Genomic DNA, 55,546 nt, shown 5'->3' with positions numbered 1-55,546 from the left:
CTGCAGCGCTACGTGCCGCGCAGCGACGGGCTCTGGCGCGACTACCGGGTCTTCGTCTGCGAGGGCCGCGCCATCGCTGGGATGATCCGCGAGGGCGACGGCTGGATCACCAACGTCCACCGGGGCGGGCGCCCGCACGCCTGGGCGATGCCGGCCCGCGCTGCCGACCTCGCCGAGGCCGCGGCCGCCGCGGTCGGCGTCGATTATACCGGCGTCGATCTGGTGGAGGACGGGGAGGGCGGCTTCCTCGTGCTCGAGGTCAACAGCATGCCGGCCTGGTCCGGCCTGCAGCGGGTCACCGAGGTCGACATCGCGGGCGCGATCGGTCGCGGCTTCCTCAACGCGGTGCGGGCGGCGCGGCCCGCTCTGCGCCCCGCCCTCATCGCGGCGCAGGGCTGAGGATGGCGGGCCTCGCACCGGGCCTGATCGCCTCGCTCTACCGGGCGGCCTGCCTCGCCGAACTCGACGCGATCAAGCCGGGCAACGTCCACGTCCACGGTGCCGGCCACCGGATGCAGGTGGCCGATTTCGTCGCGAGCGCCGAGGTCTCGGCCCCCCACCTCGCGGCGCCCGGCGCCGGCGTCGGCGCCCGGGTCGCGGGCGCGATGGACGCGACGATGCGCGCGGTCGGGCAGAACACCAATCTCGGCATCCTGCTCCTCTGCGCGCCGCTCGCCGTCGCGGCCGAGCGGGGAACGACGCTTACCGTCGTGCTCGCCGGGCTCGACCAGGCCGATGCGGACGGCGTCTTCGCCGCGATCCGCCGGGCCAATCCGGGCGGGCTCGGGCAGGCGGCCCGCCACGACGTGACGGCGCAGGGCCCCGTCCCGCCGCTGCGGGAGGCGATGGCGGAGGCGGCCGATCGCGACGCGATCGCGCGCGCCTACGTCACGGACTACGCGGAGCTCAGGGCCATCGGCCTGCCGGCGCTGCGGGCTGCCCGCGCGTCCGGCCTCGTCCCGCCCTGGACGACGACCGCCGTGCATCTCGCCTACCTGACGCGGCTGCCCGACAGCCACATCGCCCGCAAGCACGGGGCGGCGCGCGCCGAGGCCGCCCGCGCGGAGGCGCAGGCCGCGCTGGCCGATCTCGCCCTCGGGGAGGGCGCGGCGGCGGCGCTCCTCGCCCACGACCGGGCGAGGAAGGTGGCCGGCCTCAATCCCGGCACGAGCGCCGACCTCACCGTCGCCACCCTGTTCCACGAGGCCCTCGCGGAGGCGGGCGCGGGGCTCGACGGAGCTTAGCCGGGCAGGCGCCGGAGCCCTGCAGGCAGAGCAGGGGATGCCCGCGATAATTTACCGAGACCGGAGCTTGGTGCAGGGTTGTTACGGGCAGGGGGCCGCTGTAGGGTCCGCGCCGCTATCCGGGCTAACCGGTTCGGCCCCCTGCCGAACGTCGCAAACAAGGATGGCCATCGGCTGTGCCTGATTCCGGGGCGGCCGAATCTTTTCGATTAGCAGGGAGAGACCCCGAATGGCAAAGATCAACAAGGTGCAGGTCGGCGAGGCTCTCGTCGGCGACGGCAACGAGGTCGCCCACATCGATCTCATCATCGGACCGCGCGGCTCGCCGGCCGAGACGGCTTTCTGCAACGGCCTCGTGAACAACAAGCACGGCTTCACCAGCCTGCTCGCGGTGATCGCGCCGAACCTGCCGTGCAAGCCGAACACGCTGATGTTCAACAAGGTCACCATCAACGACGCCCGTCAGGCCGTCCAGATGTTCGGCCCCGCCCAGCACGGCGTCGCCAAGGCCGTCCAGGACGCGGTTGCCGAGGGCATCATCCCGGCCGACGAGGCCGACGACCTGTACATCCTGGTCGGCGTGTTCATCCACTGGGAAGCGGCCGACGACGCCAAGATCCAGAAGTACAACTACGAGGCGACGAAGCTGTCGATCCAGCGCGCCGTCAACGGCGAGCCGAAGGCTTCGACCGTCACCGAGCAGCGCAACTCCGCTCAGCACCCCTTCGCCGCCAACGCGTAGATCGGGGACAGTCCTGGGCAGAGCGCGCCTCCGCCCGCACCGCGGGGCCTGCTCCAGCGACTGGCTTCCATCTTCCTCGGCCGCTAAGGCCCTTCAGGTGGGACGGCACACGCCGTCCCACCTTTTTCGTGCGCGGCCGTCTCAGCCATCGGCGAGATCCGCCGCCGTGATCCGCCCGTCGTGGATCGCGGACGCCACGAGGGCGCCGGCAGCGCCCGCCTCGCGCAGCGCCGCGAGATCCGCCGGCCCGCGCACCCCGCCCGCCGCGTAGAGCCGCGCCCGCGGCGCCGAGGCTCGCACCTGCGCCAGCCCGTCGAGATCCGGCCCCAGATCGGCGCCGATCCGCGCCAGCGTCATCACGATCACGTCGTCCGGCCAGATTTCGGGCCGCGCATGGATCCCCGCCGGGTCGAGGCGGTCCGCCCCCCGGCTGTCGAGGGAGAGAACGGCGCGCGAGCCGCACGTCCGCACGAGACCCGCGTCCCGCTGGCTCTCGCTGCCGAGGACGGGCCGGGCGAGGCCGCCTTCGACAAGGGCCTCGACGCCCGCCGCCTCCGCGAAACCCGCGTCGAGCCAGAGGGTGGTGCCCGGGCAGGCGCGGGCCACGGCCGCGACGGAGGCGAGGTCCGGCGGCGTCCCTTCCATGATGGCGTCGAGGTCGGCGAGGTAGAGGATTTGCGCCTCGACTGCGTCGACGAGCGCGGCCGCGACCGCTCCCGGATCGGATCCCTTTGCCAAGGGCGTCTCGATCGGGGCATAGGAATGCCGCTCGCCCCTGCGCGCCCGCACCACGCGGCCGTGGCGCAGGTCGATCACCGGGATGACCGCGAAGGACGTCCCCATGTCCCACCTCCCTCGTGCCCAGGAACCGAACGCTTGACCCGAGACGGCGCGCCCCAATCCGAGCCCACGATCGGCTGGGATCTCGGAGGGGTTCATGTCAAGGCGGCCCTCGTCTCGGAGGGGCGGGTGCAGGCGGTGGTGCAGGCGCCGTGCCCCCTCTGGCGCGGCCTGCCCGCCCTCGACAAGACCCTTGCGGACCTGCCCGACTGGACCCGCAGGCCGGCCCGCCACGCGGTCACGATGACGGGCGAGCTGACGGATTGCTTCAGCGACCGTACGGACGGCGTCGCCAAGCTCTCGGCCTGGGCGCGGGCGGCGCTGCCCGGGCCCGTCGCGATCTATGCCGGCCGCGCCGGCTTCGTCGCGCCGGATGAAGCGGAGCCCCGCGCGGCCGACATCGCCTCGGCCAACTGGCACGCCACCGCCGCCCTCGTCGGGCGGCACTGTGCGGACGGCCTCCTCGTCGATATCGGCTCGACCACCGCCGACCTGATCCCGGTCGTCGCGGGCCGCCCGGCCGCGACGGGCTACAGCGACGCCGAGCGCCTGGAGACGGGGGAACTCGTCTATACGGGCGTCGTGCGCAGCCACCTCGTGGCGCTCGGCCCCGACGCGCCCTGGCACGGGCGCCGGACCCGCCTGATGGCCGAGACCTTCGCCAACACGGCCGACATCTACCGGCTGACCGGCGACCTGCCCGAGGGGGCGGACCAGCAGCACAGCGCCGATCTCAAGGGCAAGTCGATACCCGAGAGCGAGACCCGGCTTGCCCGCACCATCGGCCGCCACCGGGGCGAGGGGAGCGCGGCGGAGTGGCGGGCGCTCGCCGCCCATTTCGCGGAGGCGCAACTGCGCCTCCTGCACGATGCGGCCGCCACCCTGCTGTCGCGCCCGGACATCGCGGCGGACGCGCCCCTCGTCGCCTGCGGCGCGGGCGCGTTCCTGGCCGAGCGGCTGGCGCTCCGCCTCGGGCGACCGTGCCGGGCCTTCACCGACCTCGTGGCCGATCGGATCGCGGGCAGCCCGGACTGGGCCTCGACCTGCGGCCCCGCCGTCGCGGTCGCCCTCCTCGGCGCCGCGGACCTTCCGTAACCTCGAACGTTCTCCTCACCCGACCCCGGAGTCCCACATGCGCCCGACGCAGAGACTTGCCCGCATCCTGGCCACCCGCTCCAGCGGGGAGATCGAGCTCGCCATCGCGACCGCCACGGGCGAGACCCTCAAGGTCCTCGCCACGCAGGAGCAGATCGACATGCTGGTGGACGAATTGGAGGACATCCTGAACTCGCCCACGGAGGAGGGGCCGGGCGGATCGCCGGACGCCGCCTGAGACCCAGGGCGCTCGCGCCGCCCGGGTCTCAGCCGGCCCGGAGGGTCGCGCCGGGCTGGACGTCCAAGACCCAGGTGATGCCGAAACGGTCCCGGACCATGCCGTAGAGCGGCGAGAAGCTTGCCGGCCCGAGTGGCTGGACGATGGTCGCGCCCTCCGACAATCCCTCCCAGTAGCGGCCGATCTGCTCGGGATCGTCGCCGCGCGCCGAGACGAAGACGGGGATCTCGCCGGGATCCCACGCCCTGGCCGAGGGGACGTCGTAGGCCATGATGTGGAAGCCGTCCGCGGCGAGAACCTGCCCCCAGATGACCTGATCGGCCTCGGCGGGGTCCGAGACGGCGTGCGCCTGGGCGTAGGTGAACGCCGTCAGATCGCCTCCGAAGACGGATCGGTAGAACGCGAGGGCTTCGCGGGCGGCGCCGCGGAAATTCAGGTGGGTGGTCGTCTTGATGCTCATCGCGCTCTCCTCTTCGCGGGCGACAGGGAGCACGCTAGACCGGGCCAACTGACACTTTCCGGCAGTTGCACGATGGCCCGATCGGATCGCCTGCTCCGGCTTCTCCAGGCGATGCGCGTGATGCCCGCGCCGATCACCGCGGCGCGGCTGGCGAAGGAGACGGAGGTCTCGCTGCGCTCGCTCTACCGCGACATCGACAGCCTCCGCGCCGCCGGCGCGCGGATCGAGGGCGAGCGGGGCTACGGCTACCGGCTGCTCGAAGACTACGCGCTCCCGCCCCAGACCTTCGACCGCGCGGAGATCGAGGCCATCGCGCTGGGACTGGCCGAGGTCCGGCACATGGGCGATCCCGCGCTCGCCGAGGCGGCCCGCTCCGTCCTGGCCAAGGTCGCCGCCACCCTGCCGGACGACCGCGAGCAGCACCTGTTCCATGCGATCTCGCAGGTCTACCGGCCGGACGCGCGCTACGGTGCCGTGCACGAGATGGGGGCGATCCGCGAGGCCTGCTGGCGGGAGGAGGCGCTCGCCATCCGCTATGCCGACAAGGGCCGCGCGGTCAGCGAGCGCACGATCCTGCCGCTCGCCGTGATGTACACGAACAGGACACTGACCGTGCTCGCCTGGTGCTGCCTGCGCGAGGACTTCCGGATGTTCCGCACCGATCGGATCATCGAGCTGAAGCCGGCCGGGACGAGCTTCCGGCCCCGGCGCGTGACGCTGCTCCGCACCTACCTCGCGGCGTTGAGAGACCGTCACGACGGGGCCGGCCCCTCGGCGGCTTCGGCGCTATTACCTGTCAGGCCAGGAGACCCGGATCGACCACCGTGAAGGGCCGCATCATCTCGTTGTCCTCGTGGGAGAGGATGTGGCAGTGCCAGACATAGGTCCCCGGCAGGTCGAAATGCATGATCGCGCTCAGCATCTCGCCCGGCCCGACCGTCACGGTATCCTGCGCTCCGAGCTCCTCCGGCCGGAGCGGCACCGGGTCCCCGACGAGGATGTCGGCCGAGCCCGGCGCGTCGCCGATGGTCCCGATCGTGATCCGGCCGTCGCCGTTGAGGTCGTCCGGCAGCCCGTCCGGGGTGGCCGCGCTCGGACCGGCGTTGTTGACCGCGTCCGTGAACACGATCTTGGACTTGCCCAGCACCTGATACTCGACCTGATGCACGTGCACCGGATGGGTATCCTCAGTGAAGTTGTAGAAATTCCAGATCTCGGTCGTGCCGAGCGTCGGGTCCTCGGTGACCGGGTGGTCCCAGTGCAGCGGCCCGAACGGCACCGGATCACCGGCGATGTCGCGGGTGTCCTGGGCAACGCCGAGCATCGGCATGACGCGGCCGAATTCGTCCTCCTGTTCGAACAGGCCGAGTTGGCGGGTCTCGACCGCATCGTTCGGGTCGAGCGGCACGAACCCCCGGTTGAGCACGCTCCCGTCCGCGACGCTGGCATCGTGCTCCGCCGGCCCGTTCGCGATCTCGAACCGCATGACCTCACCGACACCCTGGTCGGGCGTGGCGGCCCTGGTCTCCTCGCCGGCGAGCGACCCGTCCGCATTGAAGCCCTGGAACGGGCTGAAGTCCGGGCCGACATTCCGGAGCGTGACGCTGTGGCCGGCCGCGTGGCTGAAGTCGAACACGAGGTCGACGCGGTCGGAGGGCGCGAGCAGGATCTCCTCGCCCGGCTCCTGCACGCCGTCCCCGTCCATCACGGTGATCGCCTGCGGCAGCAATCCGCCATCGGTACCGACCAGGGTGACCGTCACGGACGGGTCGTCGAGGGTGAGCAGGTACGTGCGGGAGTCGGACGCGTTGAGCGCGTGGAACGCGTACTGGCCGGGCCTCGCCTCGAAGGTCGGCCAGGCCATGCCGTTGACCAGCAGGTGGTCGCCGAAGAATTCGGGCAGCACCGTCGGGAACGGACCCGCGTAGTCGGGCGGCAACTCGTCGGCCACTCTGTGGTCCGTGCCCGGGATCGGGTCGTCGGGATAGGCGGGCAGGTATAGGCCGCCGTCGGCGGTGAAGGCCCTGTCCTGAACGATGGCCTCGATGTCGTGCCGGGCATCGGGCAGAACCCCCTCGTCGATCAGCCGCTGCTCGCCCGCGTCGTGGATGCGGTAGAGCCCCGCAAGCCCCGAGCCGACATTGATCCGGGTCAGTCCGAGCGCGTGGTCGTGGTACCAGAGCGTCGCCGCCTGCTGATCGTTCGGGAAGCTGTCCCAGGGCGAGGTGAAGGAAGGTCCGGTCATCCCGAACCCTTGGGTGAACCAAGCCTCCGGATAGCCGTCGCTCTCCGCGGACTGGTGCCCGCCGTGCCGGTGGACGACGGTTGGAATCAACCCTTGCGCGAGCGCCTCACGCTCGCCGTCGTTCATGTGGATGCTGGTGTCGACCGGCAGGAGCGGCCCCGTCGCCGGCAGCTTGTTCACCCACTTCACCTCGATGGGCACGCCCTCCTGCGCATCGATCGTCGGTCCCGGATAGGTCGCGTCCTGTCCGCGCAGGCCGTAGCCCCAGACCGGGGTGAGGAGCGGTGCTCCGCTCGGATCGACGAGGCCGAGCCACTGGTCGAACTGGCGCTCCTCGATGACGAAGCGCCCGCCGCAGGTGGCGTCGATCCGGGGCAGGTTCGGGAGCGCGTTGACGAATCTGGGTTGCGAGGCCGGGTCGAGGAGGGTGGTTGCGCCGCTCGGGTTCGCGCTCGGCGCGATCGTGGCTGTCATGCTCGCCTCCCTTGAAGGTCGCGAGGTGCGCGCAGCCCGGCAGAACTCGACTGGAAAAGATAAAAACAAGCAACGCGTCGGACTGCTCGATCAACTTTGCAGCACAAGCCGCTGTTTTTCCACCCGGAAGAAGGACATCTCGGACGTTTCGTGCGAACACAACGTCTGCTATTCGCTGAGCGGATTGCGCATGATCTGTCGCGATCTCGCTCCGCTGGGCCTCAGGCGGACGGATGTCGCGGGCTTGCCGGTCAGCGGTCAGGCCCGCCCCGTGTCGGCCGGCGCGACCCGCTCGGCCCGCTTCGCGCGGGGGTCGACCCGCTTCCAGCGTCTGTGCAGGCTGCGCGCGACAAGATACAGGCGGCCGCGCAGCGATCGTGCCGCCAGGATTTCGTAGAGCGGCGTTGTCCGGTCGGACCAGTGCGCCTTGTAGCCCTCCTCGCCGACCGTCAGGTCGAACAGGGTCAGGTCTCCGCGGGCGATGCACGCCTGGATCACTCTCTCCATCAGGAGGCGCCCGACGGAGAAGGGAGCCCAATCCTCGCGGTAGGTCGTGAGGATCATCGCGAAGCTTCCGCGGAAGATCGTGCCCCACAGGGCCGCTACCCACTCGCCGTCGACGCGAAGCCCGGCCACCAGGACGCCGCCCTCGGCGAAGCGTCCCTCCGTCAGCCGCTCGTAGAGCGCCCGCTGGGCGGGCGCGCCAAGCGTGTTCGGGAGGCCGGAGGCCACCTGCCAGCGCGACTTGTGGTCGAGGAGGAATCGGACGATCTCGGCGCGTTCGGCCGCCTCTTCGGCGAGCACGATCTCGACCGCGCCCGCCCCCTCCAATTTCCGCCGCTTGCGCCGGTTCTGGCTGAAGAACTGGGTGCTGCGGGCCTTCGCGAAGGCCTCGTAGGTCGCCGGCAGCGTCGCGGCGTAGGCATCCTGCGCGTGCCGGAGGTTCGGCAGCGCGCCGAGCGGATTGGGCACGCCGTCCACCGTGAGCGGCAGGCGCTGCAGCCAGACGAGATCGACGGAGGGCAGGAGATCGAGGATGACGGCCCAGAGCTGCCGGGCGTCGCCGGGTTCGATCCCGGCCGCGAGGCGCCGGTCGATGACGGGCGCGTTGTAGTCGGTCGAGTATCCGCCGAGGAATTGCAGGGCCCGGCCGTGGGCGCCCCGGTAGATCCCCAGAGGCAGGAGCAGCAAGGGCGTTCCGTCAGCTCCGGAGACCTCGACGATGCAGGGCATCACCCCCTCGCACCGGCCGACCGTCTCCTGCCAAGCGGAGAGCCACTCGTAGCTCTGGAAGAGCGTGCAGGCTCCGGCCGCCACCGCCGCGCGCCAGAACGCCTCGGCCTCCCGCAGGGAGGGCCGGATCGCGACGGAGGCGCCGCGGAGCAGGGGACAGGCCCAGACCGCATCGGTGTCGGAGAGGCGAAGCTGCCGCATCGAGGGGATGGCGGTGTCCTGAGGCGTCACGTCCCCTCTATGCCACGGCGGGGCCGCGTGCGCGCAACGGCTGGTGGAGGCGGGCGACACGCCGCCCGCGGCCTGTTGCGAATTTGTCTCGGCGGGCGTCCCGGGCCCGAGACCGCCCGCCGGTCGGAGATTGCGGGCGTCCGCCTGTCCTCTCGCTAGGCGCCGGCCGACATCGCCTTGCTTGCCGACCGTCGAGCTCCATGCGAGACTTCGCGCTTCGGACGCCCGATGAGACGCGCCTCCACGCTCGTCCCGTCCCGCGCCCCTGCTTTCGGTCGGCATTTCGACCTGCAGCGGGAGGTTGCCATGGCTGTCTCAGTCGATCCCCGATCATCATCGCGCGGCCCCTCTCGACGCAGCGAGCGCCCGCGCATCACCTGCGACGACCCGGCGCGGCGGGACCTCCTCTGCGGCGGCGGGGCCGCGGCCCTGAGCCTGCTGCTGGGCGGCCTCCTCGGCGATGCGAGCCCGGCTCTCGCCGAGGCCGTGGCGGGGCCGGTGCCGGAACTCGACGCCGTCGCCGTGCGGATCGTCACCGACAGCTACCAGTTCGCGGTGGCGCCGGGCCGCAAGCTCGACGGGCTCTCGGTCGAGCATTTCGGCTGGGGCATCGCCCCGGATCGTCCGCCGGGCCGCACCCTGGTGAGCGAGTTCGGCCTCTCGATGCACGTCACCTCGCGGCGCGGCGAGGAGACCCGCCGGACCCTGGTGGATTTCGGCTTCACGCCGGAGGCGCTCAACAACAACCTCTCGCTCCTCGGCGTGCAGCCCTCCGAGATCGACGCGCTCGTGCTCAGCCACGGCCATTACGACCATTTCGGCGGGCTCGCCGGCTTCCTCGGCCAGGCCCGGGGGCAGCTCAGGCCCGGGCTTCCGTTCCATGTCGGGGGCGAGGATTGCTTCTGCGCCCGCACCTGGACGGCGCCTCCGGTCAAGGGTGATTTCGGCGTCATCGATCGCGAGGCCCTCAAGGCGGCGAACCTCGCCGTCACCTCGACGGAGCGCCCGGCCCTGGTGGCGGATCACGGCTTCACCTCGGGCCAGATCGATCAGCGCAGCTTCGAGACTTTGCTCTCGCCGAGCGCGATGAAGCTCGGCTTCGCGCACGGCTCGGGCTGCTACCCGGGCGGCCAGGCGCAGGACGAGGGCGGCCAGGGGCTGATCCCGGACCAGTTCCGGCACGAGATCGCCACCGCCTTCAACCTGAAGGGGCACGGCCTCGTGATCCTGACCTCCTGCAGCCACCGGGGCGTGGTCAACGCCATCCGGCAGGCACAGGCCGTGTCCGGCATCGAGAAGGTGCACGCGGTGATCGGGGGCTTCCACCTCGCCCCCTACCCGCCCGACTACGTCCGCCAGACGATCGCGACCCTGAAGGACATCGGGCCCGACTTCGTGGTGCCGCTCCACTGCACGGGCGAGACCTTCTACGAGATCGCCAAGACCGAGATGCCCAAGGCTCTGGTGCGCGCCTACACGGGCACCCGCCTCGTGTTCAACGGATCCGCCACCTAGCCCCGGTCGCGGGACGGGAGCCGGCGGCGGCGCGGGGAGGCGGCCGTCAGACCCATCCGGCGAGGTGCAGGGCCATGCCGGCGGCCGAGCAGGCGAGGAGGGTCGCGATCATGCCGGCCTTGAAGCCAAAGACCGCGACGAAGGCGGCGAGCGCCAGCACGAGCGCCCAGGGATCGAGGCTCGCCGGCACCGGCACGTCGAGGCGGATCGGGCCGGCCGCGAAGGGGCGCACCTCCGCGAAGATCGTGTGCACCGCGAACCAGACCGCGAGGTTGAGGATCACGCCGACCACCGCCGCCGTGATCGCCGAGAGCGCCCCGGCCAGCGCCCGGTTGCCCCGCAGCCGCTCGATGTAGGGGGCCCCGAGGAAGATCCAGAGGAAGCAGGGCACGAAGGTCACCCAGGTCGTGAGCAGGCCCCCGAGCGTGCCGGCGACCAGCGCCGGGAGCGAGCCGGGCGCCCGGTAGGCCGCGAGGAAGCCCACGAACTGCGTGACCATGATGAGCGGGCCCGGCGTGGTCTCGGCCATGCCGAGCCCGTCGAGCATCTCGCCGGGCCTCAGCCAGCCGTAATGCTCCACCGCCTGCTGGGCGACGTAGGAGAGCACGGCGTAGGCGCCGCCGAAGGTGACCATCGCCATCTTCGAGAAGAACACCGCGATCTCGGAGAAGACGTCGCCGGGCCCGAGCAGGGCGAGCAGCGCGAGGACGGGCGCCAGCCACAGCGCGCCCCAGACACCGAGAACCCGCAGCGCGTGCCCGTGCGAGGCCCGCTCCCGCGCGAGCTCCGCGTCGCCGAGGAGGTAGGGGCCGCCGTCGTCCCGGGCCGCATCGCCGTGGCCGCCGGCCCGGAACTGGGGCAGGCCCGCGCGACCTCCGAGATAGCCGATCAATCCGGCCGCGAGGACGATGACGGGGAAGGGCACGTCGAGGACGAAGATGCCGACGAAGGAGGCGGCCGCGAGCGCCGCCATGACGGGCCCCTTCAGCGCCTTGCGGCCGATGCGCAGAACCGCCTGCGCGACGATGGCGAGGATGGCGGCCTTGAGCCCGAAGAACAGGCCGGCGACGAGGCCGACATTGCCGTAGAGGGCGTAGATCCAGCTCAGGCCCATGATGGCGACGAGGCCGGGCAGCACGAACAGGCCGCCCGCGACGAGGCCGCCGCGGGTGCCGTGCATCAGCCAGCCGATATAGGTGGCGAGCTGCTGCGCCTCCGGGCCGGGCAGGAGAGTGCAGAAGTTCAGCGCGTGCAGGAAGCGGCTCTCGGAGACCCAGCGCTTCTCCTCGACGAGGACGCGGTGCATCACCGCGATCTGCCCGGCCGGGCCGCCGAAGGAGAGGGCCGCGATCCGCGCCCAGACCGGCAGGGCCTGCCGGAGCGTGACGGGCGCCGGCGGCGCGCGGCGGCCCGCCTCGTGCGGCAGAACGGGGGTGGTGAGCATGGCACCGGCCATGGTCGGGACCTCGCCTCGGGTTCGTTGGTGGGCCGGCGCCTGGATCGTGCCCGGCCGAAGGAGATGTCCTACCGCTCCGGCAGGGGCGCTTCCACCGTGAACACGACGCCGCGCGGCCGGTAGTCGATCTCGGCCGTGCCCCCTAGCTCGGCGGCCAGCGCCCGCTCGATCAGGCGCGAGCCGAACCCCGTCCGGCTCGGCGGCGTGACCGGCGGCCCACCGAGTTCCTCCCAGCGCAGCCACAGGCGGTCCGGCTTCGACCCGTCCACCACGTCCCAGTTGAGGATGACGCGGCCCGTGTCGTTCGAGAGGGCGCCGTACTTCACCGCATTCGTCGCGAGCTCGTGCAGGGCCATGACGAAGGCCAGCGCGAGCCGGGGCGGCAGGCGGAGGTCGGGCCCGCCCGCATGGAACCGTCGGCCGCCGCCGGACTGGAACGGTTTGAGGGCACTGTCCACGATCTCCGCCAGCGTCGCCCCCTCCCAGCTCTCGCGCGTCAGCACGTCGTGGGCGGCCGACAGGGATTGCAGACGGGCGTCGAGCGTGTCCCGCGCCTCGTCCAGCGAAGAGGCGTTGCGCAGGGTCTGGTGGGCGATCGACTGCATCGTCGCCATCGAGTTCTTGACCCGGTGGTTGAGTTCGTCCGCCAATAGCGCCCGGTGTTCCTCGCCGCGCTTGCGCTCGGTGATGTCGATCGAGACGCCGGCCATGCTCAGGGGCGAACCGTCGGCGTGATAGTAGGTCTGGCCCCGGATCTGCAGCCAGCGGATCTCGCCCTGCGGCGTGCGGATGCGGTACTCGATGTCGTAATCCGCCTGCTCCTCGATCGAGGACGCCACGGCCGCCTCCATCCGTGCGCGGTCCTCCGGCACGATGGCGGCGGTGAGATCCTCGTAGGTGAACGGGTCCCGCCCCGAGCGACCGAAATTCCGCTTGCACATGTCGGAGGCGACCAGCCGCCGGTCGGCGAGATCGAGCGTCCAGGTGCCGAACCGGCCCGCCTTGAGCATGAAGCGCAGGCGGTCCTCGCTGTGGCGGAGGTCGCTCGCGCGGCGCTCCACTTCCTGCTCCAGGGCGTCCCGGTCGCGTTGGAGGCGCACCATCCGGTCGCGCTCCAGCGTCACGTCGAACTGGGAGGCGAAGAAATAGGTCAGCGCGCCATCGTCATCGAAGACGGGCGAGATCAGCAGCCTGTTCCAGAAGACCTCGCCGCTCTTCTTGTGGTTCAGCAGCTCGATCTCGATCGGAACACGCCGCTCGATCGCATCGCGGATCCTGGCGACGTCCCGGTGATCGGTTTCCGGCCCCTGCAGGAAGCGGCAATTGTTGCCCAGGATCTCGGCGCGCGCGTAACCGGTGAGTTTCGAGAACGCGTCATTGACGAAGACGATCGGATTGTCGGGCTTGTTCGGGTCGGTGATGATCATCGGCATCCGCGTCGCCCGGACGGCAGCAACGAAGGGATCCGAACTCTTCGAGATCCTGGAGATCTCGGCGTCGATGCGGTCGTGCTCGTGGCGGTTGCTCAAGATCCGCCGCCTCCCACGGCTTAGAGGCGCGCGCCCCTCCGTTGCATTCTATAGCACAGCTTGGCGCGCTGCGTAGCCGAGCGGAGCGGCCGCACCGCACCGCCCCCGGGCCCTCCGGCCTTGCCGGTGCGCTGCGCGGCCGACCCGTTGCGGAATCCGGAGCGGGCATGCTCCAGTCTCGCGCCGTCGCGACCCGGCTCTCGATCGGCGCAGGCCCGGACGCGGCCGGAGCGACGGCACCGTGTCCGCATCGCGGACCGGGACGCCCGTCGAGGAGAGCACAGCCATGCCGACCTACACCGTCAAGACCTCCCATCTCGACCTCACCGCGGGGCAACGGCAGCAGATCGCGACGGCGATCACGGACGCGCACAGCGAGGCGACCGGCGCGCCGGGCTATCTCGCGCAGGTCTTCTTCGAGGCGGCGGCAGCGGGCCTGCACTTCATCGGCGGTCAGCCGAACGGGGTCCCGCACGTCTTCGTCCACGGGCTCATCAGGGCCGGGCGCACGGCCGAGCAGAAGCGCGCCCTGATCGAGGCGGTCGGCGCCCGCGTCGGGGCGGCGGCCGGAATCGGGCGCGAGGACATCTGGGTCTACGTCCAGGACATCGCCGCCGAGCAGATGATCGAGTTCGGCCGCATCCTGCCGGAGCCCGGGCGGGAAGCCGAGTGGCGCCAGGGCTTCTCGCCGGAGAAGATCGGGGATTTCGAGCGGGCCGGCGTGGCGCTCTGAGGGATCGGGCGCGCACGCATGCGAAGGCACGACGCGCCCCCTCTCCCGTTCGGGAGAGGGTTGGGGTGAGGGGTGTGACGTCTCCGGAAAGACCTGATCCCTCACCCGGTCTGCGTGCCGCGGACTCGACCTCTCCCGAACGCGCGAGGGGGCGCGCGTTCGATACCTGTCGGAGCCGGGCCGAGCGCCTCTCGGCGCAGCTTCGCCCCGTCCCGCAGGCCGGCTCCTACCGCAGAAAGTCCCCGAACGCCCTCGGCCCGTCGCCCACCGCGATCTCCTTCGTGACACTGAGCGTTCCGGAATCGATCACGCTCACCGTGTTGGCGCCCCAATTCGCCACGTAGAGCCGGGTGCCGTCGCGGCTTGCCGCGATGCCCTCGGGGTGGTCGCCGACGTCGATCGCCGCCAGGCGCTCCAGGCTCGCGAGGTCGAACACGGTCACGCTCGCCGTGTACTGGTCGGTGACGAAGCCGCGGCCCCTGGCCAGCGCCACCACGTAGGGGCGCTCCCCCGTCTTCACCCGGCCGATCTCGCGCCCCTCCGCGAGGTCGATCACGGAGACGTCGTCCGAGAGGACGTTGGCCGTGTAGGCGCGCTTTCCATCCGGATCGAGGGTGATGCCGAACGGGTGCTTGCCGACCGGGATGGCCTTCGTCTCGCGCCGGCTCGCTGCGTCGATCACCGAGACCGTGTCGGCCTCGCGGTTGGCCACGAGCAGGGTGGCCCCGTCCGGCGTCACCGCGATGCCGGAGGGCGAGGCGCCGACCGCGATCTCGCCGTCCGGCACCAGCGTGCCCTCCTTCGGCACCAGCACGAAGAGCCGCTTGCCGTACCAATCGGCGACGTAGACGGCGCCTGAGCGCGGGTTGCAGGCGATGCCGAGCGGGCCGCCGGGCAGGGGCAGCGTGCCGGTGACCCTGCGCGCGTCGAGGTCGAGGATGGCGAGGCCCGGCCCGTCCGGCCGCGTCACGTAGGCGATCCGGCGGTCCGGCGAGAGGGCGATGCCGGCGGGCGAGCCCGGCACGGGGATGCGCGCCGCCACCGTGCCCGCGTCGAGATCGAGGATCTCGACGGCGTTGGCGCCCTGCACCGTCACCACCGCCTCGGCCGCGCCGGCGGGCAGGGGGTCGAAGAGGGTGGCGAAGAGGGCGGCGAGAAGGGCGAGGCCCGAGAGGCCGGCGCGCAGCCGGCCTCCCGCCCTGGCGAGGCGTGGCACGGGGCCTACGAGCCCTTCTCGACCTTGGCCTTCAGGGCATCGAGGCCGGTCCGGTAGAGGCCGCGCACGGCCTTCTCGGAGTTCTCGTCGTTCAGCTCGGGCGGCGGATCGTTGTTCATGTAGCCGCGGTAGAAGGCGCCCTTCCAAGTGACCTTGGACTTGCCGCCCGCATCCTCGACCTCGATCGTCGAGGAATAGTCGTTCACGGGCAGGGTCTTCACGTCGACCTTGTCGATCCGGTACGAGTAGCTCTTCTTGTCGGCGGAGTACTTCGACAGCTCCTCGACCACCGTGGCGCCGCCCTTCAGGGTCAGGGTGCGGGTCGCCTTGGCCTCGTTGCCGCCCGTTCCTTCCGTCTTCTCGACCGGCGGCAGCCAGCTCATGTCCTGGAAATTGCCGACGACCGCCCAGACCTTGTCGGCGGGGGCGTTGATCTCGACGCTCTCGGAGATCTTCCGGCGCGTCGGCCCGTGGGCCTCGGCGGAGAACGACACGACGGCGAGCGCCGCCGCCGTCGCGAGTGCCAGCATCTTCATGGGGTCCCTGTCTCCTTCACGCGCCGCTTTTCTCAGGCGGCGTCGGGGTTTGCGAGGATTCGGTCGGTGCCGAGGGCGGCCGAGACCTTGTCCTCGATCCAGCCCCAGGCCTCGCGCTCGCGGGGCCCGGCTGTCTTGGATATCGCGATGGCGAGATAGCGCATCTCGGAGAGGACCTTCTCCGGCTCCAGCATGTGGAGGCGCGTCGAGAGGATGGCCGCCTCCAGAACCGCGCTCTGGGCGCGGTTGAAGCCGAGGAAGGGGGCGTGGCTCTCTTGGCGCAGGACGCGCCCCCGATAGCGCGGGCGCGTCGCGTCGTCCTCGACCGAGACGACCGCGAGCTCGGCATGGGCGAAGCTGTCGGCGAGCCGCATCCCGCGGATCTCGGCGCAGGGCACGACCGGCCAGTCGCGCCGGCCGGTGACGCAGCCCGCGATGACGCGCACGTCGCGCGGGGAGGAGGCCGCGAAGACGGGGTTCGCGTCGAGGTTGAGGATCGTGGGCGAGGGCCGGAAGGGGGCGAGGATCCAGTCCGCGCCGTCCTCGATCAGCCCGAAGGGCACGAGGTGCAATTCGCCCGCGGGCGAGAGCGTCGTCACGATGGTCTCGAGGATCAGCGGCATCGATCAGGCCTCGTCCGCCGGCACGAGCTTGCCGCAGACGATCCGCGCCGGCCGCTCGGCCGGCGTCGCGGCGACGCCCTCGGCCTCGGCCCGGGCCGTCTCGGGCTCCACCGTCTCGGGCGGCTCGGCGCCGGCCTCCGTCGGCACAGTCGCGGCGTCCCGCGTGCCGGGTGGCGGCCCGCCGGGGCCCGAATGCTTCGTGTGGCCGGCCTTCTTGAAGGCGGTGGTGTCCTCGGCCTCGTCGTCGGCGGCCGAGCCCCAGCGCAGGGGCTCGTCCTGCACGTAGCGCTTGCCGAGCCGGAACGCCGTCTCGGCCTTGGCGAGCTCGGCTCCCAGGTAGAAGGCGTGGGCGCCGTCGCTCTCCACGTTGAGGTCCGGGAAGAAGGCCATGGCGTCGGTGCCGACCCTGTGGATGTCGCGGTTGTAGACGTGGATCCCGTCCTCGGCGACCGCGATCCGGTAATTCGGATCGCGCACCTCGGCGGCGAGGCCCGCGATCTCGTCGGGTGTCTGCACGAAGGGGCGCTTGTCGTGAAGTGCCAGAAGTGCCCGGCCGTAGCCCTTGGGCAGGGCGGCATCGGCCTTGGCCGCGTACATGACGCGCCGGGCCGCGTCGTGCTCCTCGACGGTGCGGCGCGTGTGGTTCGAGACCTGCACGATCAGGACGTTGCGGATCGCGAGTTCCGAGCACATGCCGAGGAGGAGCGCGGTGACGCCGAGGCTGTCGGCTTCCGTGAGCTCCGTCAGGTTGCCGGTGCCCATCATCATCTCGATGCCGGGGTAGCGGGCGCGCACCTCCCGGTAGCGAGCGATCGAATCGACGAAGCCGAAATGGATCGGCTCCAGGATCGGGTCGGCCATGTAGGGGCGGCCCGCCCGCTCCATCCGCTCGATGGCCCGGTCGAGGGAGGGCAGGTCGTCGGGGCGCATCGGCACGAGGACCGGCACCGCGTCGGTCTCGAAGGCGAGGTCGAGGGTCTCCTCGTTGAGGCTGAGGAGGTAGTCGGCCCCCGCCCCGGCGCCCCGCCGCAGCTCGTCGAGGGAGAAGGAATCGACGCTGACCCTCAGCCCGGCCCCTTTCAGGAGGCGGACGCTCTCCTCCAGATGCGGGAAGGCGGTGTCCGGCAGGCCGCCGAGGTCGATCACGTCCGCGCCGCGCCGGGCGAGGTCGAGGCCCTTCGCCAGGATCTCGTCGGGGCTCATCTTCGAGGCGTCGACGATCTCGGAGAAGATGCGCAGGTCGTGCCGCGACAGGTCGACCGTGCGGCCGGCGAGCCCGAGATGGGCCGGCAGGTCCACGATCTCGTCGGGCCCGCGCTCGACCGGCACGCCGAAATGCCGGCTCAGCGCCTCCGGGTTCGCCCGGCAGCGGCCGGGCAGGACGATGCGGGTCGCACCCTCCGGGATCCGGACCCGGCGGCGGATGATCTCCTCCGTCATCAGCGCGGCGACCTTCACGCCGGCATCCGCGATCGTCCAGGCGAAGCGGTCGGCGGGCAGGCTCGCGGCGACCTTCTCCAGCCGCGCCCGCGCGAGCTTGCCCGTCACGAAGACGAGGTGCTCGCGGGCGCCCTGCTCGGGCGCGCTCACGCGGCCCGCCTCGGGCGCGTGGCCTCGTCGGCGCCCCGCACGACGATGCGGCCGGCGTAGCGAGCGGCGAAGTCGGGGAAGGCGGCGTCGACGAGGCCGAGCCGGGCCAGTTCCGTCGGGCTCGCCCCGGGCGGGCAGGGGGCCGCCTTCACGAGGAGGCAGCGCTCCGCTCCCGTCTCGGCCGCGAGCCAGAGGGCGAGGCTGTCCGAGGTGACGGACCAGCATTCGGGGATGTCGGGACGGCCGGACCGGAGGTCCGCCGGATCCCAGACGGGCAGCCCTCCGGCGCGGGCGCGGCGCGCGGCCTCGGCCGGATTCCGGATGATCGCGATCAACGTCTCGAGGCTCCGGAGGTGATCGCTCATGCGGCCCATGGCATCAAGGGCGAGGCGGTGCGCGGTGGCGTCGTCGAAGCCCGCGGAGGCCTGCTCCCGGCGCACCGCGTCGGCGAAGGGGCCGCCGCCGGGCACCACGATGCAGGGCCCTTCCGCCCCCGCGGCGAGGCCGGCGAGGATGGCGCGCAGGCGCGCCCGGTCGCCGAGCAGGCTCCCGCCGAGCTTGACCACGCTGAGGGCGGGCGCGCTCACGCGGCGTCCCGCCGGCCGAGCGCCCGCAGCGCCGCGACGGCGTCGCCGATGCGGGCGGCGTCGAGCGCGCCCCGCCGGTCCCCGCCCCGGCAGAGGCCGCCCCGGAAGCCGAGATAATCCGGCCGGTGAACGGCGAGCCCCGCGATGTCCTCGATCCTGAGCGAGCCGGCCAGCCCGGCGAGGAGACCCTGCGCCCGGCAGCCGGCGCAGAAGGCGGAGAGGGTGGCGGGCGCCAGGATATCGGTCAGGCGCCGCCCGTCCTTGCTCGCGGTGTCGATCATCGCGCCGACGAAGCCCGCCGCCGCGAAGGCCGCCGGATCCCCCGGTGCGACCCCCTCCTCGGCGAAGAGCACGGCGATGAGGCGCCCCGGCGCGGCGCCCGCCACGGCGGCGAGCGCAGCCGGGCTTCGCCTCAGGTCCGGCGGCACCGCCACCTTGAGGAAGTCGGCACTCGTCCCGGACAGGGCCGACACGCACCGGGCGAGATCCGCCGCGCCCGCAGGCTCGCCGGCCACCGCGCTGGTGGCGGCGCGACCCTTCACCGCCGCGAGGATCGCCGCGATGCGCGCCTCCGGGAGAGCCCCGAGGGCGCCGCGATCCGGATCCTTCGCATCAACGAGGTCGGCCCCGGCGCCCGCCGCCAGCCCGGCCTCGTCGGCGTCGCGCACGCTGACGAGGAGGCGCGGCGCGGCGGGGGAGGGCAGGGACGGATTCGACACGGCGCGCTTCGGATCTTCGCTCAACAGGGCCTTCAGGACCGGTTCGGCAGCGGCTCGGCGAGGAGCCGGTTCTTGACGACCCAACGCATGGCGTGGGCCCAGGTATCGTCGGTATCGGCCCGGATCACCACCTGCCCGCCGCGCACGACCTTGCCAGTGGCCGCGTCACTGATGACGACGTTCAGGTTGAAGATCTGGTTCGACCCCTTCTCCACATAGCCGGTCACGGCGAGGTCCGCACCCAGCGTCTTGGCAATGCCTGCCGCGCAGCCCTCGCATTTGTAGAGCGGCGCCTGCTTGGCGATCTCGGCCGATTGGGGGCCGACATCGACCGGTTCCAACGACCCATTGGCCTGGAGCGCCTTGCGCAATTCCTCCGTCACGAGGGCGAGCTTGCGGGTCTCGTCGGGGCGCGGCTTGCGGCCTCCGACGACGCCGGGATCGAGCAGCTCGATCGTGAAGATCGCCGCCTGCTCGGGCGCGGCCCAGGCGGGCGCCGCGGCGAGCGCGAGGGGCAGGAGGAGGGCCGAAAGGGCGGGGGCGCGTCGGGACATGATCGTCGGTCTCGTGCGGGCGGCCCGGGATGGGGAAGCGGCGCGCCGGCTGCCGCAACCGGCCGCGCCCGGCCCTACACCTCGGGCGGGAGGAGGATTTGGCAACGGCCGAGGCCCGCGACAGGACGCCGAGGCCCTCAAGCGCCCGCGCGGCACGGAGCCGGCCCCTTAGGTTTCCCTTATGCTTCCACCGTTGAGTGCGCGGGGACAATATTGCTAGCGTGCCGCCCGCATGCGCGTTCCCTCCCGCTCTCTCCTCGCCGTCCTCGCCCTGTCGCTCGCGGGACCTCTCGGTCCCGGGCCGGCGCGCGCGCAGGAACCGGGCGCACCGCCTCCCCCGCAGACGATCGAGACGCGCATCGGCATCCTCTACCGGCCGCAGCCCGCGCCCGCCTCCTACGACGCCGAGGCCGTGCCGGAGGACGAGGGTGTCGCCGGCGCCCGGATGGGCATCCAGGACAACAACACGACAGGCCGTTTCACCAAGCAGACCTACGCCCTCGACGAGGTCGTGCTCGCGGAGGGGGGACCGAGCGCCGTCGAGGCCGCGAAGGGACTCGTCGGAAAGGGCGTGAAGTACCTCGTCCTGGCGCTGCCCGCGGCCGAGGTGCTGGCGGTCTCCGACGCCGTGAAGGCGGACGGCGCCCTCGTGTTCAACGCGGCCGCCCCCGACGATTCCCTGCGCGGGGCGGAGTGCCGCCAGAACGTCTTCCACGTCGTCCCGAGCCGGGCGATGCAGACGGACGCGCTCGCGCACTTCCTCACCTTCATGCGCTGGCGCAAGCTCTTCCTGATCGTCGGGCCCAACGAGGGGGACAGGCTCTACGCGGAGGCCTGGAAGAACTCCGCCCGGAAATTCGCCCTCAAGATCCAGGCGGAGAAGCCCTGGACCTTCGGCCCGCTCGCCCGCGCCCGCGGTGACACCCCGACCCGGGCGGAGGCCATGGTGTTCACCCGGGGCATCGACTACGACATGGCGATCGTGGCCGACGAGGCGGGCGACTGGGGCGACTACGTGCCCTACAAGACGGTGGATCCGCGCCCCGTCGGCGGCACGCAGGGTCTGATCGCGACGACCTGGCACCCGACGCTGGAGACCTGGGGCGCCGCGCAGGCGCAGAACCGCTTCCGGCGTCTGGCAGGCCGCCTGATGCGCCCGCTCGACTACCAGGCCTGGGCAGCGATCCGCACGGTCGGCGACGCCGTGACGGCGAAGAAGACGAACGATGCCGCCCTGATCGGCCCCTTCCTCACCGATCCGGCCTTCAGCCTCCCCGCCTACAAGGGCGTCTCCCTCACCTACCGCCCCTGGGACCACCAGCTGCGCCAGCCGCTCATCGTCGTGCAGCCGAAGGCGGTGGTCTCGGTTTCGCCGGAGGCCGGCTACCTTCACCAGCGCACGCCCCTGGACACGCTCGGCATCGACCTGCCAGAGACCGCCTGCAAGTTCAGATAGGCGGCGATTCCCGCGGCCCTGCGGCAATCGTGATCGGGTCCTGGCCGGCTCCGAGCCTCGCAACCTGCGGGGAACGCACTACAATCGCGCGCAATCGCCCGTCCGAAGACGGCGGGCGCCAGGGGAGGAGATCCTATGAGCCGCTGCGTCAAGGCGGGTGTGAGCGTTGCGGCCCTGGCGGCCGTCCTGCTCGCGGCCTCGGGTTCGGCAGAGGCCTACACGGTCTACGTCACGAACGAGAAGGGCAATTCGGTCAGCGTCATCGACACGAGCACGCTCGCCGTGACCGGAACGTGGAAGGTCGGGCGCCGCCCGCGGGGCGTGACCACGAGCAAGGACGGCAAGGAGCTGTTCGTCTGCGCGAGCGACGACGACCGGATCGACGTGCTCGACACCGCGAGCGGCAAGGTGGTGCGCTCGCTCCGCTCCGGCCCGGACCCTGAGCAGTTCATCCTCGCGCCCGACGGCAATCCCCTCTACGTCGCCAACGAGGACGACAGCCAGGTCACGGTCATCGACATCGAGAAGAACAAGATCCTGGCCGAGGTGCCGGTCGGCGTCGAGCCGGAGGGAATGGGCCTCTCGCCGGACGGGAAGGTGCTGGTCAACACCTCCGAGACCACCAACATGGCCCATTTCATCGACACCAAAACCTTCCAGGTGATCGACAACGTGCTCGTCGACGCGCGCCCGCGCTTCGCCGAGTTCACGACGGACGGGAAGTTCCTCTGGGTCTCGGCCGAGGTCGGCGGAACGGTCAGCGTCATCGACGTGGCCTCGCGGCGCGTCGTGAAGAAGATCAGCTTCAAGATCCCGAGCGTGAACGACGAGGCGATCCAGCCCGTCGGCATCCGCATCACCAAGGACGGCGCGAAGGCCTTCGTGGCTCTCGGCCCGGCCAACCGCGTCGCGGTGATCAACACCAAGACCTACGAGGTCGAGAAGTACCTGCCGGTCGGTCAGCGGGTCTGGCAGCTCGCCTTCACGCCGGACCAGAAGCTCCTGTTCACCACCAACGGCACATCGAACGATGTCTCGGTGATCGATGTCGAGGCGGGCAAGGTCGTCAAGAGCAGTCCCGTCGGGCTGCTGCCCTGGGGCGTGGCGGTCTCGCCGCAATAGCCGCGGCTCCGGGCAGGACGGGGACGGGACGCCGCCCGAGGCGGCAGGGGAGGAACGGACACGATGAAGCGGACATTCCGGCTCGCGGCCCTCGGCCTCGCGGGCCTTCTCGCGGCGGGGCCGGCGCTCGCCCTCGACCTGACGAAGAAGCGCCAGAACCTGCCCGACCTCGTGCTCGGCAACGAGGAAGGCAACGACTTCGTCGTCGAGAACAAGGACATCGAGCTCGAGGCCGGCAAGGCCTATCGGCTGCGCATCGTCGCCAAGGGGCGGCAGGAATACAAATTCTATGCGCCGGAGTTCTTCCGGTACATCTGGCTGAACCAGATCGTCATCAACCACCTGGAGATCCATGGCGGCGGTCCGCCGGACCACCTGGAATTCGACGATCCGGGCGAGATCGCGATCGAGTTCGTGGCCATCAAGCCGGGCGAGTACAAGTGGGAGGCCCGCGGCCTGGAGTCGAAGGGCATGACCGGCACGATCTCGGTGAAGTAGGAGCCCCGCATGCGCCTTACCTGTCTCGCCCTCGCGGGCTGTCTCGCCGCCGCTCCGGCGCTCGCCGACGACAAGGCCGCCTGCACCGAGGGCATCGCGGCCATCAAAACGGCTCTCGCCCAGAACCCGGCGGAGCCCGCCGCCGCCAAGGCCAAGAAGGCCCTGCGCGTCGCCGAGCGCGAGCAGGGGGAGGGCGAGTTCGACGAGTGCGTCGAGGCCGTCTCCGATGCCAAGCGGGCGCTGGGGAAGTGACGGGGGGGCGGGAGGCGGCGCCGGCCCTCGACGTCGCGCAGGTGAGCCACCGCTTCGGCGCGCGGGCGGCGCTGTCCGACGTCTCGATCCGTGTCGAGCGGGGCCGGTTCATGGCGCTGCTCGGGCCGAACGGCGCGGGCAAGACGACGCTCTTCTCGGTGATCACGCGGCTCTACAACAACCAGGACGGGCGGGTCTCGATCTTCGGGCACGGGCTCGATCGGGAGCCGTCGCGGGCGCTCGCGCGCCTCGGCGTCGTGTTCCAGGCCCGCACCCTCGACACCGACCTGACGGTCGCACAGAATCTCCACTACCACGCGAGCCTGCACGGCATCGGCCGCAGGGCCGCGCGCGAGCGGATCGCGACACTCCTCGACCGGGTCGGCCTCTCCGACCGGCGGGACGACAAGGTGCGCACCCTCTCGGGCGGCCAGTCGCGCCGCATCGAGATCGCCCGCTCCCTGGTGCATGGGCCGAGCCTTCTGCTGCTCGACGAGCCCACCGTCGGCCTCGACCTCGAGTCCCGGGCCGACATCGTCGCCATCGTGCGCGCGCTCGTTCGGGAGGAGGGCCTCTCCGTGCTCTGGGCCACCCACATCTTCGAGGAGATCGAGCCGGGCGACGACGCCGTGGTGCTGCACCGCGGCCGCATCGTCGCCCGCGGACAGGCGGGCAGCATCGGCAGCGAGGGCGAGAGCCTGGAGGCGGCCTTCCGCCGCCTCGTCACCGAGCCGAAGGACGGAGGCCGTCAGGCCGCATGAGCATCCAAACCCGCACCGCCGTCACCGCTGCGCCCACGCGGATGCCGGGCGTCTCCCACCATGGCCGCCTCGACGCGGTCGGCTACCTGATCTGCCTCGGCGGCATCGTCCGCCGCGAGCTGCTGCGATTCTTCAACCAGAAGGAGAGGTTCTTCTCGGCGCTGGTGCGCCCGCTCGTCTGGCTGTTCATCTTCGCGGCCGGGTTCCGCAACACGCTCGGCGTCTCGATCGAGCCGCCCTACCAGACCTACGTGCTCTACGAGGTCTACGTGGTGCCGGGCCTCGCCGTGATGATCCAGCTCTTCAACGGCATGCAATCCTCGCTCTCCATGGTCTACGACCGCGAGGTCGGCTCCATGAAGGTGCTGCTGACGAGCCCGTACCCGCGCTGGACGCTGCTCCTCGCCAAGCTGATCGCCGGCGTCACCGTCTCGGTGGTGCAGGCCTACGCCTTCCTCGCGATCGCGTGGTTCTGGGAGACGGACATCCCGCCGATCGGATACCTCGCGGCGCTCCCCGCCTTCGTCGCCTCGGGGCTGATGCTCGGGGCGATCGGCCTCCTCCTCTCCTCGATGGTGCGGCAACTCGAGAATTTCGCGAGCGTCATGAACTTCGTGATCTTCCCGATGTTCTTCGCCTCCTCGGCCCTCTACCCGCTCTGGCGCATCCGGGAATCCTCCGAGACCCTCTACTGGATCTGCGAGTGCAACCCCTTCACGCACGCGGTCCAGCTCGTCCGCTTCGCGCTCTACGGGCAATTCGAGCCGGTCGCCTGCGCCGTCGTCGTGGGCACCACGATCGCCTTCTTCACCCTCGCCGTCATCGCCTACGATCCCGGCCGCGGCATCATGGCCCGGCGCGGCGGTCCGGCCGGAGACAATTCATGATCCGACAGACCCTGCTAACCCTCACCGCCCTCGGCCTGCTCGCCGGACCCGCCCTCGCTCAGCCGAGGCCCGACCCGGACTGGCCCTGCGTGCAGCGCAAGGTGCCGACCCTGAGCGCGGGCACCGTCTGGGCCGGCCCCGACCTCGAGAGCGCAGGCGCCTGGGGCGACGATTTCGAGGCGGCGGCGCTCGCCCAGAAGATCGCCTCGCGCCGAACCGAGCTGAGGGATGTCGACGGGCTCCTCGACGCCTACGTCGCGAAGCTCGACGAGGCGAAGGATCCGGAGAAGGCCCAGCACCTCACCCGCGTCTTCGCCGGCGTGTTCGAGGTGATCAACGGCGAGCGTTCGCGGGTGATGAGCGGGATCGCCCGCTATGCCCAGGGGCAGCGCCGCATGGCCGAGCGTATCCGCCAGGAGGCGGACCAGATCAGCCAGACGAAGGATGCGCCGAGCGCCCAGGACGCCCGCGACATTCCCAAGGACCAGTCCGAGATCGAGACGAAGTTCGCCTGGGATCGACGCATCTTCCAGGAGCGCAGCCAATCCCTGACCTATGTCTGCGAGGTTCCCACGCTCCTGGAGCAGCGGCTCGGCGAGATCGCGCGAAAGATCCAGGCCCGGCTCTGAACGGCGATCGTTCTACAAATCAGGAGTTGTATCGACGCCGCCGGGCTTCTCCCGGCGGCGTTCTGATTCCGACCGGTCGCGGCTGAGGGAGCTTGCCACTTTATCCCGTTTTTGATTGCCTGAACTGCCCTAACATCCTGAAATTGTATGAGAAATCTGTGGCAATGCCGCCACGAAGGGCCACGATCTCGATATGGGGGCGGCCCGGCACTCGGATTCTCAGCGAAAGCGCGCCCGCGCCGATTGTGCCCGTCCGCGAAGCCCAGCATTGAAGGGACCGAAGGCTCCGCAACAAGGAGCCGGGTCTTGGAATCATGGGGTTGGACATGGGTATGCGGGCGCTTCGGGGCAGCCTGATCGCGTCGGTGGCGATGCTGCCGTGCCTCGTGCAGGCGCAGCAGGGCGGCACGCAGGCCGTCACGCTGGGGGAGCTCGACGTCGTGGCGACGTCGCCGATCGGCGGCATCGCGGCCGGGCGCGGCACGGGTGATCCGGCCGCGGCGGGGCGGCAGGTCGCATCCCGGCTGCCGTTCACGGTCGAGACCGTGAACGCGGCCGAGATCGCGCAGGACCGCGCCACCCTCGACCCCACCTTCACGCTGGCCCGCCGCACCGCGGGCGTGAACCTCTCCGACGGCCAGGGCAACAGCTTCCGGCAGACGCTGACCTACCGCGGCTTCGACGCCTCGCCGCTGCAGGGCGCGCCCCAGGGCCTCGCCGTCTATCAGAACGGCGTGCGCATCAACGAGGCCTTCGGCGACGTGGTGAACTGGGACCTCATCCCGCAGGTCGCAATCAACCGCATCGATGTCGTCACCGGCAACCCAATCTTCGGCCTCAACGCGCTCGGCGGCGCGGTCAATATCGAGATGAAGAACGGCTTCACTTGGCAGGGCAAGGAGGTGACGGTCTTCGGCGGTTCGGACGGTCGCATCGCCGGCACGCTGCAATACGGCGAACAGATCGGCCCCTGGAGCTTCTACTTCGCGGGCGAGGGCCTGCGCGACCGCGGATGGCGCTACCAGTCGCCGAGCGAGATCGGCAGGGTCTACGCCGACCTCGGCTACCGCACCCTGGATTCCGAGTTCCACATCGTCGCTTCGGGCGCCAAGACCTTCTTCGGCGCGGCCGCCGCCGCCCCGGTCGACTTCACCCGCACCGACGAGCGCGCGATCTTCACCTATCCGCAGTCGATCTCGACCGAGATGGGCCAGATCCAGGTCAACGGTAAGGTCAACATCTCGCCGACCTGGGACCTCGCCGGCAACGCCTATGTCCGCCGCTTCAGCCAGTTCGTCATCGACGGCAACGACGCCGAGTTCGAGAATTGCAGCCGCCAATCCTCTTTCCGCGGCTCACTCTGCTTCGAGGATGACGGCTTCTTCCCCGCGGCGGGCCAGTCGCAGCTCGCCTTCCGCAACCAGTTCCTCATGCAGGGCCGGAACACGCCGCGCATCCCGTTCACGCCGGGCGTGCCTTACGGCACCCTCGATACGGTTCGCACGGAGGCGACGGGCTACGGCGGCACGCTTCAGGCGACGAACCGCGACCGCATCTTCGACCACACGAACACCTTCATCGTCGGCGGCAGCATCGATGTCGCGGATTACGGCTTCAAGTCGCAGAGCACGCTGGGCATCATCAACCCGGATCTCAGCGTCACGACGAACCCGAACAACCCGACCTACGGCTTCGTGCCCGGCGTCGGCACGACGCAGCTGCGCACGGCCGCGGCGCTCGGCATCGCGCCGAGCTCCGTCATCGGCTCGAACCTCTACATGGGCCTCTACGCCCTCGACACGTTCGACGTGACCGACGCCCTGTCCATCACGGCGGGCGCGCGGCTCAACTTCGCCCGCATCTCGACGACGGACCTCACGGGCTTCTCGCCGGACGTGAACGGCACGCATTACTTCAACCGGATCAACCCGGTGGCGGGCGTGACCTACCGCTTCTTCCCGTGGATGACCCTCTACGGCGGCTACTCGGAATCGAACCGCGCGCCGACCCCCCTCGAGCTCGCCTGCGCCAACCCGCAGCGCCCCTGCCTCCTCCCGAACTCGCTCGTCGCCGACCCGCCGCTTGAGCAGGTGGTGGGCCGGACCTACGAGGCCGGCTTCCGCGGCACGGTGCCGAACGTCTACGAGGACGGCATCGTCAACTACAAGCTCGGCTTCTTCCGCACCGACCTGTCGAACGACATCCTGCAGCTCGCCGTTCCGGGCAACGCCGCCCGCGGCTACTTCGTGAACGTGCCGGCCACCCAGCGCCAGGGCATCGAGGTGCAGGCCGAGTACGCGATGCCGGGGCTCAGCGTTTACGCGAACTACGCGCTGATCGACGCGACCTTCCAGTTCACCGGAACGCTTTCCTCGCCGAACAACCCCCTCGCCAACCCGGACGGCTCGATCGACATCCGCCCCGGCAACAAGCTGCCGCTCATCCCCGAGCACCAGTTCAAGGTCGGCTTCGACTACGCGATCACGCCGATCTGGCGCTTCGGCGCGAACCTCGCCGCCTTCTCCTCGTCCTACTATCGCGGCGACGAGTCGAACCTGAACCGCAAGCTGCCCGCCTATTACACGGTCAATCTCAACTCCAGCGTGCAGATCACGGACAACGCGCAGATCTTCCTGCTCGTGACGAACCTCTTCAACAACCGCTACGCCAATTTCGGCACCTTCCTAGAGCGGGAGGCCAACTTCGCCAACCGCTTCGTCCTGAACGATCCCCGCACCACGACGCTGGTGCAGCCGCTCTCCGTCTACGGGGGTCTGCGCTACACGTGGTGATCCGCGTCGACCTGCGCCGGGACGCCGCATGGACCGGCGCAGGTCTGCAACCTCGGCGGGAGGAACTGATCTCCCGGACATCGCTTCTCTCCCCACTCTGATGGCGGGCCGCCGATCCCCGGCGGCCCATTCCACATTCGGGAGAAGCGTCTGATGCGGATATCCACCCTGATCCCGGCCGTCCTCGCGGCCTCCACCCTCGCGACCCTCGCCGCCAGCCCCGCCCTCGCCACGTCGTGTGCCGAAGAGATCGCCACGTTGGAACGTCGTCTCGACAGCGCGGGAGCGGAGAAGGTGACCGGCAAGGAGCCGCCGGGCGGCCCGACCTCCTCGCACTCGGACAAGGCTCTGGCTCAGCCTCCGGCAGGAAAGCCGAGCGATCCGAGCGTGCAGCCGACCGCCGCCGGCGTGAAGGAAGCGCGCGATCTCGTCCAGAAGGCCAGGACCGAGGACAAGGCCGGGCAGGCGGAAGCCTGCCGCGACACGATCCTGAAAGCCAAGGAGAAGGCCGGCGCCCTGCCGTAGGGCGATCCGCGCGGGCCGGCGCCCTGCCGCGTCTCTAACGCCCTCGGTCTCTCCTCGGGATCCGAGGGCGGGGGTCGGTCAGTAGGCGTTCTGCGTCCTGAACAGCGCGAAGGGCGTCGTCAGCAGGATCTGCAGGTCGAGGAGAACCGACCAGTTCTCGATGTAGTACAGGTCGTGCTCGACGCGGCGCTGGAGCTTCTCGCTGGTGTCGGTCTCGCCGCGCCAGCCATTGACCTGAGCCCAGCCGGTGATGCCGGGCTTGACCCGGTGCCGGGCGAAATAGCCGTCGACGACCTGATCGTAGAGGGTGTTCGCGGCCTTCGCCTGGAGCGCGTGTGGCCGGGGGCCGACGAGGGAGAGATCGCCCCGGATCACGTTGAAGAGTTGCGGCAACTCGTCGAGGCTCGTCTTGCGGATGAAGCGGCCGACCGGGGTGACCCGCGGATCGCCCCGCGTCACCTGCCGTGCCGCCCCGTGGTCGCACTGGTCGACATACATCGAGCGGAACTTGAAGACGTCGATCAACTCGTTGTTGAAGCCGTGCCGCTTCTGTCGGAACAGGATTGGCCCGGGTGACGAGAGGCGCACGGCGAGGGCCACGGCGAGCATCACCGGCGCGAGCAGGACGAGGAGGGCAAGGCCCACCGTGCGGTCGAAGGCCGCCTTCACGACGACGTCCCAGTCCGCGATCGGCTTGTCGAATACGTCGAGCACCGGCACGCCCCCGATGTAGGAATAGGAGCGCGGGCGCAGACGCAGCTTGGTGGCGTGGGCCGAGAGCCGGATGTCGATCGGCAGCACCCAGAGCTTGGCGAGCATCTGCAGGATGCGCCCCTCGGCCGAGATCGGCAGGGTGAACACGACGAGATCGAGGCGGGCGTGGCGGGCATAGGCGACGAGGTCGCTGACCGTTCCGAGTTTCGGGTAGCCCGCCACGACGTCCGAGGAGCGGTCGTCGTTGCGGTCGTCGAACACGCCGACGATGCGGATCCCGGAATCGCCCTGCGACTCGAGGGCACGGATCAGTTCCTCGGCCACCGGGCCACCCCCGACGATGGCGGTGCGGCGGTCGAAACGCCCCTTGCGGACCTGCGCGGCGACGACCTGCGCCAGCACGAAGCGTCCGGCGAGGACGAGGAGGAGGCCGCCCGCGAAATAGGCGCCGAGCCACAGCCGGGAATAATGATCCGCCACCTTGGCGAGGACCATGCCGGCCGCGACGAGCAGGAAGGCGAGGGCCCAGCTGGCCGACAGCTTCACCGCGGATGGGAAGAAGGCGCGGAACGCCCCCATCCGGTAGGTGCCGCCGGCCTGGAACAGGGTGATCGTGATGGCGGCGACGGCCAGGATCGCGGCGATGTAGGACAGGCCCAGCGGTACGACGCCCCGCAGCATGATCTGATGCAGGGCGAGGCCGAACCCGCCGACAAGGCAGAATTCAGCGGCCCGCACGCAGCCCGCGAGCACGACCGGCGAGATCAGGGGGCCGGGGAGCGCGGCTTTCGCTTCTGCGGGAAGCGGACGCCCCGTGGCGTCACCGGCCGCGGCCAGGGCCGAGCCGGGCTGACCGGCGACCTTCAGAAGGTCACGGACATCGAAGGCACTCATCGGGAAACACCGGAAACGTGATGCGGTTTGGGATGGTCGGTCGAAAGGTTGCAGGATCTCGTCTCGGAAAGCTTAAGCGCCTGGGCGCGTGCCCGAGCTCCCGGCGAGGGCGGGGGCGGCCGGAACGCTCTCCGGCACCCCTTCCCTGAGGCGGGCGCGGAAGGCCGCCGCGTAGCCTGAGAGCACGTCGGCGCCCATCCGCTCCATCGAGAAGCGCTGGCGTACGGAAGCGCTCAGGGCCGCAAAACGCGCTCGACGGGTCTCGGCCGGCTCGTCGAGCACCCGGAGGATCGCGCGTCGGAGCGCCGCCGCATCGCGCGGTGGCACCAACTCGTCAGCGGCCGCGCCGAAGATTTCCGGGATACCGCCGACATTGGTGGCGACGAGCGGTTGGCCCGCCGCCGCGGCCTCCAGCACCACGTAGGGCAGGGATTCGGCGAAGGAGGGCACGACCATGATCCGGCCCCGCGCCAGGATCGGACGGATCGGCTGGGCCGGCTCGAAGGCGACAGCCTCGGTCAGGCCGAGATCGCGCACCTGATCCGCGAGGCGCCCGGCGTCCGGACCCGACCCGACCATCAGGAGGCGCACGTGCCGGCCCTCGGCGCGCATCTGTGCCAGCGCCTCCAGCAGGACCGGCAGGCCCTTGGCGTCCCGAAGCTCGCCCACGTAGACGAGGTCGAAGGGATCGGGAGCCGGCTCGACCGGCTCGAATTCGGCCGCGCCGATCCCGTTGTGAACGATCCGCGCGAGGGTCGCCTTGGCGCCCACGAAAGCCTGGTGGCGCCGCGCCACGTACTCGCTCTCGAACAGGAACACGTCGGTGCGCCGGGCGAGCAGGCCCTCCGCCGCCATGTAGAGCCGGTGCATCAGGGTGCCGGGCCGATAATTGTAGCTTCCGCCGTGCGGCGTGTAGGCGCGGATCATGGACTCGCTGCGGGCGGGGCAGAGACGGGCGTAGGCGCCACCTTTGGCGCCGTGCCCGTGCAGCACGTCGGCACCGACGGCCTCGGCCCGCCGCGCCACGGCGAGCAGCGCCGCGGTGTCGGAGGGGTGCGGATTGCGCCGCATCGGCACCCGCGTCACCCCGAAGGCCAGGGCGGGGGCCAGTTCGGCGAGTGCGGCCTGCGCCCGATCGCCCCCCGTCGTCGCGTCGCAGACGATGCCGACCCGGTGCCCGGCGGCGGCCTGGAGGCGGGCGAGATCCACGACATGCCGGAACAGTCCGCCGACAGGAGCACGGAAGATGTGGAGGATCCGGTGGGACTCGACCGGGTGAGCGATGGCGGCGGGCACGGGCGGCATCTCCAGCGACGGCGCGGAAATCGGCCCGGAGGCTAGGGCCCGATCGTTGCCTGGCCGGTTAAGGACGCGGCTCCGGAGGCGAGATGCGCCATCTATCTGCCGGCAGGGTTAGAGTGGGGCTAAGGAGATCGCTCGGATTGCGACGGCAGGCTCTCCTGGAGGGCGAGCTGCGGGGGGAGCAGCGTGCTGATCAGGTTCATCGAAGGAGCGGATCAGGACGCCGTCTGGGAGATCCTGCGGCCGGTGATCGAGGCAGACGAGACCTACGCGCTACCCCGCGACATGACGCGGGCCGAGGCGCTCGCCTACTGGAGCGGGCCTGATCGGGAGACCTTCGTGGCGGAAGATCGTGGAGCCCTCGTGGGCACCGCCTATCTGCGCGCGAACCAGGCCGGGGGCGGCAGCCACGTCGCCAATGCGGGCTTCGTGACGGCGCCCGCAGCCGCCGGCCGTGGTGTTGCCCGCCGAATGTGCGAGCATGTCCTCGACCGGGCGCGGGAGCGGGGCTTCGCGGCGATGCAGTTCAATTTCGTGATCGGCACGAATGCCGGGGCGATCCGCCTCTGGGAGAGCCTCGGCTTCGAGACGGTCGGCCGCCTTCCCGGCGCCTTCCGGCATCCGCGGCTCGGCGCCTTCGATGCCCTCGTCATGTACAGGCGGCTGTGAAGCCGAGACTTCAGAAGAAGCGCTCCTTGACCATGATCGTGTCGCCCGGCCGGACGGGATAGGTCATCGGCACGATGCCGGAGACGAGCCCACCCTGTCCCTCCCGGGTCAGCACGGCGTAGTCGCGGGCGGCGCGAGGCCCGAAGCCCGCCGCGATGGCGACCGCCGTCTCGACCGTCATGCCGTTGACGTAGGGGTATTGGCCGGACGTCGTGACCTCGCCGAGGATGTAGAACGGCCGGTAGGCATCGACCTCGACCGTCACGTGCGGCTCGCGCACGAAACCTGCCGCGAGCTTGCCCTCGATGGTGCGCGCGGCCGCGGCCGTGGTCTGGCCGCCGATCGAGACCGTGCCGATGAGCGGCATGGCGATCCGGCCGGCTCCATCCACCGCGTAGATGTTCGAGAGGTTGTCCTGTCCGAACACGATCACGCGCAACCGGTCCCCCGCGGACAGGGTGTAGCGGGCGCCGATCGAGCCGGTCCCGGTCGCGTCGAGCTGAGCGGTCCGGAAGTCGGGCCGCAGGCAGCCGCCCAGCGCGAGGCTGGACGTGAGAGCCAGAAGGAGTGCGCGCCGGTTCATCACCCATGCCGCCGTGTTTTTCCTCAACGGCGACGGTGTAGGCGGATATGGTTAATGAAGACTGACGTCCCGGAAGGGCGCAGGGCCGCCGCAGCCTGCTTTAACCGCTGGTCAATCTTAACGGTTTCTACTGCGCGCTGATCCGAGTCCTGTGCAGCGGATACTTTGGCCTTGCGTACCGAACGTCATACCCGCCGCTCCGCGAGAGCCGGCCGTTCCGCTCCGGCCGCGGCACCGACGGAGAGCCTTGCGCTCTCGCAGGTCGGCGGCGTCCTGCGCCGGTCCTGGCTCTGGATCGCTCTGCCGACGATCGTAGCGGCAGCGGGCGCCGTCGCCTTCGTGCAGGTCGTGCCCCCGCGCTTCACGGGCGAGGCCAAGCTTCTCCTGGAGAGCCGGGAGGCCGGATTCGCCCGCACCGCGCAGGAGCGTGCCGAGCAGCCCCAGCCGATCGACGAGCAGGCGGTGGCCAGCCAGGCACAGGTCGTGATGTCGCGCGATCTCGCCCGCGAGGCGATCCGCCGGCTCAAGCTCGTGGGCAACCCGGAATTCGACCCGAGCGTCGAGGGGCTCGGCCCCGTGCAGCGGGCTTTGATGCTCGTCGGTCTCGCCCAGAACCCGCTGGAGCGTCCCTCCGAGGACCGCGTGCTCGACGCCTATTTCGATCGGCTCCTCGTCTACCCGGCCGGCAAGTCGCGCATCCTCAGCGTCGAGTTCCGCTCGAAGGATCCGATGCTCGCGGCGCAGGGCGCCAACACCATCTCCGAGCTCTACATCGCCTCCCTCGAGGCCGCGAAGGTCGACACCGCGCGCTACGCCTCGACCTGGCTCGGCGGCAACATCGAGACGCTGCGCAGCCGGGTCGCCGAGGCCGAGGCGAAGGTCGAGGCCTTCCGGGCCAGGAACGGCCTCGTCGCGGCGGGCGGCACCGCCGGACAGCCGCTGAGCGGACAGCAATTGTCCGAGCTCTCGAGCCAACTCTCCCACGCGCGCACGCTCAAGGCGGATCTCGACGGCCGCGTGAAGCTGATCAAGGAGATGATCAAGGAGGGCCGCGCCTTCGAGATCCCGGACGTCGCCAATAACGACCTGATCCGCCGGGTGGTGGAGAGCCGGATCACCCTCCGTGCGCAGCTCGCCCTGGAATCGCGCACGCTGCTTCCCGCCCACCCCCGCATCAAGGAGCTGACCGCGCAGGTCGCGGATCTCGACGCGCAGATCAAGTCGGCGGCCGAGCGGATCGGGCGCACGCTGGAGAACGATGCCAAGATCGCGGGCGCCCGCGTCGAGAGCCTGCAGGCGACGGTGGACGGGCAGCGCGACGTCGTCGTGAAGGGCAATTCGAGCGAGGTGCAGTTGCGGGCCCTCGAGCGCGAGGCCAAGGCCCAGCGCGAGCAACTCGAATCCTACCTGTCGCGCTACCGCGAGGCGGCTGCCCGGGATGCGGAGAGCGCGAGCCCGGCCGATGTACGGATCGTCTCGCGGGCCGTCGTTCCGGAACTTCCGTCATTCCCGAAGAAGCTGCCGATCGTCGGGCTTGCGGCGCTCCTCGCCTTTCTGTTCTCCGCGGGTGCCGTCATCGCTCGGCGGCTCCTCGCCGATCCCGGCGGCGCGGCGCGTCCGGACCAGGGCGCGCGTGAGCAGGCCGATGAGGCGTCCCGCCCCGAGCCCGCGCGCTTCAGCTTCCCCGAGGCTGCTCCTCCCTCCGCATGGCCGAGCCTCGCCGTCGTGTCGGGTGAGGCCCCACCCGCTCCGGCGCCGGAGCCGCGCGGTGAGTCCGGCTCACCGTTCGATCTCGACCTCCTGATCGAGCGTCTCGCCGAAGGAGCGCAGGCGGAGGCGGGCCGCATCGTGCTGGTGGTCGAGACCGTGCCCGCGCGGCGACCAGTCCGCCTCACTGCCTCCGCACAGGGACTGGCCGGGGCGAGATCGCCGGAGAAGAGCTTGGCCGAGACGCTGGCCGATACCTTGGCAGGGCGCGGCCGGACGCTCGCCGTCGATCTCGACGGGCCGGCGAGCCACCCGGACGATCCGGGTCTCACCGATCTCGTCGCGGGCGACGCCGCCTTCCTCGACGTGATCCAGCCCGTACCCGGCTCCCGCCTGCACCGCGTCGCCCGCGGCTTCGTCGACAGCGCCGTCCTGCTGGAGGAGCCCCAGGCGCTGGCGATCTCCCTGGACGCGATGGCCGAGACCTACGACTGGGTGATCTGCAGCCAGCGCCTCCGGTCGGGCGAGGGGCCGCGCGCCCTCCTCGCGGCCGTCTCCGCCCGCATGGACAGCGTCGTCATCGTCTCGAACGCGGCCGCCGACGACCCGGACCTCGTCGATCTCTACGCGCTGGCCGAGGACTCGGGCGCCGGGCAGGTCCTCGTGGCCCAGGACAGCGTCGCTGTGCGTGTGGAGATCGGCGGAGAGGACATGCAGCTGCGCCTCTCCGCGGCGTGAAAGGGGCGAGGCGTCAGCTCCGCCGGAGCCGCCTCACTCTCTGTGCGAGGGCCCAGAGGCGCGGATTGCGCTTGATCCGCGCGCGTAAGCCCGTAACGCAACCCGCCGCGAAGCCGAAGAGATGGCCGCGCAGGCTCACCGGCAGCACCAATTCGGTGAGCTCGATCGTCTCGTCGCAGATGCTGGACTTGTAGCGCGCCTCGCCGACGCCGAGGTCGAAGGCGCGGTGGCCGCGCGCCGTCTGGTCCCGCACGAGATGATGCAGCAACAGGTCTCCGGGGCTGCACCGGGCGATGTCGGGGTCGGGGTCGAAGGCCGTCATCATGCCGCTGAAGCGGTCACCGTCCACCGCGCCGCCGAATATTGCGAGGATCCGTCCGCTCGCCCGGGCCACGAGGGCGTGAAGTTCGACCGCGGGCGCGCCCGTCTCGGGGTCGGACGCCGCTGCGAGGAAGCGGCGGATCGGCTCCGCCGCGTAGGGGTCGGCGATGCCCTGGCTCGCGAAACGGGCGGCCTTGTGCGCGTAGAATCCGGAGAGGTAGGCCTCCGCCTCCGCCCTCGTGCCGGCGCGACGGTAGTCGATGGGTCCGACCGCCTCGACGAGGCGCTTCTCCTTCGAGCGCAGCTTCTTGCGCGCGTCCGCGCTGAAGGCGCGGCGGACGGTCGCCTCCGGGTCGGGGCCGAGCTGCAGCCCGTAGGCATCGTTCGCGCCCGGCCGCGCCCTGATGGCGAGGGGGTTCACCGCCCCATTCCAGGTCCGGGGTTGATGGGACAGGACGTAGAGATCGATTCCGGCCGCGGGCGCGAGGCGGACGAGCAGGCCGAGGAGATCCTCGGTCGACACGGCCGCGGCTTCGCGGCTCGCGAAGAGGGGGAGGTGGTAGTTCGCGTGCGTGCCCCCGACGACCCGCGCGATCCGCACGCCGTGCTCGCGGGTGACAACGAGGGGGAGGAGCAGGCGCGGTCGGCCGCACTCGCCCCGCAGGACGAGGACCCGCAACGTTCCAGGCGTCGCGCCGTGGAGGTAGGCCGCGACCCAGTCGAAACGCTGATAGGGTGTCGCGAGGCAGCCCGCGCCGTTTTCCAAATCGCGCCAGAGGGCTTCGACCGCCTCGAGATCGGACCAGATCTCCGCTCGCATGCCGCCCCGAGCCTCTCCCCGCGCGCCCTCGGCGGCATCCTCTACCGCGGACCAATCCTGCACGATGACCGACATCGGCCGAGCCTCATCGCCACGCGGCGCTCCGGCGCCCGACCGGGCATGATTGGGGCGGGCGCCCCTAACGGGCCGTGTCGCCGGTCGGGCGGCCTGCGAGCGTGGGTAACGAAACCTTGTCGGGGGCCGGGATAGGCTGCCCCGACTCACCAGCCGGGCTCAGAGGCTCGTCATGCTCTCCAGCCGCAATCGCCGCCGCCTGTTCGAGGCCGGCTTCCGTGTCGTGTCCGGGCTCGGAGCCGATCGCTGGCTCGAACCGGCGGCGCGGGGACAGGGCCTCATCCTCACCTTCCACCACGTCTCGCCCGAATTGCCGGACCCGTTTGCGCCGAACCGCCTCCTCAGCATCACGCCGGACTTCCTCGACGAGACGCTGACGGCCCTGCGCGAGCGTGGCTTCACCCTCGTTCCCCTCGACGCAGTGCCCGACCATCTGGCACGCAGGCCGGGCGCTCCCTTCGCCGCACTCACCTTCGACGACGGCTATCGCGACAACGCGCTCCATGCGGCGCCCGTGCTCGCCCGGCACCGGGCGCCCTGGACCCTGTTCGTGACGAGCGACTTCGCCGACGGTCGCGGCCGGCTCTGGTGGATCGAGCTGGAACGGGCGATCCGGCGTCTTGACCGGGTCGCGGTGACGTTCGGGACAGGGAAGCGGCTCGACCTGCCCGCGCGCGATGCGGCACAGAAGAGCGTGGCCTTCGAGGCCGTCTACCGGGCCTTGCGTGCGGGTCCGGAGGAACGGCTCCTCTCGGCCATCGCCGAGCTCTGCGAGCGGGCAGGGTTCGGGGCGGGGAGCGTCGCCGCGGAACTCTGCCTCGGCTGGGACGAGTTGCGTGATCTCGCCCGCGATCCCGCCGTGGACATCGGGGCGCACACGCGCTCGCATCCCATGCTCGCCAAGCACGCGGTCGAGGTCGCGCGAGCGGAGATCGCGGGGGGGCGCGCCCGGATCGAGAGGGCGGTCGGACGCCGCGTTCGCCATCTCTCCTATCCCGTCGGGGACAGGACATCGGCGGGTCCGCGGGAATTCGCCCTCGCGCGGGAGCTCGGCTTCGCCACGGCGGTGACGACACGGCCGGGACACCTGTTCTCGGAGCATGCCGACCATCTGCACGCCCTGCCGCGGATCTCGGTCAACGGCTGCCATCAGTCGCGGGCCGCCCTGAAGGGGCTCCTCTCCGGCGTTCCCTTCCTCGTCTGGAACAGGGGCCGACGCCTCGACGTGGCCTGAGACGAACCGACTCAGCGCCTGCGGCGGCGCCGGTAGGTGCGGGTCTCCTCGGAGCCGCCGGCCGTGAAGACGGCGACCTGGCGCCCGCGGCGCCCGTAGCGGGCGCGACCGCGCCGGCCGCGGCCGGCCTCCGGCGCCGGGTCATCGGCCATGGGGATCGCCGCCGCGGCCAGGGCCGGAGCCGGCGAAGCCGCCCCGTCGCCGCCGGCGATGTTCTTGGCCGCCGGCCCGAACATCGACAGGCACTGGTTGTAGGCGAGATCGTTCTTCAGCCGCTCGCAATCGCCGATCGAGCGAGGCGTCTCCTGCGCCCCGAGCGGGCCGCTCGCGATGAGGCAGAGGAAGCCGGCAAGGCCGAGGCGGCGCGAGTGAGGGCGTGGCATGGGGCGGGGTGGGACCAGGATCGGGAGGGCTGACGTCGCGCTTCTGGCGCGCGAGTGCGGCGAAAACGCGGGCGATGCCGGCAGGCGCGCCTTACCTCAGCGGTCGGGGCGCTCCATCCACCGGATCACCGGCATCAACGGGAAGATCCAGGCGATGCCGAGCAGGCAGTAGAGGATGGTCTGCACGAGGGCAGGGGCCTCGGCGATGCGGCTGTCGGCGAGAGCCATGGCGAGCGGCGCGTAGATCATGACGAAGGCCAGGATCACGATCGTCCCGATCAGGGTTCGGGTCCGGCGGGCCATCGGGTCCCTTTCATCAGCGAAGTCGCGCCCCGTCCGGGCTCGCGCCGAGGGCTAATGTGCGCATCCGCCGATGGCAACTCGGCCCGGCGCCGCACCGGTGCGAAGCGCCGACCGACCCGCTCGAAACGCGTCCCGAGGACTCCTTGGCCGCGATTGCCCGCGGCTTCTCCGGCGGCGTCGCTCGCATCGGCCCCTTCCTGCGCGGCGCCTCGCGTGCCGGGGAGGGGGCACAATCGGCGCGGCTTCCCCCGCTGCGGCATCGGCAGGCGTTGCCCCGCCGATCCTCGCTGCCGTAAGAGCCTGCCCTGAGCGCGCCCTCCGCCTCCGTCGAACTCGGCGCCGGGCCTGCCCGATCGAGACCGAAGGCAACCGACAGCATGATCTCCGCCGCGACCGCGATTCCTCCGGCGAACAGGGCCCTTCGCACCTGGCTCTACCTGCTCGCCGCCCTCGTCGTCGCGATGGTGGCGGTCGGCGGCGCGACGCGGCTGACCGGCTCGGGCCTCTCGATCACGGAATGGCGGCCGGTGACGGGCGCCGTGCCTCCCCTCACGGCCGAGGCCTGGGCCGCGGAATTCGAGAGGTACAAGGATACGCCGCAATACCGCATCCTGAACCAGGGGCTCGGCCTCTCGGATTTCAAGGTTCTCTACGCCTGGGAATGGGGTCACCGGATGCTCGGCCGCATCATCGGCCTCGCCTTCTTCCTGCCCCTCGTCGTGTTCTGGCTGCGCGGACGCCTGAACCTTCGCCTCGGGCTCGCCCTGCTCGGGCTCGGGCTTCTGGGCGGCCTGCAAGGGGCGATCGGCTGGATCATGGTGGCCTCGGGCCTTCAGCCCGGCATGACGGCCGTAGCGCCGCTCAAGCTCGCCCTGCACCTGACGACGGCGAGCCTCATCCTGGCGGGCCTCGTCTGGCTCGCCGCGGGCCTGCGCGGAGCGACGGGCCGGCCGGCAGGCGCCCGGCTGCGCCGCACCGCCTACGCCCTACCTCTTCTGGTGCTGCTGCAGATCTTTCTCGGCGGCCTCGTGGCGGGCTCCCATGCCGGTCTCGTCTACAACACGTGGCCCACGATGAACGGCGATCTTGTGCCCGACCTGTCCGGCCTGTTCGTCGTGAAGCCCTGGATCGAGAACTTCGTCGACAACGTCACCCTCGTCCAGTTCAACCACCGCATGACGGCCTATCTCCTGCTCGCCGTCGCCCTGCTCCACGCCCTCGACGCACGTCTGGCGGGCCGCGGCGCGGCCCGGCGGGCGGCCGGCATCGCGGGCCTCGCTCTCCTCCAGGCCGCCCTCGGCATCACCGCGCTCCTCCTCGCCGTGCCGCTCTGGGCCGCCCTCGCGCATCAGGTCCTCGCGATGGCCGTGCTGGTGATGGCCGTGGTCCACGCCCGCCTCAGCCGCGGCACGGTGCCTGCATCCGCGACGCTGGGCCCCGCGAGCATTCCCTTCGGCTACGAGGCCCTGGCCGAACGAAGGGTCTGATCTACAGTGGGTTCAATGATCGCGAGACCTCGTTCGACCGGAGAGGGGTAGGCGACCGCATCGCCTGCCCGCAACACAGGTGCGGCTTGCTTTTGCCGCGCGGCGAAATGTCTTGCAGTGCACAAGCCTTTACCAATCCGGCTCAAATAACTGGGAGTAACCCGGAATCCGCACTTTTCCCACGGAACGACTTTCAGAGAAAAAGCTTAGCCTTCGCATGGTGCTGGAGGCAGAAATGTTCCTGGCGGAAGATGGACGACCCGTTGGCCTGACTTGGAACTATACCCGTCGCGAGATCATGGCCGATGGGGTGATCCATTGTGTCGGCGTGGTGCTGGGTCTCGCCGGCGCAATCGCACTGGTTGTGACGGCGACCGCGGCCCATCTCGGCTGGGGTGCCCGCGCCGCGATCCTCGTCTACTCAGCGGTGCTGGTCTCGATGCTGGCCGTATCGGCCATCTACAACCTCCACCCGGTCCACCCGCGGAAATGGCTCCTGCGGCGGGCCGACCACGCCTTGATCTACCTGATGATCGCGGGGACCTACACGCCGCTCGTCACGCTGGTCGGCACAGGCCCCACGGCCTACGGGCTCCTGGCCTTCATCTGGGTGGTGGCCGGCATCGGCATCGGCGTGAAGCTGTTCCTGCCCGGCCGCTTCGACCGCCTCTCCATCGCCCTCTATCTGATGCTGGGGTGGAGCGGCCTTCTCGCCTACGAATCCGTGATCGCCGCCCTGCAGCCGACGGCGCTCTGGCTGCTCGCATTGGGCGGCCTGCTCTACTCCTTCGGCGTCGTCTTCCACGTTTGGCGAAGCCTGCCGTTCCAGAACGCGATCTGGCACGGCTTCGTGCTCGTGGGTACCGCATGCCATTACGGCACGGTGTGGGCGAGCGTCTCGGGCGCCGCGGCCGCGTAAGCGCAGCCCTCCTCAGGGGCTCGTCGACCAGGGGTTGATCACCCGCACCGCCGCTTCCGTCTGCACCGCCTCGGCCTGAAGCGGCTCGGAGTGCCGGGGCGTCGCAGCGCGCTTCAGGCGGGCCATCTGGCGCCGCGCCTCGTCGGCGGGAAGTGCGCCGACGGGGGCCATCATGCCCGCGAGGAGCCGCCGGGTCTTCTTGTCCACTTGCCGCGAGCGGTCGACCGGCTCGAACTCGTGCATCGCGTGCTTCTTGTCCGGGTTGCCCGTGAAGACGCGGGCGCCGTCCTTGAGGATGACGATGTCGCCGGGGCGCAGGGTCTCGTCCCTCAGGAGCGCGGCCGCAGCGCCCGCCTTCATGTCGAGGGGCTGCTGCCGGTCGGTGATGCGGACCTTGAGGGGTTCGGGCTTCGGCAGCGCGGCGTACCGCACCTTCGGCCGCACGCGACCGCCCTGCGCGTGCCGGCGGCCGTAATACCGCGCGGCGCTGGGCATCTGGACTTCGGCGGGAGGAGCCGTCTGCGGAGTGGGCTGCGCGGGCGAGAAGAGCTGGCGGAACAAGCCGCCGAGCCCTTCTTCCTGCGCGTGGACGGCCGCCGTCCCGAGCACGATCCCGGCCGCGGCGAGCGTCAGCGCGAATCCATGCTTGCGTGAACGACGGGCGAGGCGGGTCTGGGTCGTCGGCATCGGTCCCCTCCGGCAGGCTCTCCCGCAACTGCGGCGGGACGTCCCACCTTCAACGGGGGGTTAACGTGACAGTTCCGGTACAATCTAAGGGTTGAGCTGTACCGATGGGTCAGCCGGGTGCCGCCTCGTCGCCCTCGCCGATGCAGTCGAGGGCGCGCTCGACGGCGCTGACCGCATCGAGGAGATTCTGGACTGTGCGCTCGACCTCCAGCGGCGGTCGGCCCATCGCAGCGGCCCGGGCGCTGAGGCCCTCAAGCTGCTCCAGCAGATCGAGGAGATCACCGGCGACGGCCACGACCTCGCACCGCGCAAGTTGAGCGGCGGGCTGGCGCTGGCGGAAGGGCAGGACGTTGCTCATCGACGCCAGTCTTCTTCAAAAGCTCGGGGATTCGCCAGACTCCGCGCCCGATCCTCCACACGATTGCCGCGGTTGCGTGGCCGATTCGACGCGGATTGGTGTGTTTTTCGTGGCCGCCCGGCATCACCCTGGCGGCAATGGTCCACGCCCCGTGAACCATGCTTGACGGGGCCGCCCGCCGGGCACCACCACGCCCCGACCCCGAGCGGCGACGCTCAGCGACGAGATCTGGAAGACGACATGCGCCTCAAGCCCCTCGCCCTCATCGCGGCTCTCGCCGCCGGTCTCGCGGCCTGCAACAGCGTCGAGGGTCCCGACAGCCGCAGCGGACTGTCCGAGACCTTCAACACCGACAATTTCCGCCGCTCGAACGACACGAACGGGACCCAGACCCGCCGGGACGTGAACCGCCTCTACACGCAGCCCTCGATCCCCTCGATCGCGAACCGGGGCTACTGAGCCGGGCCGCTGCTCCGTATCGAGTACGGGTCGCTCCTCCTCTCGAGGAGAGAGCGTCCCTGGCGCATCGGACCGGACGGCGCGCCCGGCCGGCTACCGCTTCGCCAGCGCGTCCGCGAAGGCGGCGATGCGGTTGCGGGCGTAGGTGGGCAGCCCGGCGCTGATCGAGTTGCCCGTGTTGAAGCTCGAATTGCCCATCAGCACCTGGGCCGGCAGCAGGTTCTTGAGCACGGGCACGCGCGCATACTCCGCCTTCCGGTCGAGCACGTCGGCCTTGATGGCGAGCGCCATGTAGGTCGTGACCACCGTCTTCGTCGGATCGCCCGGCATCGGTTGGAACACGGCCAGGAACTTGCCGAAGCGCAGGATCTGGTTGACCCAGAAGATCGTCTGTTCGAGCCCGCCCGTCACCGCGGTGTCGACCCGGGTGAGCTTCGACAAGGCCGCGGCCTCCGCGGCCGGGAGGACGCGCAGCTCGCTCTGGAAGGAGACGAACTCGGCGATCTTCTTCGACGAGCCTTCCTCCAGCTTGTTGGCGAGCTTCACGCCGAGGGGCAGCTTGCCCTCGAGGTCGTAGCGCGACTCGATGCAGGCGGCGGCATCCGCGCACCAGGGCCGGTCGGGCCGCTTGGCGAACGCGGCGGCCGGATCCTTCGTCGGCGTCACGTCGGCGGGATCGACCGCCTTGTGCCGGATCGCCGGATCCATCCTCTGGACGAAGGCGAGGTTCGCGAAGGCCGCGAGGTCGATCGCCTCGGGCGGGCGGGCGACCACGAAGCGTCCCTCCGCCACGTAGACCTTGAGCGTCTCGTGCCGGGGCTTGGTCACGCCGTTCACGGTCACGGTGTAATCCGGCTCCTTGTAGCCGGGAAACGGGGCGAGGGCGGCGGCCTCGGCCGGACGATTCCGGACCCAGTCGAGATAGGGCGTGAGGCCGTTCTCGGGCGCGGACGGGTTGTCCCGGTGGTCGGTGAACAGGATCGTGCCGGGCTTGATCTGCGCCGGGTCGAGGGCGGTCACCGAGGGCACCTCCCGGATGCGCTCGGGCGCGGCCGGCGCCTGCGCCGCCATGCCCGCAGCGGGCTCCCTCGCCGCCTGGGCGAGCGCCGGGGCCGCTGCCCCGGCGAGGAGGGGGAGGGCAAGCACGTAGGCAAGGGATGCCGTCAGATGCGTCCGCACGTCTCGGGCCTCAGGTTCGGGAATGGTCTGGGAATGCCGGCTCAGTAGCGCGGATCGTCGCCGAAGAGCCAGTCCGGATCGCGACGGCGGGGCCGCGACACATCCTCGTCTCCGAAGGGCGAGCGGCTCGTCTGACCGGGCCACGCGCGGTATCCGTCCTGGTACCCGTCGAGGTCCCCTTGAGCGCGACGGCTGCGGCCCGGCTGCTGCCCGCGCCCGCCATAGGGATCGAGGAAGTCGGATTCGGGCGCGCGGTTGCCGAAGAAGTCGCCCCGCACGTCCGCACCGTCCTCGGCGCCGCCGAGGCCGTCGCCGTCCTGCGCGTCCGGCCGCATCGCGTAGAGCGTCTCGCGCGGCACGAGGCGGTACTGGGTGTCCGCCATGCGGCCGTCGCCCTGCGTGCGGAAATGCTCCAGGAACCCGCCGCCCGCGACGCGCTCGCCGCTGCGGGGATCGACCGGCAGGTCGATCAGGTTGCGCCGTGCTTCCTGGGAGGGCGGGTTGAGCGGAGTGCGTGGCACCCCGTTCGCCCAGGCGGCCTGCAGGATCGAGCCCGCGATCGGAACCGCGACGTGCCCGCCCGTCTGGCCGCGCCCCAGCGTGCGGCGGGTGCCGTCGGCGTTGTCGTAGCCCACCCACACCACCACCGTGACCTCGTTGGTGAAGCCTGCGAACCACGCGTCGTTCTCATTCTCCGAGGTGCCGGTCTTGCCTGCGACGTAGGCAGAGTTGCGGGCGAGCGCCGCGGCGGTGCCGTGGTTCGTCACGCCCTGCAGCATGGTCTTGAGCTGGTAGAAGGCGACCCTGTCCGCCGAGCCGATCCGCACCGGGTCGCGCGCCGCATGCGTGTAGATCGCCTTGCCGTCCCGCTCGATGCCTTCGAGGGCGTAGGGCGTGGGGCGGACGCCCTCGTTCGCCACGGCCGCGTAGAAGGCGGCGAGATCGAGCATCCGCACCGGCTGGGCGCCCAGCACGAACGGGTAGTAGCGCTCGCATTCGGCGTAGATCTGGGCCTCGAGGGCGATGTCGCAGACCCGCTGGAGGCTCGCCGGCGCCTTCTCGGCGATGCCGCCCTGAAGGAGGCGGGCCGTGACGAGGTTCTTCGAGAATTCGAGGCCCCGCCGCAGGGTCGTGGCGCCGGAGCCGCCACCGTCGTAGTTCTTCGGCGACCAGGAATCACCGATACCGCCGATGGGCGGCAGGGTCACGGCGGAGTCCATCACGAGCGTGTTCGGCTGCAACCCGGCATTGAGCGCTGCCAGATAGGTGAGGGGCTTCAGGGTCGAGCCGGGCTGGCGCACGGCCTGGGTCACGCGGTTGAGCTGGCTGACCGGATAGGAGAAGCCGCCGGACATCGCGAGGATGCGTCCGGTGCGGTTTTCCAGCACGAGCGCGGCGCCCTGGACCGCAGGCCGCACCCGGATCTCGGCGCGCAGCGCGCCCTTGCCCTCGCGGAGCTTCACCCGCACCGCGTCGTAGACCTGGAGCTTGCCGCGCGCGATGCCGGGATCGAGGCTCGCGATCCGGCCGTCGGCGAGCCCGACCCTGACGGGGCCGCGCCCTGCTTCCAGCACCACGGCGAGCGGCCAATGCACGTCGTAGAGGGGGGCTCGCGCGCTCTCCAGTGCCCGGAGCCAGGCCGGCTTCGGGCCCACGACCTTCGCGACGGGCGGCCGGGCGCTCGCGGCCTTGGCCGGCGGCCTGCGGGCCTCGGGCGACGCCTTCGCCTCGGCCGCGGGGGGAGGCACCGGCGCGGCGGCCGGCGCTGGCGAGGGCGCAGGGGCAGCGGCCTCGATCTTCCGAACCGCGTCGGCGAGGTTGAATTCCGGTCCCGTGAAGCTCTGCCGGCCGGTGGCGCGCTCGTAGGTCGCGAGGCCGTCCTGCAGGACGCTCTCGGTCGCCCGCTGCAGCCCGGCATTGATCGTCGAGCGCACCGTGAAGGAGGCGGCCGTGAGCGAGTCGAGCCCGCCGAAGGTGCGCGCCTCGCGGGCGAGGTGGTCGACGACGTAGAAGCCGGAATCGCGCCTCGCCGTATCGACGGGCTTCAATCCGAGATCGGACGTCACGGCCTGCGCCATCTGGGCCTCGGTGATCACGCCCTCCTCCTTGAGGCGAGAGAGCACGTAGGCGCGCCGCTCGCGGGCACGGTCCGGGTACTTGTCGGGGCTGTAGTAGTTCGGGCCCTTCGGCATGCCGGCCAGGAGCGCCGCCTCCGGCAGAGTCAGGTCGCCAACCGATTTGCCGAAATAGCTGCGCGCGGCCATCTCGATGCCGTAGGCGCCGCGGCCGAGATAGATCCCGGTGAGGTAGAGGCCGAGGATCTCGGGCTTCGTGAGGATCCGCTCGAGCCGCCCAGCCACGATCATCTCGCGGATCTTGCGCTCGTAGGTGACGTCGTCGCCGACCGAGAGGTTCTTCACCACCTGCTGGGTGATGGTCGAGCCGCCTTGGGGACGCCCCGGCGAGGCGAGATTGCCGATGAAGGCGCGGATGACGCCGCGCTCGTCGATGCCGTGGTGGATCTCGAAGCGCTTGTCCTCGGCGGCGACGAAGGCCTGGCGCACGAGCGGCGGCACCGAGGCGATCGGCACCGTGAGGCGGCGCCCGTTCGCCTCGAAGGTCTCGGCGTAGGGCTTGCCCGAGCCGTCCAGGATGACGCTGGCGCCGGGCAACTTCGCATCGCGCAGCGCCTCGGCCGAGGGGAGGTCGGTCACGGCCTTGTTGTAGAAGGCGATCACCTCCGCGGCGTCGAAGGGCGAATCCTTCGGGTTCTCGCCCTTGCAGAACTGGCGGTAGCTCGTGTTGAGCTCCCCGATGTCGAGCCCGTGCAGGAGCTTCGGCGCGCCGGCGCCCGCCACCGCGCTCGGATCCTCCATCGCGGTCGAGATCAGCTCGTCGAGGTTGATGTCCTCGATGTCGAAGGCCTTGCGCATGTGCGCGCAGCCGTCGCGCAGGATTTGCACGACCTCGGCGCCATCGGTGCCGGGATCGAACTGGGTCCTGACCGCGTCGGGCCGGGTCGTGACCTGGCTCAACGTCAGCGCCGTCGCGAACAGCTTGATCAGGATGGTGTTCATCAGGGAATGGGCACCGGCCGGCTTGACACAACGCTCGGGACGGCGCGCCGATCAAGCGCGGCCGTCCCGACCCCAGATGGGGATGACAACGCGGCTGATTTAAGGTGCCCGGCCCTCGGCCCCCCGGATCGTGAAGGGCTGCTCGACCGGCGTGCTCGTCTTGCGGACCGTGTCGTTGAGCGTGAAGACGAGGACGTAGTCGCCGGGCGGCGCCCCGTCGAGCGTGATCGTGAGGTTGAGGAAGAACTCGCGCGCCGGCGCATGGCTTGTCAGGCTGTAGGTCTGGAACGCCTTCTGGCTGCCGAGTTCCTCGCCGGTGCGGGTCCGGATCGAGAAGTCGATCGTCCCCTCGAAGGTATGGAGGTCGCCGGACTTGCGATAGCCGAAGCCGATGGGCTCGACGTAGCTGAGGAGCGGCTCGCCCGGCGCGAAGACATTCGAGCCGCGCCGGTCGTAGTCGCCGTAGAGGGCCGCCTTCCGATTGACGAACATCGCGCGGCGGGTCGAGAAGGGCAGGCGCCCCCAGGCTTCCGAGACCGCGCGCTCGGCCGCCTCGTACTCGCCGAGGCTGGAGCCCGCGGCGGCGTTCTGCCCGGCTCCGACCTTCGCCTTCGCGCCAGACCAGAAATCGTCGGCAGCCGCGGCCGGCCCAAGGGCGAGACAGGCCGCCAGGGGTGCGGCGAGGATGGTGCGCATCATGCCTCTCCCTCCCTCACTTGATCGGCCGCACGCTGTTCATGATCGCCGAGATCTCGGCCTTGTGGGAGGCGCGCTCCTCCTCCGAGCCCCAGAGGGTGAGCATGATCACTTGGTTCTCGCCGCCGCTGAGGAGCACGAAGTCGACGATGGTCTTCCCGTTCGCGTCCTTGGTGTCGTAGCGCAGCACGGTGCCGGAGGCGCCGTTGAAGTCCATCTCCTTCTCGAGCGGCTTCACGCTGTCGTCGATCTCGTTCTCGCGCATCCAGGCGCGGTTCGTCTCGAGCATCGCGTCGAGCTTCTTCTTGCTCGCATATTCGACGTAGAACACCACCTCGTCGTCCGGTGATCGGGCGGAGAAGCCGAAATCGATCTCCCGGACCTTCCAGCTGTCGGGCACGACGACCGTCATGGCCGGATTCTTCGGAGGCACCGCGAAATTCCGCGCCTCGGCCGGAAGCGCCAGCGCCGCGCAGAGCAGGGCGCCGATCAGGATACGTCTCATGGTCTGCCTTTATCGAGTTCAGGCAGACCGCCTCATCTGCCCCCGACCCTCCCTTAATCGAAGAAGATTGACGCCGCGTCCCACTTTCGGGCCGCGGCGACGCCCTTCTGCCCTTCGGAACCGCCTGGAAGCTGAATTTCGGCGTCAGGGTGAAGGATCCGTCGCCGCGCACGGATCTGAAATGGCCGCGCGACCAAGTTGCAACCTTGAGCGTTAGGGTCTCGGCCGCCGCACCACCCGGGCCGTCCCTCGGAGACCGCATGATCACCGATCTCTGGTACAAGAACGCCGTCATCTACTGCCTGTCGGTGCGCACCTTCATGGATGCGAACGGCGACGGGATCGGCGATTTCGCGGGTCTGGAGCGGCGGCTCGACTACCTGCAAGGGCTCGGGATCACGGCCATCTGGCTGATGCCGTTCCAGCCCTCGCCGAAGAAGGACGGCGGCTACGACATCTCGGATTATTACGGGGTCGACCCCGATTACGGCTCGCTCGGCGACTTCGTCGCCTTCACGCACGCCGCCAAGCAGCGGGGATTGCGCGTCATCATCGATCTCGTGGTCAACCACACCTCGGACCGGCACCGCTGGTTCCAGTCGGCGCGCTCCGACCCGGACTCACCCCACCGCGACTGGTACGTCTGGTCGGCCGAGAAGCCCGCCAACGCCGACGAGGGCATGGTCTTTCCCGGCGTGCAGAAGACGACCTGGACCTACGACGCGAAGGCGAAGGCCTACTACTTCCACCGCTTCTTCGACTTCCAGCCCGACCTCAACACCGCGAACCCGGAAGTGCGGGCCGAGATCCTGAAGATCATGGGCTTCTGGATCGAGCTCGGCGTCTCGGGCTTCCGCATGGACGCGGTCCCCTTCGTCATCGCCAAGAAGGGTGCCGACGTGACGGGCGAGCCGGTCGAGCAGTTCGACATGCTGCGCGACTTCCGCGAGTTCCTGCAGTGGCGAAAGGGCGACGCGATCATCCTGGCGGAAGCGAACATCCTTCCGAAGCAGGACCTCGACTATTTCGGCGACGACGCCGATCGCATGCACATGATGTTCAACTTCCAGGTCAATCAGGCGACCTTCTACGCGCTCGCCGCCGGCGACACGCGCCCCCTCATCAAGGCCATCGACAAGACCTGGCAGCGTCCGGCCTCCGCCCAGTGGGCGACCTTCCTGCGCAATCACGACGAGCTGGACCTCGGGCGGCTGACCGAGAAGCAGCGCCAGACCGTGTTCGACGCCTTCGGGCCGGACAAGGACATGCAGCTCTACGAGCGCGGCATCCGCCGCCGCCTCGCGCCGATGCTGCAGGGCGATTCCCGCCGGATCCGCCTCGCCTACGCGCTGATGCTCGGCCTGCCCGGCACCCCGGTCCTGCGCTACGGCGACGAGATCGGCATGGGCGACGATCTCTCGCTGAAGGAGCGCGATTGCGCCCGCACCCCGATGCAGTGGACGGGTGAGAGGAACGGCGGCTTCACGAAGTCGGAGCGGCCGACCATGCCGGTGATCGGCAAGGGGCCTTACGGATACGAGCACGTCAACGTCGCCGAGCAGCGCCACGACAAGGATTCTCTGCTCGCCTGGATGCAGAGCATGATCCGCCTGCGCAAGGAGGCGCCCGAGATCGGCTGGGGCGCGGTGACCGCCCTCGAGACCGGCGAGAGCGCCGTGCTCGCCCTGCGCTACGATTGGCGCAACAACGCCGTGCTCTGCGTGTTCAACCTCGCCGCCCGCCCGATCGAGATCCAGTTGGCGACGGGCATCGAGCCGCCGGAAGGCGATCTCCTGATCGACCTCCTGACCGGCGCCCGCAGCGCCGGGGAGAGGGGGCGCCACGTCCTCTGCCTCGAAGGCTACGGCTATCACTGGTACCGGGTCGGCGGGCTCGACGCCCTGCTGAAGCGCAGCCCGGCCTGAAGGCGATTCGCGCAGGGCGCGAAGGCGCGCTAGAAGGGCCGGCCCGTCCCGCCCCGTCCGGGCGACAAACCCGAAACGAGTCCCGATGCCAGGCACGCCCCGCGCCGGAATCATCCCGGTCACGCCCTTCCAGCAGAACTGCACCCTGATCTGGGACGAGGCCACCAAAGTCGGCGCCGTGGTCGATCCGGGCGGCGACCTCGACCGGATCGAGGCGGCGATCCGCGAGCAGGGCATCACGATCGAGAAGATCCTGCTCACGCACGGCCACATCGACCACGCGGGCGGCGCGGCGGAGCTGCGCGAGCGCCTCGGCAACGTGCCCGTCGAGGGCCCGCACGAGGCCGACCGTTTCCTGCTCGATTCCCTGCCCGAGACCGGCGCCGGCTACGGTATCGCGGGGGCGCGCGCCGTCACGCCGGACCGTTGGCTCGATGAGGGCGACCGGGTTGAGGTCGGCCCGCTCGCCTTCGACATCCTGCACGCCCCCGGCCACTCGCCGGGCAGCGTCGTGTTCGTGAGCCGGGACGCGCGCTTCGCCCTCGTCGGCGACGTGGTGTTCAAGGGCTCGGTCGGCCGCACGGACCTGCCCGGGGGCAACCATGCCGAGCTCATCCGCGCGATCAAGGAGAAGGTGCTGCCGCTCGGCGACGACCTCGCCTTCATCCCCGGCCACGGCCCGACGGGAACGCTCGGCGAGGAGCGATTGACCAACCCGTTCCTCCAAGATTGAGGCGCCGACCGGCAACCGGCCGCGGCCCCGCCCGATCGGAACCGGCTTTCAGCCCAATGCGACGCGCCGGTTGCCGAATTCGGCCGAGACCTCCGGCACTGCGAGCGGAGGCCAGATCTTGTTGCGGCCGCCGCGCTTGGCCGCGTAGAGTGCGCTGTCCGCCGCAGCGATCAGACCCTCCGAGGTCGTGTCACGCCCGAGGCATCCCGACGCGACTCCGACGCTGACCGTCACGAAACCGGTGGCGGCCCGATCCCGCGGGATGCGGCATTCGGCGACGCGCACCCGGATCCGTTCCGCAACCAAGGCCGCCTTCAGGCGCCGGCAGGTCGTCGAGCAGGACCAGGAACTCCTCGCCGCCGAAACGGAACACCGTCCCCTCGTCCTCGCGGACGCTGCTCGCGAGTATGCCCGCCACGCGCTTCAGGCAACGATCCCCGGCCAGATGCCCGTTGGTGTCGTTGAACGTCTTGAACTGGTCGATGTCGAGGAGGAGGATCGAAGATGCGCGCCATGGCTCGTGGCCTCGCTGGGCGAGGAGGCGCAGCAGCGTGGCATCGAGGGCGCGCCGATTGCCGATCCCGGTGAGCGCGTCGCGCAGGCTCGCGATCTCAAGGTCGCGATTGCGCAGCCGGTCGCGAAGGGCGAGGAGGTAGGCCGTCCGGGTCCGGTGTTCGAGCATGTAGGAGCCGGACAGGGAGAAGATCATCACGCCGGCCATGATCGAGTTCGCCATCAGCATCCGCTCGGACGAGAAGGCGGTGAACGTAATCACCGCGATCACGGACATGACGAACATCGCGAGGCAGCCGGCAACGGCGTAGAAGAACTCGATCCCCTGCATCACGATCATGAACAGGACCACGAGCACCGTGGTGAAGAGAAGGATGTCCCGATCGGGCATCCGGCTCGCGCAGGTGACGACGATGATGGTCAGCGCGACCACCGCCATCACCAGCGTCTCTGATCCGGCTCTGAGCCAGCGCGGTGGATTGTGGGCCAGGATCAGATGGGCCGCGAACGTCATCGGCGTCGTGACGCAAAAGTGCATGATGAGGTCTAGGTGGAATACGTCTCCCACGAGGCGGTAGTCGCTCACGAGGAAGAAGTGATAGATGAACAGGCCGATGTAGTTCTGCCGGATGAATTGCCGGCAGCGGGCCTCCCCCGTGTCGGCCTCGAACTGTCGCTCGATCGAGGGACTGAAGCGCAGCATCCTGAATCCATGCCGGATTTCGCACTCGACCTCGTCGAGATCAGGAGAAGGGGCTGGCGCGTCCATGAGGCAGTCCGGGATTCGGGTCGAACACTAGGCCAGAATTCTTAAGGGAACGGCCCCCACCGTGGCGACCGGAACCCGGCTGTCGGCAGCACTCACAAATCCTCAACGCTACGGCGAAAAATCGAGCGATCGGGGCGGCCTCAACGCCGGAAAACGATGCAATTCCAAGGCGGAGCCCCTATATCAGGCGGGTTGAACGAATCGCAGGCGACGGGCGGCCTGACAGGTGCCCAGCCCCCGACGTAGAGACGCCTGCCCGAGGATTTTCATGGCCGACACCCCCGAACAGGAACACGCCGACTCGTACGGCGCGGAATCGATCCGCGTGCTCAAGGGGCTCGATGCCGTGCGCAAGCGGCCGGGCATGTATATCGGCGACACCGATGACGGTTCGGGTCTCCACCACATGGTCTACGAGGTGGTGGACAATGCCATCGACGAGGCGCTGGCGGGTCACGCCGACCTCGTCACCGTGACGCTGAACGCCGACGGCTCCTGCACCGTGTCCGACAACGGCCGCGGCATCCCGGTGGACATCCACAAGGAGGAGGGCGTCTCGGCGGCCGAGGTCATCATGACCCAGCTGCACGCGGGCGGTAAGTTCGACCAGAATTCCTACAAGGTCTCCGGGGGATTGCACGGCGTCGGCGTCTCGGTGGTGAACGCCCTCTCGACCCTGCTCCGCCTGCGCATCTGGCGCAACGGCCAGGAGCATATGATGGAGTTCCGCCACGGCGACGCGGTGGCGCCCCTGAAGGTCGTGGGCGATGCCGGCGGCCGGCGCGGGACGGAAGTGACCTTCCTGCCCTCGCCTCAGACCTTCACGATGGTCGAGTTCGACTACCCGACGCTGGAGAAGCGCCTGCGGGAGCTCGCCTTTCTGAATTCCGGCGTGCGCATCGTGCTCACCGACGCGCGCCACGCCGAGCACAAGCGCGAGGAGCTCTGCTACCAGGGCGGCATCGAGGCGTTCGTGCGCTACCTCGACCGCTCGCGTAAGCCGATCGAGGGCATGACGAAGCCGGTGACCGTGTGCTCAGAGCGCGACGGCATCCGGGTCGAGGTGGCGTTCTGGTGGAACGACTCGTTCAACGAGACCGTGCTGCCCTTCACGAACAACATCCCGCAGCGCGACGGCGGCACCCACATGGCGGGTTTCCGCGCGGCCCTGACGCGCCAGATCACGGGCTACGCCGAATCCTCGGGCATCGCCAAGAAGGAGAAGGTCGCGCTGACCGGCGAGGATTGCCGCGAAGGCCTGACCGCGGTCATCTCCGTCCAGGTGCCGGACCCGAAATTCTCGTCGCAGACGAAGGACAAGCTCGTCTCCTCCGAGGTCCGCCCGGCCGTCGAGAACGTGCTGAACGAGGGGCTCTCGAACTGGCTTGAGGAGAATCCGGGCCAGGCCCGGTCCGTGATGGGCAAGGTTGTGCTCGCGGCCTCCGCACGCGAGGCGGCCCGCAAGGCCCGCGAGACCGTGACCCGCAAAGGCGCGCTCGACATCGCCTCGCTGCCCGGCAAGCTCGCCGATTGCCAGGAGCGCGACCCGACGAAATGCGAGATCCTGCTGGTGGAGGGCGATTCCGCCGGCGGCTCGGCCAAGCAGGGTCGCGACCGCACCTTCCAGGCGGTGCTGCCGCTGCGCGGCAAGATCCTCAACGTCGAGCGCGTGCGGGCGGACCGGATGCTGTCCTCGGCCGAGATCGGCACGCTGATCACGGCGCTCGGCGCCGGCATCGGCCGCTCGTCGACGGACCGCGAGGGCTTCAACCCCGAGAAGCTGCGCTACCACCGGATCATCATCATGACCGATGCGGACGTGGACGGCTCGCACATCCGCACCCTGCTGCTGACCTTCTTCTTCCGGCAGATGCCGGAGGTGATCGAGCGCGGCCACCTCTACATCGCGCAGCCGCCCCTCTACAAAGCCGAGCGCGGGCGCAAGGCGATCTACCTGAAGGACGAGCGCGCGCTCGAGGATTACCTCATCGACCAGGGCGTCGAGGGCGCGATCCTGCGGCTCGCGTCCGGCACCGAATTCCAGGGCGAGCAACTCAAGGCCCTCGTCGAGGAGGCGCGGGGCTTCCGGTCGATCCTGCAGGGCCTGCACACGCGCTACGACCGTGCGGTGGTGGAGCAGGCGGTGATCGCGGGCGCCTTCCGGCCGGAGGCCGCCGAGCACGCGGGCGAGGCCGAGGTGCTGGCCGACATGATGGCCAAGCGCATGGACATCATCGCCGACGAGATCGAGCAGGGCTGGCAGGGCGAGGCGTCCGAGGGCGGCTACGTGCTGAGCCGGACGCTGCGCGGCGTGCGTCAGGTCGCGACGCTCGACGCCTCCCTGATCGCCTCGCAGGAGGCCCGCCGCCTCGCGGAGCGGGCCGACGCGCTCCGCGAGATCTACGGCGAGCCCGTGACGCTCGCCCGCAAGGGCGACGAGACGCAATTGCACGGGCCCGTCGGGCTGTTCGAGGCGGTGATGGCCTTCGGCCGCAAGGGGCTGCAGCTCCAGCGCTACAAGGGCCTCGGCGAGATGACCGCCCAGCAGCTCTGGGAAACGACGCTCGACCGCGACGTGCGCTCGCTCCTGCAGGTGAAGGTCAAGGACACGACCGACGCGGACGACCTGTTCGTCAAGCTGATGGGCGACGTGGTGGAGCCCCGCCGCGAGTTCATCCAGGAGAACGCGCTGAGCGTGGCGAATCTCGACGTGTGACGGGACGGCCTGTAATTTCTCAGTAAAACATATCCCGGGAAGCGAGTTATGTGGACCGATTTACTGAGAAGCCTGACCTCGCCGGCATATCGGCCGGTTTTCAGGCCGGTAGAGCATTGATTCAGAGATGCTCTCCGCTGTCAACATCGAGCTTTCGTCAGTGCCCTTTGGTGACCGAGATCCAACGCTTCGGGGATGGTTACCTGCTGAGCGCCATGGCCGCCGAAGCCGTCGGGGTACGGACCGCTTAGGTTCGGAGTGGGTAAGGAAGACGGGGTTCCATCCGGCGTTGGTCGTCGCGGCGGGTGCCAGAGCGGGCAAACACCCTCGCAACGTCGACCGGGCGTCGGAGGAGGCCCAAGCCCTCATGGGGCCGCCCCCCTTCGGTTATGATTAAGCCGCCCGGCTCCTGAAAGGACTGCCTCATTGTAAGTGCTGGCGCTCAGAACAGCATCCAGCCGGTCCTGCAACCGCTCCGGCAGTACGGACTCTCAGTCCACCATCGCGGGCGTACCGACCAAGCCGACGATGGCAGCTACGGCCGCCTCACACTCGCCGGCGTCCATCTCCGTAACCTTGGCGTAGATGTCCGGCGAGCGTGGAAGACCCTTCATCCCCGCGATGCCCGATACCTGAGCGGGGGCGAACGTGGCTTGGGTAGCAAGGTCGCCGTCCTCCAGGGCGAGCATCGGGATGGACGAGTAGAGATCGTCGAGCCTCAACTCGACCCCGATGGCCGCTAGCCGGAGGACGGCGTTGGTCCTTGTTGGACTTCGTAGTGCCATCCGTCTCCCTGACGGTGAAAGAAATCAACCCGGCGCTGGTCCTGCGCGACAAGGACGAAATGCATGAGGTCCGGCAGCGTCTGGTATTCGAGCCATTTCCCGCCGCGGTCGTACCGTCAGGTCATCGAGGGGCCGGGTCAAGGCATCGTGGGCGATGGAGCCGCCGACCAGCATGCGGATTACCTGCCCGTCGATGTACTCCAGCCGCTCCCC

At 70.2% G+C, this 55,546-nt stretch carries 54 protein-coding genes (1 of these 54 cut by a window edge); 26 read left to right on the top strand and 28 right to left on the bottom strand.

The window, feature by feature from the left end:
• The 3 genes from E1J50_RS06680 to fae form a co-directional block, all read left to right on the top strand.
• On the top strand, positions 1-399 hold the 3' end of the coding sequence (locus E1J50_RS06680; RefSeq protein ID WP_132251685.1) for an ATP-grasp domain-containing protein. It extends 525 nt beyond the left edge of the window; the window shows 399 of its 924 coding nt (coding positions 526-924); its start codon lies off the left edge, out of view; it ends in the stop codon at positions 397-399.
• 2 nt (positions 400-401) lie between these two features.
• Positions 402-1,244: a triphosphoribosyl-dephospho-CoA synthase gene (locus E1J50_RS06675; RefSeq protein ID WP_132251683.1), complete on the top strand. Its 843-nt coding sequence runs from the start codon at positions 402-404 to the stop codon at positions 1,242-1,244.
• Between the two features lie 229 nt (positions 1,245-1,473).
• The gene (gene fae / locus E1J50_RS06670) at positions 1,474-1,986 is read left to right on the top strand and encodes a 5,6,7,8-tetrahydromethanopterin hydro-lyase (RefSeq protein ID WP_132251680.1); all 513 of its coding nucleotides are present in this window, start codon (positions 1,474-1,476) and stop codon (positions 1,984-1,986) included.
• Positions 1,987-2,127: 141 nt separating this feature from the next.
• Here fae and E1J50_RS06665 read toward each other — a convergent pair whose 3' ends face one another.
• Positions 2,128-2,829, bottom strand: a complete 702-nt coding sequence (locus E1J50_RS06665; RefSeq protein ID WP_132251678.1) for a HisA/HisF-related TIM barrel protein — start codon at positions 2,827-2,829, stop codon at positions 2,128-2,130.
• A gap of 33 nt (positions 2,830-2,862) precedes the next feature.
• On the opposite strand from E1J50_RS06665, the gene E1J50_RS06660 reads away from it, so the two are divergent.
• Both E1J50_RS06660 and E1J50_RS06655 read left to right on the top strand, forming a co-directional pair.
• The gene (locus E1J50_RS06660) at positions 2,863-3,921 is read left to right on the top strand and encodes a hydantoinase/oxoprolinase family protein (protein WP_245516453.1); all 1,059 of its coding nucleotides are present in this window, start codon (positions 2,863-2,865) and stop codon (positions 3,919-3,921) included.
• Between the two features lie 37 nt (positions 3,922-3,958).
• On the top strand, positions 3,959-4,159 hold the full coding sequence (locus E1J50_RS06655; protein ID WP_132251673.1) for a hypothetical protein: 201 nt from the start codon (positions 3,959-3,961) through the stop codon (positions 4,157-4,159).
• Between the two features lie 28 nt (positions 4,160-4,187).
• Here the strand turns inward: E1J50_RS06655 and E1J50_RS06650 are convergent, their stop codons facing one another.
• Positions 4,188-4,619 (bottom strand): VOC family protein, encoded by a 432-nt coding sequence (locus tag E1J50_RS06650; RefSeq protein WP_132251671.1) that lies wholly within the window; start codon positions 4,617-4,619, stop codon positions 4,188-4,190.
• Between the two features lie 72 nt (positions 4,620-4,691).
• Here E1J50_RS06650 and E1J50_RS06645 point away from each other — a divergent pair, with 72 nt between their 5' ends.
• Positions 4,692-5,447 carry a helix-turn-helix transcriptional regulator gene (locus E1J50_RS06645; RefSeq protein ID WP_132251669.1) on the top strand — a complete coding sequence of 252 codons (756 nt, stop codon included), beginning with the start codon at positions 4,692-4,694 and terminating at the stop codon, positions 5,445-5,447.
• Here the strand turns inward: E1J50_RS06645 and E1J50_RS06640 are convergent.
• Together E1J50_RS06640 and E1J50_RS06635 are read right to left on the bottom strand one after the other, a co-directional pair.
• Positions 5,416-7,338, bottom strand: coding sequence for a multicopper oxidase family protein (locus tag E1J50_RS06640; protein WP_132251667.1), 1,923 nt, complete (start codon positions 7,336-7,338; stop codon positions 5,416-5,418). The two genes, E1J50_RS06645 and E1J50_RS06640, sit on opposite strands and share 32 nt — an antisense overlap.
• 258 nt (positions 7,339-7,596) lie before the next feature.
• Positions 7,597-8,772, bottom strand: coding sequence for a GNAT family N-acetyltransferase (locus E1J50_RS06635; RefSeq protein WP_165937801.1), 1,176 nt, complete (start codon positions 8,770-8,772; stop codon positions 7,597-7,599).
• A 336-nt stretch (positions 8,773-9,108) separates the two neighbouring features.
• Between E1J50_RS06635 and E1J50_RS06630 the strand changes: the two genes are divergently transcribed.
• Entirely contained in the window at positions 9,109-10,317 is a 1,209-nt protein-coding gene (locus E1J50_RS06630) for an MBL fold metallo-hydrolase (protein WP_132251662.1), read from the top strand.
• A 46-nt stretch (positions 10,318-10,363) separates the two neighbouring features.
• Here the strand turns inward: E1J50_RS06630 and chrA are convergent, their stop codons facing one another.
• Both chrA and E1J50_RS06620 read right to left on the bottom strand, forming a co-directional pair.
• Positions 10,364-11,773 carry a chromate efflux transporter gene (chrA, locus tag E1J50_RS06625; protein WP_425374914.1) on the bottom strand — a complete coding sequence of 470 codons (1,410 nt, stop codon included), beginning with the start codon at positions 11,771-11,773 and terminating at the stop codon, positions 10,364-10,366.
• A 68-nt stretch (positions 11,774-11,841) separates the two neighbouring features.
• Complete coding sequence (locus tag E1J50_RS06620; RefSeq protein ID WP_132251659.1) at positions 11,842-13,302, bottom strand: HWE histidine kinase domain-containing protein; 1,461 nt, start codon at positions 13,300-13,302, stop codon at positions 11,842-11,844.
• Positions 13,303-13,588: 286 nt separating this feature from the next.
• Between E1J50_RS06620 and E1J50_RS06615 the strand changes: the two genes are divergently transcribed.
• Entirely contained in the window at positions 13,589-14,035 is a 447-nt protein-coding gene (locus tag E1J50_RS06615) for a tautomerase family protein (RefSeq protein WP_132251657.1), read from the top strand.
• A gap of 226 nt (positions 14,036-14,261) precedes the next feature.
• Here the strand turns inward: E1J50_RS06615 and E1J50_RS06610 are convergent, their stop codons facing one another.
• From E1J50_RS06610 to E1J50_RS06580, 7 genes are read right to left on the bottom strand one after another with little or no spacing between them, the layout of a single operon-like run.
• A complete protein-coding gene (locus tag E1J50_RS06610; RefSeq protein WP_132251707.1) occupies positions 14,262-15,221 on the bottom strand; it encodes a YncE family protein in 960 nt (319 codons plus the stop codon).
• Between the two features lie 35 nt (positions 15,222-15,256).
• Positions 15,257-15,787, bottom strand: a complete 531-nt coding sequence (locus E1J50_RS06605) for an SRPBCC family protein (RefSeq protein ID WP_132251655.1) — start codon at positions 15,785-15,787, stop codon at positions 15,257-15,259.
• Between the two features lie 32 nt (positions 15,788-15,819).
• The gene (locus tag E1J50_RS06600; protein ID WP_132251653.1) at positions 15,820-16,410 is read right to left on the bottom strand and encodes a DUF447 domain-containing protein; all 591 of its coding nucleotides are present in this window, start codon (positions 16,408-16,410) and stop codon (positions 15,820-15,822) included.
• A gap of 3 nt (positions 16,411-16,413) precedes the next feature.
• A complete protein-coding gene (locus tag E1J50_RS06595) occupies positions 16,414-18,000 on the bottom strand; it encodes a DUF6513 domain-containing protein (RefSeq protein ID WP_132251650.1) in 1,587 nt (528 codons plus the stop codon).
• Entirely contained in the window at positions 17,997-18,587 is a 591-nt protein-coding gene (locus E1J50_RS06590) for an amino acid kinase family protein (protein ID WP_132251648.1), read from the bottom strand. The genes E1J50_RS06595 and E1J50_RS06590 overlap by 4 nt, the downstream gene beginning before the upstream one ends.
• A complete protein-coding gene (locus E1J50_RS06585; protein WP_132251646.1) occupies positions 18,584-19,306 on the bottom strand; it encodes a (5-formylfuran-3-yl)methyl phosphate synthase in 723 nt (240 codons plus the stop codon). Before E1J50_RS06585 ends, E1J50_RS06590 begins: the two co-directional genes overlap by 4 nt.
• A gap of 32 nt (positions 19,307-19,338) precedes the next feature.
• A complete protein-coding gene (locus tag E1J50_RS06580) occupies positions 19,339-19,860 on the bottom strand; it encodes a DUF3280 domain-containing protein (RefSeq protein ID WP_132251644.1) in 522 nt (173 codons plus the stop codon).
• 232 nt (positions 19,861-20,092) lie between these two features.
• Between E1J50_RS06580 and E1J50_RS06575 the strand changes: the two genes are divergently transcribed.
• The 9 genes from E1J50_RS06575 (at position 20,093) to E1J50_RS06535 (ending at position 28,782) form a co-directional block, all read left to right on the top strand.
• A complete protein-coding gene (locus E1J50_RS06575) occupies positions 20,093-21,316 on the top strand; it encodes an ABC transporter substrate-binding protein (RefSeq protein ID WP_132251642.1) in 1,224 nt (407 codons plus the stop codon).
• A 135-nt stretch (positions 21,317-21,451) separates the two neighbouring features.
• Positions 21,452-22,438 carry a YVTN family beta-propeller repeat protein gene (locus E1J50_RS06570; protein ID WP_132251640.1) on the top strand — a complete coding sequence of 329 codons (987 nt, stop codon included), beginning with the start codon at positions 21,452-21,454 and terminating at the stop codon, positions 22,436-22,438.
• Positions 22,439-22,501: 63 nt separating this feature from the next.
• A complete protein-coding gene (locus E1J50_RS06565) occupies positions 22,502-22,936 on the top strand; it encodes a cupredoxin domain-containing protein (RefSeq protein WP_132251638.1) in 435 nt (144 codons plus the stop codon).
• 9 nt (positions 22,937-22,945) lie between these two features.
• Positions 22,946-23,188: a hypothetical protein gene (locus E1J50_RS06560; RefSeq protein ID WP_132251636.1), complete on the top strand. Its 243-nt coding sequence runs from the start codon at positions 22,946-22,948 to the stop codon at positions 23,186-23,188.
• On the top strand, positions 23,185-23,949 hold the full coding sequence (locus E1J50_RS06555) for an ABC transporter ATP-binding protein (protein WP_132251634.1): 765 nt from the start codon (positions 23,185-23,187) through the stop codon (positions 23,947-23,949). The genes E1J50_RS06560 and E1J50_RS06555 overlap by 4 nt, the downstream gene beginning before the upstream one ends.
• A gap of 41 nt (positions 23,950-23,990) precedes the next feature.
• Positions 23,991-24,836, top strand: a complete 846-nt coding sequence (locus E1J50_RS06550) for an ABC transporter permease (protein ID WP_132251705.1) — start codon at positions 23,991-23,993, stop codon at positions 24,834-24,836.
• Positions 24,833-25,465, top strand: coding sequence for a hypothetical protein (locus tag E1J50_RS06545; RefSeq protein ID WP_132251631.1), 633 nt, complete (start codon positions 24,833-24,835; stop codon positions 25,463-25,465). Before E1J50_RS06550 ends, E1J50_RS06545 begins: the two co-directional genes overlap by 4 nt.
• Before the next feature lie 326 nt (positions 25,466-25,791).
• Entirely contained in the window at positions 25,792-28,257 is a 2,466-nt protein-coding gene (locus tag E1J50_RS06540; RefSeq protein ID WP_132251702.1) for a TonB-dependent receptor, read from the top strand.
• Between the two features lie 153 nt (positions 28,258-28,410).
• Positions 28,411-28,782, top strand: coding sequence for a hypothetical protein (locus tag E1J50_RS06535; RefSeq protein WP_132251629.1), 372 nt, complete (start codon positions 28,411-28,413; stop codon positions 28,780-28,782).
• Between the two features lie 78 nt (positions 28,783-28,860).
• On the opposite strand, the gene E1J50_RS06530 is transcribed toward E1J50_RS06535, so the two are convergent.
• Both E1J50_RS06530 and E1J50_RS06525 read right to left on the bottom strand, forming a co-directional pair.
• Positions 28,861-30,390, bottom strand: a complete 1,530-nt coding sequence (locus E1J50_RS06530) for an undecaprenyl-phosphate glucose phosphotransferase (RefSeq protein ID WP_132251627.1) — start codon at positions 30,388-30,390, stop codon at positions 28,861-28,863.
• A 72-nt stretch (positions 30,391-30,462) separates the two neighbouring features.
• Positions 30,463-31,695: a glycosyltransferase family 4 protein gene (locus E1J50_RS06525; RefSeq protein WP_132251625.1), complete on the bottom strand. Its 1,233-nt coding sequence runs from the start codon at positions 31,693-31,695 to the stop codon at positions 30,463-30,465.
• A gap of 183 nt (positions 31,696-31,878) precedes the next feature.
• On the opposite strand from E1J50_RS06525, the gene E1J50_RS06520 reads away from it, so the two are divergent.
• Positions 31,879-32,361: a GNAT family N-acetyltransferase gene (locus E1J50_RS06520; protein ID WP_132251623.1), complete on the top strand. Its 483-nt coding sequence runs from the start codon at positions 31,879-31,881 to the stop codon at positions 32,359-32,361.
• A gap of 10 nt (positions 32,362-32,371) precedes the next feature.
• Here E1J50_RS06520 and E1J50_RS06515 read toward each other — a convergent pair whose 3' ends face one another.
• On the bottom strand, positions 32,372-32,944 hold the full coding sequence (locus E1J50_RS06515) for a polysaccharide biosynthesis/export family protein (protein WP_132251621.1): 573 nt from the start codon (positions 32,942-32,944) through the stop codon (positions 32,372-32,374).
• Between the two features lie 171 nt (positions 32,945-33,115).
• Here E1J50_RS06515 and E1J50_RS06510 point away from each other — a divergent pair, with 171 nt between their 5' ends.
• Complete coding sequence (locus E1J50_RS06510; protein ID WP_132251619.1) at positions 33,116-35,389, top strand: GumC family protein; 2,274 nt, start codon at positions 33,116-33,118, stop codon at positions 35,387-35,389.
• A gap of 13 nt (positions 35,390-35,402) precedes the next feature.
• Here E1J50_RS06510 and E1J50_RS06505 read toward each other — a convergent pair whose 3' ends face one another.
• Positions 35,403-36,605, bottom strand: a complete 1,203-nt coding sequence (locus tag E1J50_RS06505; protein ID WP_132251616.1) for a GNAT family N-acetyltransferase — start codon at positions 36,603-36,605, stop codon at positions 35,403-35,405.
• 172 nt (positions 36,606-36,777) lie between these two features.
• Here E1J50_RS06505 and E1J50_RS06500 point away from each other — a divergent pair, with 172 nt between their 5' ends.
• Positions 36,778-37,839, top strand: coding sequence for a polysaccharide deacetylase family protein (locus E1J50_RS06500; RefSeq protein ID WP_132251614.1), 1,062 nt, complete (start codon positions 36,778-36,780; stop codon positions 37,837-37,839).
• A gap of 11 nt (positions 37,840-37,850) precedes the next feature.
• Here E1J50_RS06500 and E1J50_RS06495 read toward each other — a convergent pair whose 3' ends face one another.
• Together E1J50_RS06495 and E1J50_RS06490 are read right to left on the bottom strand one after the other, a co-directional pair.
• Entirely contained in the window at positions 37,851-38,222 is a 372-nt protein-coding gene (locus E1J50_RS06495; protein ID WP_207919159.1) for a hypothetical protein, read from the bottom strand.
• Positions 38,223-38,318: 96 nt separating this feature from the next.
• Positions 38,319-38,525, bottom strand: coding sequence for a DUF2842 domain-containing protein (locus E1J50_RS06490; protein WP_132251611.1), 207 nt, complete (start codon positions 38,523-38,525; stop codon positions 38,319-38,321).
• A gap of 377 nt (positions 38,526-38,902) precedes the next feature.
• Between E1J50_RS06490 and E1J50_RS06485 the strand changes: the two genes are divergently transcribed.
• Both E1J50_RS06485 and trhA read left to right on the top strand, forming a co-directional pair.
• On the top strand, positions 38,903-40,012 hold the full coding sequence (locus E1J50_RS06485; protein WP_132251609.1) for a COX15/CtaA family protein: 1,110 nt from the start codon (positions 38,903-38,905) through the stop codon (positions 40,010-40,012).
• Between the two features lie 235 nt (positions 40,013-40,247).
• Complete coding sequence (trhA, locus tag E1J50_RS06480) at positions 40,248-40,931, top strand: PAQR family membrane homeostasis protein TrhA (protein ID WP_132251606.1); 684 nt, start codon at positions 40,248-40,250, stop codon at positions 40,929-40,931.
• A 12-nt stretch (positions 40,932-40,943) separates the two neighbouring features.
• Here trhA and E1J50_RS06475 read toward each other — a convergent pair whose 3' ends face one another.
• Positions 40,944-41,618, bottom strand: coding sequence for a hypothetical protein (locus tag E1J50_RS06475; RefSeq protein WP_132251603.1), 675 nt, complete (start codon positions 41,616-41,618; stop codon positions 40,944-40,946).
• A 109-nt stretch (positions 41,619-41,727) separates the two neighbouring features.
• Entirely contained in the window at positions 41,728-41,976 is a 249-nt protein-coding gene (locus tag E1J50_RS06470) for a hypothetical protein (protein WP_132251601.1), read from the bottom strand.
• A 240-nt stretch (positions 41,977-42,216) separates the two neighbouring features.
• Between E1J50_RS06470 and E1J50_RS06465 the strand changes: the two genes are divergently transcribed.
• Positions 42,217-42,435: a hypothetical protein gene (locus tag E1J50_RS06465; RefSeq protein ID WP_132251598.1), complete on the top strand. Its 219-nt coding sequence runs from the start codon at positions 42,217-42,219 to the stop codon at positions 42,433-42,435.
• 93 nt (positions 42,436-42,528) lie between these two features.
• Here E1J50_RS06465 and E1J50_RS06460 read toward each other — a convergent pair whose 3' ends face one another.
• From E1J50_RS06460 to E1J50_RS06445, 4 genes are all read right to left on the bottom strand, one after another.
• Complete coding sequence (locus tag E1J50_RS06460; protein WP_132251596.1) at positions 42,529-43,614, bottom strand: hypothetical protein; 1,086 nt, start codon at positions 43,612-43,614, stop codon at positions 42,529-42,531.
• A 41-nt stretch (positions 43,615-43,655) separates the two neighbouring features.
• Positions 43,656-46,691, bottom strand: a complete 3,036-nt coding sequence (locus tag E1J50_RS06455; protein WP_132251593.1) for a penicillin-binding protein 1A — start codon at positions 46,689-46,691, stop codon at positions 43,656-43,658.
• A gap of 99 nt (positions 46,692-46,790) precedes the next feature.
• The gene (locus E1J50_RS06450) at positions 46,791-47,390 is read right to left on the bottom strand and encodes a hypothetical protein (RefSeq protein ID WP_132251590.1); all 600 of its coding nucleotides are present in this window, start codon (positions 47,388-47,390) and stop codon (positions 46,791-46,793) included.
• Positions 47,391-47,403: 13 nt separating this feature from the next.
• A complete protein-coding gene (locus tag E1J50_RS06445; RefSeq protein WP_132251587.1) occupies positions 47,404-47,892 on the bottom strand; it encodes a hypothetical protein in 489 nt (162 codons plus the stop codon).
• A 260-nt stretch (positions 47,893-48,152) separates the two neighbouring features.
• On the opposite strand from E1J50_RS06445, the gene E1J50_RS06440 reads away from it, so the two are divergent.
• Together E1J50_RS06440 and E1J50_RS06435 are read left to right on the top strand one after the other, a co-directional pair.
• Positions 48,153-49,817: an alpha-amylase family protein gene (locus E1J50_RS06440; protein ID WP_132251585.1), complete on the top strand. Its 1,665-nt coding sequence runs from the start codon at positions 48,153-48,155 to the stop codon at positions 49,815-49,817.
• 85 nt (positions 49,818-49,902) lie between these two features.
• Positions 49,903-50,550 carry an MBL fold metallo-hydrolase gene (locus tag E1J50_RS06435; protein ID WP_132251582.1) on the top strand — a complete coding sequence of 216 codons (648 nt, stop codon included), beginning with the start codon at positions 49,903-49,905 and terminating at the stop codon, positions 50,548-50,550.
• A 48-nt stretch (positions 50,551-50,598) separates the two neighbouring features.
• On the opposite strand, the gene E1J50_RS28495 is transcribed toward E1J50_RS06435, so the two are convergent.
• Together E1J50_RS28495 and E1J50_RS06425 are read right to left on the bottom strand one after the other, a co-directional pair.
• Positions 50,599-50,835, bottom strand: coding sequence for a diguanylate cyclase domain-containing protein (locus tag E1J50_RS28495; RefSeq protein WP_165937800.1), 237 nt, complete (start codon positions 50,833-50,835; stop codon positions 50,599-50,601).
• Positions 50,741-51,766: a GGDEF domain-containing protein gene (locus E1J50_RS06425; protein WP_165937799.1), complete on the bottom strand. Its 1,026-nt coding sequence runs from the start codon at positions 51,764-51,766 to the stop codon at positions 50,741-50,743. Before E1J50_RS06425 ends, E1J50_RS28495 begins: the two co-directional genes overlap by 95 nt.
• Positions 51,767-52,100: 334 nt before the next feature.
• On the opposite strand from E1J50_RS06425, the gene gyrB reads away from it, so the two are divergent.
• Complete coding sequence (gene gyrB / locus E1J50_RS06420) at positions 52,101-54,548, top strand: DNA topoisomerase (ATP-hydrolyzing) subunit B (protein WP_132251578.1); 2,448 nt, start codon at positions 52,101-52,103, stop codon at positions 54,546-54,548.
• A 491-nt stretch (positions 54,549-55,039) separates the two neighbouring features.
• On the opposite strand, the gene E1J50_RS06415 is transcribed toward gyrB, so the two are convergent.
• A complete protein-coding gene (locus E1J50_RS06415; RefSeq protein WP_007563909.1) occupies positions 55,040-55,333 on the bottom strand; it encodes a hypothetical protein in 294 nt (97 codons plus the stop codon).
• Between the last annotated feature and the right edge of the window lie 213 nt (positions 55,334-55,546).

This window comes from Methylobacterium segetis, from assembly GCF_004348265.1.
Taxonomy (GTDB): Bacteria; Pseudomonadota; Alphaproteobacteria; order Rhizobiales; family Beijerinckiaceae; genus Methylobacterium; species Methylobacterium segetis.
Note: the sequence above shows the minus strand (reverse complement) of the source record. Positions and strands in the feature narration are given on the sequence as shown.

Excerpts from the sequence above, each read along its gene's own strand:
- E1J50_RS06675 (WP_132251683.1), top strand. The coding sequence starts at position 402 with ATGGCGGGCCTCGCACCGGGCCTGATCGCCTCGCTCTACCGGGCGGCC.
- fae (WP_132251680.1), top strand. The coding sequence starts at position 1,474 with ATGGCAAAGATCAACAAGGTGCAGGTCGGCGAGGCTCTCGTCGGCGAC.
- E1J50_RS06665 (WP_132251678.1), bottom strand. The coding sequence starts at position 2,829 with ATGGGGACGTCCTTCGCGGTCATCCCGGTGATCGACCTGCGCCACGGC.
- E1J50_RS06655 (WP_132251673.1), top strand. The coding sequence starts at position 3,959 with ATGCGCCCGACGCAGAGACTTGCCCGCATCCTGGCCACCCGCTCCAGC.
- E1J50_RS06650 (WP_132251671.1), bottom strand. The coding sequence starts at position 4,619 with ATGAGCATCAAGACGACCACCCACCTGAATTTCCGCGGCGCCGCCCGC.
- E1J50_RS06645 (WP_132251669.1), top strand. The coding sequence starts at position 4,692 with ATGGCCCGATCGGATCGCCTGCTCCGGCTTCTCCAGGCGATGCGCGTG.
- E1J50_RS06640 (WP_132251667.1), bottom strand. The coding sequence starts at position 7,338 with ATGACAGCCACGATCGCGCCGAGCGCGAACCCGAGCGGCGCAACCACC.
- E1J50_RS06635 (WP_165937801.1), bottom strand. The coding sequence starts at position 8,772 with ATGCGGCAGCTTCGCCTCTCCGACACCGATGCGGTCTGGGCCTGTCCC.
- E1J50_RS06630 (WP_132251662.1), top strand. The coding sequence starts at position 9,109 with ATGGCTGTCTCAGTCGATCCCCGATCATCATCGCGCGGCCCCTCTCGA.
- chrA (WP_425374914.1), bottom strand. The coding sequence starts at position 11,773 with ATGGCCGGTGCCATGCTCACCACCCCCGTTCTGCCGCACGAGGCGGGC.
- E1J50_RS06615 (WP_132251657.1), top strand. The coding sequence starts at position 13,589 with ATGCCGACCTACACCGTCAAGACCTCCCATCTCGACCTCACCGCGGGG.
- E1J50_RS06605 (WP_132251655.1), bottom strand. The coding sequence starts at position 15,787 with ATGAAGATGCTGGCACTCGCGACGGCGGCGGCGCTCGCCGTCGTGTCG.
- E1J50_RS06600 (WP_132251653.1), bottom strand. The coding sequence starts at position 16,410 with ATGCCGCTGATCCTCGAGACCATCGTGACGACGCTCTCGCCCGCGGGC.
- E1J50_RS06580 (WP_132251644.1), bottom strand. The coding sequence starts at position 19,860 with ATGTCCCGACGCGCCCCCGCCCTTTCGGCCCTCCTCCTGCCCCTCGCG.
- E1J50_RS06575 (WP_132251642.1), top strand. The coding sequence starts at position 20,093 with ATGCGCGTTCCCTCCCGCTCTCTCCTCGCCGTCCTCGCCCTGTCGCTC.
- E1J50_RS06570 (WP_132251640.1), top strand. The coding sequence starts at position 21,452 with ATGAGCCGCTGCGTCAAGGCGGGTGTGAGCGTTGCGGCCCTGGCGGCC.
- E1J50_RS06565 (WP_132251638.1), top strand. The coding sequence starts at position 22,502 with ATGAAGCGGACATTCCGGCTCGCGGCCCTCGGCCTCGCGGGCCTTCTC.
- E1J50_RS06560 (WP_132251636.1), top strand. The coding sequence starts at position 22,946 with ATGCGCCTTACCTGTCTCGCCCTCGCGGGCTGTCTCGCCGCCGCTCCG.
- E1J50_RS06550 (WP_132251705.1), top strand. The coding sequence starts at position 23,991 with ATGCCGGGCGTCTCCCACCATGGCCGCCTCGACGCGGTCGGCTACCTG.
- E1J50_RS06545 (WP_132251631.1), top strand. The coding sequence starts at position 24,833 with ATGATCCGACAGACCCTGCTAACCCTCACCGCCCTCGGCCTGCTCGCC.
- E1J50_RS06540 (WP_132251702.1), top strand. The coding sequence starts at position 25,792 with ATGGGTATGCGGGCGCTTCGGGGCAGCCTGATCGCGTCGGTGGCGATG.
- E1J50_RS06535 (WP_132251629.1), top strand. The coding sequence starts at position 28,411 with ATGCGGATATCCACCCTGATCCCGGCCGTCCTCGCGGCCTCCACCCTC.
- E1J50_RS06530 (WP_132251627.1), bottom strand. The coding sequence starts at position 30,390 with ATGAGTGCCTTCGATGTCCGTGACCTTCTGAAGGTCGCCGGTCAGCCC.
- E1J50_RS06525 (WP_132251625.1), bottom strand. The coding sequence starts at position 31,695 with ATGCCGCCCGTGCCCGCCGCCATCGCTCACCCGGTCGAGTCCCACCGG.
- E1J50_RS06515 (WP_132251621.1), bottom strand. The coding sequence starts at position 32,944 with ATGAACCGGCGCGCACTCCTTCTGGCTCTCACGTCCAGCCTCGCGCTG.
- E1J50_RS06505 (WP_132251616.1), bottom strand. The coding sequence starts at position 36,605 with ATGTCGGTCATCGTGCAGGATTGGTCCGCGGTAGAGGATGCCGCCGAG.
- E1J50_RS06500 (WP_132251614.1), top strand. The coding sequence starts at position 36,778 with ATGCTCTCCAGCCGCAATCGCCGCCGCCTGTTCGAGGCCGGCTTCCGT.
- E1J50_RS06495 (WP_207919159.1), bottom strand. The coding sequence starts at position 38,222 with ATGCCACGCCCTCACTCGCGCCGCCTCGGCCTTGCCGGCTTCCTCTGC.
- E1J50_RS06490 (WP_132251611.1), bottom strand. The coding sequence starts at position 38,525 with ATGGCCCGCCGGACCCGAACCCTGATCGGGACGATCGTGATCCTGGCC.
- E1J50_RS06485 (WP_132251609.1), top strand. The coding sequence starts at position 38,903 with ATGATCTCCGCCGCGACCGCGATTCCTCCGGCGAACAGGGCCCTTCGC.
- trhA (WP_132251606.1), top strand. The coding sequence starts at position 40,248 with ATGTTCCTGGCGGAAGATGGACGACCCGTTGGCCTGACTTGGAACTAT.
- E1J50_RS06475 (WP_132251603.1), bottom strand. The coding sequence starts at position 41,618 with ATGCCGACGACCCAGACCCGCCTCGCCCGTCGTTCACGCAAGCATGGA.
- E1J50_RS06470 (WP_132251601.1), bottom strand. The coding sequence starts at position 41,976 with ATGAGCAACGTCCTGCCCTTCCGCCAGCGCCAGCCCGCCGCTCAACTT.
- E1J50_RS06465 (WP_132251598.1), top strand. The coding sequence starts at position 42,217 with ATGCGCCTCAAGCCCCTCGCCCTCATCGCGGCTCTCGCCGCCGGTCTC.
- E1J50_RS06455 (WP_132251593.1), bottom strand. The coding sequence starts at position 46,691 with ATGAACACCATCCTGATCAAGCTGTTCGCGACGGCGCTGACGTTGAGC.
- E1J50_RS06450 (WP_132251590.1), bottom strand. The coding sequence starts at position 47,390 with ATGATGCGCACCATCCTCGCCGCACCCCTGGCGGCCTGTCTCGCCCTT.
- E1J50_RS06445 (WP_132251587.1), bottom strand. The coding sequence starts at position 47,892 with ATGAGACGTATCCTGATCGGCGCCCTGCTCTGCGCGGCGCTGGCGCTT.
- E1J50_RS06440 (WP_132251585.1), top strand. The coding sequence starts at position 48,153 with ATGATCACCGATCTCTGGTACAAGAACGCCGTCATCTACTGCCTGTCG.
- E1J50_RS06435 (WP_132251582.1), top strand. The coding sequence starts at position 49,903 with ATGCCAGGCACGCCCCGCGCCGGAATCATCCCGGTCACGCCCTTCCAG.
- E1J50_RS06425 (WP_165937799.1), bottom strand. The coding sequence starts at position 51,766 with ATGCTGCGCTTCAGTCCCTCGATCGAGCGACAGTTCGAGGCCGACACG.
- gyrB (WP_132251578.1), top strand. The coding sequence starts at position 52,101 with ATGGCCGACACCCCCGAACAGGAACACGCCGACTCGTACGGCGCGGAA.
- E1J50_RS06415 (WP_007563909.1), bottom strand. The coding sequence starts at position 55,333 with ATGGCACTACGAAGTCCAACAAGGACCAACGCCGTCCTCCGGCTAGCG.